Origin of the sequence: Neisseria chenwenguii (assembly GCF_002216145.1) — a bacterium.
Classification (GTDB): Bacteria; Pseudomonadota; Gammaproteobacteria; order Burkholderiales; family Neisseriaceae; genus Neisseria; species Neisseria chenwenguii.
This window is the reverse complement of sequence record NZ_CP022278.1, coordinates 394113-448631: the sequence shown is the minus strand read 5'-3', so window position 1 is coordinate 448631 and position 54519 is coordinate 394113. Positions and strand designations below refer to the sequence as shown.

The window sequence follows — 54519 nt, the reverse complement described above, 5'->3', positions numbered from 1 at the left end:
TGAAGTAGGGCGGAACTTTTGCGTCGGGTGGTTTTCGATTACAATCGGCTACAAAAGCTGTAGGTCAGATTCGAGAATCCGGCCTACAGCCTGCACTGTAAACCTTCCCAACTGTTCTATATAAGACTGCCCCGTTTTCAGACGGCCTTAATCTGGAAATTTATGAAAACATACACCCATCTCGCCTTATTCGCCGCGCTGCCGTTTTTACTCGCGGCCTGCGGCGAAAAAAACGACCAAAACGATGCGACACAAGTGTTCAAAAACGAATTCCGCTTGGGCTTTATCGAAGCCGCCAGCGAACAATGCGTAAAAAATGTGCCGCAAAACAACGTATTGCCGTCTGAAACCGTGAAGCAGATTTGCGACTGCACTGCCGAGCAGATTGTCGATAAAGTTTCCGCGGAGGACGTTCCCGATGTATTGGCGGGCAAAGTCAGCCCCGAATTGCGGCAGAAAATCGCCGAAGCGACCAAAAGCTGTGCGCAGAAAGTGTTGGCCAAACCCGCTGCTGCTTCGGGCGAAAAAGCCGCATCGTCCGTCAAGCAGAAATAGCCGGAGGCCGTCTGAAAATTATATTGCTTGCTGAGCGAAGCCGAAGGATTCAGACGGCCTTTTACCCATCATATCCCAATTTTTAAACAGAAAGTCAGGATGCCGAAATGAAGACATTCGCACAATTCCTTCCGCAACACCTTGCGCAACACGGTATTCCCGCCGAGCTGGGCAGCGTGTTGGAATCGGTTGTTTCCGCCTGCTGCGACATCAGCGGCAAAGTCCGCCTCGGCGCGCTCGCGGGCGTGCTCGGTGCGGCGGGTACGGGCAATATTCAGGGCGAAGATCAGAAAAAGCTTGATGTGATTGCCAACGATATTCTGATTAAGGTTTTGAAAAACAACCAAAATGTTGCAGGTTTGGCCAGCGAGGAAGAAGACACGTTTGTCGCCTGCAATGGAAACGGCCGTTATTTGGTGTTGTTCGATCCGCTCGACGGCTCGTCGAATATTGATGTGAATATTTCTGTCGGCACGATTTTTTCCATTCTGGCCAAATCCGAAGGCGCGTTGGCGACCGAATCGTTTTTGCAGTCCGGCCGCGCGCAGGCGGGCAGCGGCTATGTTTTGTACGGCCCGCAGACGCAGCTTGTGTTTACGCTGAAACACGGCGTGTTTGTGTTTACGCTGGATGAAAACGGCGTCTTTGTGCTGACGCAGGAGCAGCCGCAAGTGCCCGTTGCCACAAAAGAATTTGCAATCAATATGTCCAACCAGCGCCATTGGCTGCCGCCCGTGCAGCAATACGTTGCCGAACTCTTGGCCGGCGAAACGGGCGTACGCGGTAAAAACTACAATATGCGTTGGGTGGCGAGCATGGTGGCGGAAATCCACCGCATTCTGATGCGCGGCGGCGTGTTTATGTATCCGCAAGATACGCGCGATTTGAGCAAACCGGGCAAGCTGCGGCTGATGTACGAAGCCAATCCGATGAGCCTGATTTTGGAGCAGGCCGGCGGCGCGGCGGGCGATGCGGCGCAGGCTATGCTGGATATTCAGCCGACCGGTCTGCATCAGCGCGTTGCCGTGTTTATGGGCAGCCGCGAAGAAGTGGAATATGTGGAACGCCTGCATCGGGTTTGATGGCTGGGGTTTGATTTAAAAAGAAATAGGCCGTCTGAAAAATTTCAGACGGCCCTTATTGTTTAAACGGTTTTAACGCCTTATTTCTTTTTGCTTTTTGCAGCCGGAGCAGCTTTCCCTTTGTTCAATTTGGCGGTTGCAGTTTTGTCCAACATGCAAGATTTGGCGGCGATTTGGTCAACGACCTGCTGTTTGCCGTTTACGGTAGTTGTGCCGCGGATGGTCAGCATATTGCCGTTGACTTTGTCTACGTTTGCACCGTTGGCTTGTTCGGCAATCCATGCGATACCTTCGCCCCAGAATGCATTTTGACCGTTGGTGTTGCTGGCAACGCGGAACAGGCCCGGAGACAGTTGGTTTCTGAATTTCACTTGGGCAGCCACAACTTCGCCGCCTTTGATACCGTACATCACGTTCAGCGGCTCGTTGCCGCATTTGTAGGCCACTTCTTTGGTAGAGTCGATGGAATCCACTTTAACGGTTTGCGGCGCAGAGGGGCCTTGTTGTTGTGCAGGCGCGGCTTGGGTTTGCGCGGCGGCAACGGGCTCGTCTTTTTTCTTTTTGAATTTGTCGATGGTACCGCAGGCAGACAGGGCAACGGCGGCCAAAACGGCAGGGACGATCAGTTTCAAATTTGCATTCATTCGGTTTACTCCAAATTGTTTGAAAGGTTGCGCCGCAGAAAACTGTTTTCCGTCGGCTGTACGGCTCAAACCTTAACAGAGATTGCCCTCTTTGTCTTGTTTTCAGACGGCCAAACTGCCGTTGTAGATTTGTTTTTAAAAATAACGGTTTAAAATCAGTAAGCTGGGGGACTGTTTACGCAGGAAAAATATATTGAACTTTAGTAAAGGTGCTGACGGCAGCGGTATTTGCGGGTTGAAACGGCTTTCAGACGGCCTTACACTATGCGCCTGTTTTTACGGAAAGGAACAACATGAATATCTATGATTTTACGGTGAAAGATGCGCAGGGCAGGGATGTGGCACTGGCGGACTACCGCGGTAAGGTGCTGCTGATTGTCAACACCGCCACCCGTTGCGGGCTGACGCCGCAATATGAGGAGCTGCAAAAACTCTACGCGCAATACGCCGAGCAGGGCTTGGAAATTCTGGATTTTCCCTGCAACCAGTTCCGCGAACAGGCGCCGGAGAGCAGCGGCGAAATCGAGCAGGTCTGCAAAACTAAATTCGGTACGGAATTTAAAATTTTCGACAAAATCGAGGTCAACGGCCCGAATGCCGCGCCGCTTTATATTTACCTGAAAACGCAAAAGCCGGAAGACAAAGGCAATCATGTGTTCAAGGATTTTCTGCTGAAACTCGCATCGCTGGGAGAAAAGCGCGAGGGCAGCGACATCAAGTGGAATTTCACTAAGTTTTTGGTCAGCCGTGATGGCGAAGTGGTTGAACGCTTCGCACCGAGCGTGCCGCCGTCTGAAATTACCGACGATATTCAGATTCTGCTGTGAAGATGAAAGTGTAAAAAGGCCGTCTGAAAAATTTCAGACGGCCTTTGTTTGATAGGCGGCAAAACAGCGCTTAAGCGGCGTTTACTTTATCCTTGCGCATCAGCAGCGTAAGCAAATTGCAGATACGCTGTTTCATTTCGCGGCGGTCAACGATTTGGTCGATGGCGCCTTTTTCCAGCAGAAACTCGGCGCGTTGGAAGCCTTCGGGTAAGGTTTCGCGAACGGTTTGTTCGATAACGCGCGGGCCGGCGAAACCGATAAGGGCATTGGGTTCGGCCAAAACGACGTCGCCCAAAAAGGCGAAACTGGCGGAAACGCCGCCCATAGTCGGATCGGTCAAAACGGAAACAAACGGCAGGTGTTTCTCGGTCAGAAGATGTAGCGAAGCGCTGGTTTTGGTCATCTGCATCAAGGAGTTAAGCCCCTCCTGCATACGCGCGCCGCCGGATGCGGCCACGCAGACAAACGCGCAGTTGTCGGCAACGGCGCGGCGCACGCCCTGTACGAAGCGTTCGCCGACAACCGAACCCATCGAGCCGCCGATGAAGCGGAATTCAAATGCGGCAACGACGACGGGCAGGCCGTTCATCGTGCCTTTCATCACGACCAGTGCGTCGTCTTCGCCGGTCTGTTTGCGCGCAGCGGTGAGGCGGTCGGGATATTTTTTGCTGTCTTTAAATTTCAGCGGGTCGGTCGGTTTGACGTTGGCGCCGATTTCTTCGCGGCGTTCTTCGTCAAGCAGCAGGTTGATGCGCTCGCGGGCGGAGAGCGGGTTGTGGTAGCTGCATTTGGGGCAGACGGAATGGTTCTGCTTCAGTTCGGAAGAATAAACGGTGGCGGAACACGACGGGCATTTGTGCCACAAGCCTTCGGGAACGCTGGATTCGCTGTCGCGGTTTTTGATTTTCGGGGGCAGGATTTTGTCGAGCCAGCTCATAAAATAAATACTCCTTTGATAGTTTTGAGGCCGTCTGAAAACTCAGCGGACGGCGTCTTTCAATTCTTTAACCAATGCGCCGGCGGCTTCTGCTTCGCGGCCGGGGTGGCTTTCGATTTCTTTGACGATGCGGCTGCCGACAATGACGGCATCGGCCACTTCGCCGATGGCGCGGGCGCTTTGGGCATCGTGGATGCCGAAGCCGACGCCGATGGGGATGTTGATATACCGGCGCAGGAGCGCGATTTTACGCGAAACTTCGGCGGTGTCCAAACTTGCTGCGCCGGTAACGCCTTTGAGGGAAACGTAGTAAACGAAGCCGCCCGCTTTTTCGGCGATGGCTTGGATGCGCGCTTCGGAAGTGGTGGGGGCGATCAGGAAAATGCAGTCGATGCCGCGTGCTTCCAGCTCGTTTTGCAGCGGCGTGATGGTTTCGACGGGGGAATCGACGGTCAGAACGCCGTCAACGCCTGCTTCGGCGGCGGCTTGGGCGAAGGCTTGGTAGCCCATTTTGTGAATCGGATTGAGATAGCCCATCAAAACGACGGGCGTGGTGTCGTCGCTTTGGCGGAACGCGCGGACAGTGTCTAAAACGTCGTTCAGCGTCACTTTGTTGGCCAAGGCGCGTTCGGCGGCGCGCTGGATAGTCGGACCGTCGGCCATCGGGTCGGAAAACGGAACGCCGAGTTCGAGAATGTCTGCGCCGTTGGACACCAGGCTTTTCATCAAAGCCAGCGTGGTCTGCGTATCGGGGTCGCCTACGGTGATGTAGGGAATCAGGGCTTTTGCGCCGTTTAGCGCGGCAAAGGTCTGCCGGATTCTGCTCATTTTGATACTCGTCGTCGGTGGTTCGCTAAGTTTTAGAGTATAGCATTTACCGATTTGAAAGAAACAGGCCGTCTGAAAAAAATCTTTCAGACGGCCTGATGAGACAAGGCGGCAACGCCGTTTAATCAACCTCAATCAGGTTTGTGTTCGATATAGTCTTGCTTTTTGATGTCCGCATCGGTACGGGTGACGGTGTATTCACCCTCGATGATGTCTTCGTTGTCTCGGCGCATGTTGCGGGCAAACGGATTTTGTGTGTGGGTGAAAATGTTTTCCGGATTCATCTGCGCCACGGGTTTGCCTTTAAACGGCAGCAGCAGAACTAGTGCCAGCGCGGTGGAAATAAAGCCCGGGCTCATCAGCATCAGCGCGGCAACGGCGTAACGGATCGGCCAGAGCATCTGATAAAGCGAAATTTCCCGACCGCTGCGCATGGCGGCGCCGGCCAGCAGAATGCCGGAAAGCCCTGTGTGGCGCAGCATGGCGAGGCCGCCGAAAAAGCTGAGTACCATCAGCACAAATGTCCAACCGCCCCCCAGCCAGTCGGCCACCCGGACGATAGACAGAATTTCAAAAAACAGCAGCACCAAAAAGCCGATACCGAAAAATTGCATGGGGGTTTCCTTAGTGTTTTAAAAGAAAAAGACGTTATGGTTGTTTGGGATACTAACATAAAGCCGGCAAAAGCAGTTTCAAGGCCGGTGAATGTCAAAAACGGTAATTTCAGACGGCCTTTCGGTATTTTTGTGCGGCCGGCGGTTTTGTAAAAACCGAAATGATTCAATAGATTGAAACGGTTTTCCCGCATCTTCCGCAGTTTTGTCCGCATTTGGCAGAACGCGGTAATATTTGCTATCCTTACGCGCTGTGAAAATGACCGCATTGATTAGTATGATAAAAACAAAGATTTCATCTCTTTGGAACGCCGCCTGTGCAGCGGGTATCACCGTCGCGCTGGCTGCTTGTGCGGGCGGTTCATCGTCCGGCCCCGTTCCCGAAGGACACTACCGCGTCAAACAGGGCGATACGCTCTACCGCATCGCCAAACGCTACGGCCAAAGCGTGCAGACGCTGGCAGCTTGGAACAATCTGCCCAATTCCGCCCAAATCGAAGTCGGCCAAGTTTTGCGCGTGCGCCGCGCCGGACAGCCGTCGGCCTCTAGCCGCGACGTCTCCGCCGCCCGACCCGTCGAACCAGTCAACCGCGTGAAACTGCAATGGCCGGTTGAAAACGGCAGTGCCAATGTCCTCCAGCCGTACAACGGTTCGACCAACAAAGGCATAGACATCGGCGGCATGCAAGGCCAGCCGGTGAAAGCCGCCGCCGCCGGCAAAGTGATTTACGTCGGCGAAGAAGTGCGTGGCTACGGCAAGCTGGTGCTCATCAGCCACAACGCCTCCACCATCACGGCCTATGCGCACAACGACAGCATTTTGGTGCAAAAAGACCAAAGCGTTCAGGCAGGGCAGGCGGTTGCGACGATGGGTAACAGCGATGCCGACGCGGTCAAACTGCATTTTGAGGTCAGGATAAACGGTAAGGCGGTTAATCCGATGCCGTATTTGCAGAATTGACCGTATTACAGAATATTAAAAAAGAATGCCGTCTGAAAAAGTTTTCAGACGGCATTACTGTTTGTCGGCGTGTCTAGGGGCAGAGTAATCGAAGTCGGGGGTAAAAACCTTTGCAAAAGCAATAAAAACCGGATGATGCCGTCTGAAACTTGTCCAACGGCTCATACGGTTTATATAGCAGGAATTATTCAAGAGGGAACGGATTCCGGTCTGCTCTCTATTTATATATAAAATATATGTGCTGTATCAATTGCAGTATTTATTGACATCCGCTTCATAACGTTGAATCAACGCCTCTCGGTTGTTGGTGCGGGCGCTGTCGGCGAATTGTCGGTTGAGGCGGGCGGCTTTGCAGTTGTCTTCTTTCTGCAGGCGGTTTTGCTCTTCGATTTTTTTGTTTTGTTCTTCAATCTGCTTATTGGCCTGAACGATTTTATCGTTCAATTTTCCTTGCTCTTCCGCCAGTGAACCTGCGGTTTCGGGTGCGGCAGGGGCTTGGGGTTGGGAAACAGAATGGGTGCGGATATTCATCACGCCGCTTTTGTCGGCACGCAGGCGGTTGGGGGTATCGGAGTAGATTGTGCCGCCTTTGCTGTTTTTCCAAGTATAGACTTCCGCTGCGGGCAGGGTGACGGCGGAAAATGCGACGGTGGCGAGAATCAAGCGGGTAAGTTTGGTTTTCATGTTTGGTTTTCCGTTTTTTTATAGAACTATGCGCTTATTGTACTGGTTTTTTAAGATTTATGTCATAAAAACGGGGAAATTTCCGATAGGGTGTGACTATTTTGTGATTTTCAAAAATACGGGTAAAACGTGGGGAATCTGCCTGTTTTATCGGGGCGCGCCGTGCTATAATGCCGTGCATCTTGCACCAACCGGAAAGCCCGAGCATCATGCGTATCGTAGAAAAAGCCTATACTTTTGACGACGTTTTATTGGTTCCTGCACATTCAACCGTGCTGCCGAGAGACGTTTCCCTCAAAACCAAACTCACCCGCGAAATCACCCTCAACGCCCCCTTACTTTCCGCCGCGATGGATACGGTTACCGAAGCGCGTCTGGCTATTTCGATGGCGCAGGAGGGCGGCATCGGCATTATCCATAAAAACATGACGCCCGAGCTTCAGGCGCGGGCAGTTTCTAAAGTGAAGCGCCATGAGAGCGGTGTCGTGAAAGATCCCGTTACCGTGGCGCCTAATGTTTTGTTGAAAGACTTGTTGGAACAGCGCGCGCAGCGCAAACGCAAAATGTCGGGTCTGCCCGTTGTCGAAAACGGCAAAGTGGTCGGTATCGTGACCAACCGCGACCTGCGTTTTGAAAGCCGTTTGGATCTGCCGGTTTCCGCCATCATGACGCCGCGCGAGCGTTTGGTGACTGTGCCCGAGGGGACGAGCATCGACGAAGCCCGCGATTTGATGCACCACCACAAAGTCGAGCGCGTTTTGGTGTTGAACGATAAAGACGAGCTAAAAGGGCTGATTACGGTTAAAGACATCCTGAAAACCACCGAGTTTCCGAACGCCAATAAAGATTCCGAAGGCCGTCTGCGCGTGGGCGCGGCGGTCGGTACCGGCGGCGATACCGAAGAGCGCGTGCGCGCGCTGGTGGCTGCGGGTGTGGACGTGATTGTGGTCGATACGGCGCACGGCCACAGCCAGGGCGTGATTGACCGCGTAAAATGGGTGAAAACCACGTTCCCTCAGGTTCAGGTTGTCGGCGGCAATATTGCAACAGCCAACGCCGCGCTGGACTTGGTTGCAGCGGGCGCGGATGCGGTGAAAGTCGGCATCGGCCCGGGTTCGATCTGCACCACCCGCATCGTAGCGGGCGTAGGCGTGCCGCAACTGACGGCGGTTCACAATGTGGCCGAAGCGCTGAAAGATACCGACGTTCCGCTGATTGCCGACGGCGGTATCCGTTTCTCGGGCGATATTGCCAAAGCCTTGGCTGCCGGTGCATACAGCGTGATGTTAGGCGGTATGTTTGCAGGTACGGAAGAAGCGCCGGGCGAAATCGAGCTTTATCAGGGCCGTTCGTACAAATCCTACCGCGGCATGGGTTCGCTGGGCGCGATGAGCCAGGGTTCGGCCGACCGCTATTTCCAAGACAAAACCGACAGTACGGATAAATACGTTCCCGAAGGCATCGAAGGCCGCGTTCCTTACAAAGGCCCGATTGTGAACATCATCCACCAGCTGATGGGCGGCTTGCGCTCGAGCATGGGTTATCTGGGTTGCGCCAGCATCGCCGAGATGCACGAAAAAGCGGAATTTGTGGAAATCACTTCCGCCGGTATGAACGAATCGCACGTTCACGACGTTCAAATTACCAAAGAAGCGCCGAACTACCACCGTTAAGCGCAAAGGCCGTCTGAAAACGACACGGTATTTTTCAGACGGGCCTGATTTGATATGGGGCAAATTTTGCCGAATCAGCGTGAAAAACGGTCGTTTTCAAGCGGATTTAAACAGTATAATCCGCTTTGTAATATAATTTCACGCCCAAGCGCGGCGTAAAGCCGTCTGAAAAACAGAGGTTGTCTGAAAACATGATTCGGGCGGCTTTTCATGCGGTTTCCTTTCTTTTTACTGTTTTAACACTTGGAGAATTTTCATGAGCACGATTGTTGATATTTTTGCCCGCGAAATTTTGGATTCACGCGGCAATCCGACTGTTGAATGCGACGTATTGCTGGAATCCGGCGTGATGGGTCGTGCTGCCGTGCCGAGCGGCGCTTCTACCGGCCAGAAAGAGGCTTTGGAACTGCGCGACGGCGACAAAAGCCGTTATTTGGGCAAAGGCGTGCTGAAAGCCGTCGAGCACGTCAACAACGAAATCGCCCAGGCTCTGATCGGCATCGACGCCAACGAGCAGTCTTACATCGACCAAATCATGATCGAATTGGACGGTACCGACAATAAAGGCAATTTGGGTGCGAACGCCACTTTGGCCGTTTCAATGGCCGTTGCCCGCGCCGCCGCCGAAGATTCCGGCCTGCCGCTTTACCGCTACTTGGGCGGTGCCGGCCCGATGGCGATGCCCGTGCCGATGATGAATGTTATAAATGGCGGTGAACATGCTAATAATACCCTGAATATTCAAGAGTTTATGATTATGCCCGTAGGCGCGAAATCGTTCCGCGAAGCGCTGCGCTGCGGTGCGGAAGTGTTCCATGCGCTGAAAAAACTGTGCGACAGCAAAGGCTTCCCGACTACCGTGGGTGACGAAGGCGGTTTTGCACCCAACCTGAATACCCATAAAGAAGCGCTGCAACTGATGGTCGAAGCCGTTGAAGCCGCAGGCTACAAAGCAGGCGAAGACGTACTGTTTGCAATGGACTGCGCTTCCAGCGAGTTTTACAAAGACGGCAAATACCACCTCGAAGCCGAAGGTCTGGCGCTGACCAGCGCCGAATTTGCCGATTATCTGGCCGGTTTGGTTGCCGAATTCCCGATTATCTCCATCGAAGACGGTATGGACGAAAACGATTGGGACGGCTGGAAACTGCTGACCGAAAAACTCGGTGGTAAAGTGCAGCTTGTCGGTGACGACCTGTTTGTTACCAACCCGAAAATCTTGGCCGAAGGCATCGAGAAAGGCGTGGCCAACGCGCTGCTGGTGAAAGTCAACCAAATCGGTACCCTGAGCGAAACCCTCAAAGCCGTCGATCTGGCCAAACGCAACCGCTACGCCAGCGTGATGAGCCACCGTTCGGGCGAAACCGAAGATTCGACCATCGCCGACTTGGCCGTTGCCACCAACTGTATGCAGATTAAAACTGGCTCATTGAGCCGTTCTGACCGCATGGCGAAATACAACCAGCTTTTGCGCATCGAAGAAGAATTGGCCGAAGCCGCATACTATCCGGGCAAAGCTGCATTTTACCAATTGGGCAAATAAAGCAAGGAAAACAGACGCATGAAGTGGGTTACTGTCGTTTTAACTGTCGCACTGCTGAGCTTCCAGTACAGTCTGTGGTTTGGAAAAGGCAGCGTCGGATATTCCGGCGAATTGCAGGAACAGTTCGGTATGCAGCAGGAAAAAAATCAGACGCTCGCTTTGCGCAATAATTTCCTGGCGGCGGAGGTGTCGGATTTGGCCAAAGGCCAAGAAGCCATCTCCGAGATTGCGCGGGTGGAATTGGGTTACGTCCAAGAGGGTGAAACCTACTACCGCTTTATCGACCGCCGTTGATTTTTTGTTTGCCAAAGGCCGTCTGAAAAACTTCGGTATGAAGGTTTTCAGACGGCCTTTCATTTGGAAAACGTCCAAACATTTAAGCCGCCCGAAAAACCCGCCAGCCGCGTTTCCCTATATAATAGGCCGTCTGAAAACTCCGTCCCGATAAGGAAAACCCATGAGCGCCGCGCCTGAAGCCAAGTTTACCGAAGAAAAAGTTTTGTGGGTCAAACACTATACGCCCAAGCTGATGACGTTTGCCATTACCCGTCCCGAGGCTTACCGTTTTTCGGCGGGACAGTTTTCGCGGCTGGGTTTTCGCGACGGCGAAGGCTTTATCTGGCGCGCGTATTCGGTGGTTTCGGCAGAATATGCCGACACTTTGGAATATTTTACCGTTTTAATCGAGAGCGGGCCGATGTCGGCGAAATTGGCTGCGATGCAGGCGGGCGACACGATTTTGCTGGACAAAACGGCAACCGGTTTCCTTCTGCCCGAGCGCTTCCCCGACGGCAGGGATTTGGTCATGCTCTGTACGGGTTCGGGTATTGCGCCGTTTTTGTCGATTTTGGAACAGCCCGAAATCTGGCAGCGTTTCGAGCATTTGGTTTTGGTGCATTCCGTTTCCTACGCCGGCGAACTGATTTTCAACGAACGCTTGGCCGCCTTGCAGTCGCACCCGCTGATTGGAGAATTTTTCTCAAAATTCCGCTTCATCCCCGTGACCACGCGCGAAGAAACTGCGGGTGCGTTGGGCTTGAAACGGATTCCCGCGCTGCTTTCAGACGGCACGCTCGAAGCCGCATCGGGCTTGGAGTTCGACCAAGAAAACACGCGCTTTATGGTTTGCGGCAATCCCGAAATGGTCAAAGACACCTTCCAGGCGCTGCTGGATTTGGGTTTCGCTATGCACCGCAACCGTATTCCCGGCCAGATTATGATGGAGAACGGATTTTCCTGAGCCCTCGGAGCAGACGATGAGCCAATGGTTTGAACAGACGGTACTCGGCGGCTATGTCGCGGAAAAAGAGCGGCGTTTTTTTGCCGCCCACGCCCCGGGCCGCGTTCAGACGGCCGTTCAAATCGGTGCGCCGTGGCTTATGCCGTCTGAAAACCTGATCCGCGTGCCCGAAAACGTGCGGATGAACGCCGATGCAATGGCGTGGGAAAGCCGGTCGCTCGACGTTCTGCTGATGCCGCACAGCCACGAATACTGTGCCAATCCGCTGATTGCGCTCGCCGAAGCCACGCGGGTATTGAAGCCTGAGGGGCGCTTGGTGGTCAGCGGGTTCAACCCGAATTCGCTTTGGGGCGGCAGCCGCCTGTTTGACGGAAAATGCCTGCCGGAAAAGCAAAACCGCCTGTCGTTGCCCGAATTCAAACGGCAGACCGCTGCGCTGGGTTTTGAGGTCGAATACGGGAAGTTTATGGTTTATGTGCCGCCTGTCGAATCGCTTAATTCGCTGAAATTCTGGCAGTTTTTGGAAAAAGCCGGTGACCGCTGGTGGCCGCAATGCGCCGCTGTGTACGGCTTGGTTTTAATCAAACGCGTCGCCGGTGTGCGCCCGCTGCCCGAAGTGGAAGCGGCTTTGAAAGAAAGCGGCAATCCGGTGGTGCTCGGCGCGGCGAGAATGGGAAAACGCGCGGATTGAGTTTTTCAGACAGCCTTGTTTTTTGGAAGTGTGAAAGGCCGTCTGAAAAGCGGGTATTTATAGCTTACATAAGAATCCGCAACTTTGCCGGGCTGATGGTTTGACAGGTTCACCGACCGAGCTTGGCTTACAATACGATTGTGAAACCACACCGGTAAAATTTTCAGGCTGTAGGCTGGGCTTCAGCCCAGCAAGGTTGCTCCCCAGAAAACGCTTCCATCATTATTAATTTTTCAGACGGCCTCAACCCCCGCCTACCCCTTTCCCGAGAAAAAACATGCCCGAACTACCCGAAGTCGAAACCACGCTGCGCGGTGTTGCGCCGCATATTACGGGTAAAACCGTGAAACAGGCCGTGTTGCGCCAAACCAAGCTGCGCTGGCCGTTGCGCGCGGATTTGCCTGAAATTCTGGCTGGGCAGACGGTGGAAAACTGCGCGCGGCGGGCGAAGTATCTGATTGTGCAGTTCCAAACGGGCATCTTGTTGATTCATTTGGGTATGTCGGGCAGCCTGCGGATTTTTACCGCGGGCGATGCGCGGATTGGTGCGCCCGACAAACACGACCATATCGACATCGTTTTTTCAGACGGCACGATATTGCGTTACCACGACCCGCGCAAATTCGGCGCGATGTTGTGGTATGAAGGAATTGCTGAAACTCATCCGCTGCTGGAAAAACTGGGCGTCGAGCCTTTGTCGGCGGAATTTGACGCGGCCTATCTTTACGGTCGTCTGAAAACGCAGAAACGCGCAGTCAAAACGGCGTTGATGGACAACGCGGTCGTGGTCGGCGTGGGTAATATTTACGCCAACGAAAGCCTGTTTAAAGCAGGCATTCTGCCGCAGCGGCCTGCCGACAAAGTGAGCCGCAAAGAATGCGCGCTGTTGGTCGAAACCATTAAAACCGTGCTCGCGCGCGCCATCGAAACGGGCGGCAGCACGCTGCGCGATTTTGTCAACAGCGACGGCAAAAGCGGTTATTTCCAGCAGGAATATACGGTTTACGGCCGCCACAACGAGCCGTGCGTCAAATGCGGCAGCCTGATTCAGAAAGCAGTCATCGGCCAACGCGGTACGTTTTATTGCGCACATTGCCAGAAATGAGGCCGTCTGAAAAAGCATGGAAACGGTCGGCAGCAGTTCGGTTGCCGAGCGTGGTCGAAGCATCAGACGGCATGAGAATTTGTGCAAAAACGGAAAGGCCGTCTGAAACTTCGGCTTCGCTCGGTAACCGAACTTTCGCCGATGCCGTGCCCATTTATGCAGTAATGTACGTTTACTTTTCCGAAAAATTTTTCATCCATAAAATAACTTGAAAAGCAAACAGTGTAGGCCGGGCTCGGTTGATGAGCCTGTCGAACCATCAGCCCAGCATTTTATCGGATTCAGCTGGGCTGAAGCCCAGCCTGCACAATTCAGTTTACTGAGCGTAGCTGAAGTCTCAGACAGCCTTTTGTAATTTTTGCAAAAGCCACGGCCTTTTTGAAATTCCCGTCCCCCGCCCCCATTTCAGCATTTCGCAAACAAAAAGAAACAGAATATGTCTTCCAAAAAAGCAGCTTTTTCCGTCCGCATCCGCCGCCTGTTCCGACTGGCGGTTTGGCTGTTCCAAACCGGCCGCAACCTGCGCCGCATCGACGGCAGCGACCCGCAGCGGCGCAATCTGGCGGTGGAAACGCTGGGAACGGGCGCGTTGCAGGCGCTGGATGTGGTTTTGGAAACGGGTACGCCGCCCGAAGCGGCGGACGGCGGCGTTTTGGTGGTGGCAAACCATGTTTCGTGGCTGGATATTTTTGCCATGAGCGCACTGATTCCCGCCAGTTTTATCGCTAAACAGGAAGTTGCCGAATGGCCGGTTTTGGGTAAAATGGGTGCAAACGCGGGCACTGTGTTTATCAACCGCAATTCCCGCCGCGACATTGAGCCGACCAACCAAGCCATCGCCGCCGCTTTGCGCGCAGGGCGGAACGTCAGCTTTTTCCCCGAAGCGCGCACGTCGTCGGGGCGGGATATTCTGCCGTTTAAAGCCGCGCTGTTTCAGTCGGCCATTGATGCCGATGCGCCAATTCAGGCCGTGACCCTGCGCTATTACGATGAGGCGGGGCGCCGCAGCGATATTCCGTCTTACGCCGATGTGAATCTGTTCACATCGCTCCGGCGCATTCTTGCCATGCCGCAAATCCGTATCCGTCTGGACTTCGCGCCGCTGTACAGGCCGTCTGAAGCCGCAGACCGCTACGGTTTGAAAGACATTGCGGAAAACTATATCCGCGAAAAAGTGGCCGAAGATGCGGGCAGTTTCAACTAGGGCTTCCTGACATTTCATCCGCGAACGGATTTTCTGCCGAAATCCGCCGCGTGATGAATTTTCAGGAAGTCCCAAACTCTTGTTTATTTTCAGACGGCCTATATCTTTTTCCATGCCGTTTGAAGAATAAATTTATAGTTTTAAATAATCAAGAATATTTTAACTATAAATTATACAAATCATGATGACTGCGCTAGAATGCCTTTCATCGTTCACACAATCTTCCAACCTGTTATGAAAAGGAGCTGAAAATGGCTTTGCAAGACCGTACCGGCCAACAAGTGCCTAATGTTGTATTCCACACCCGCGTCGGCGACGCATGGAAAGATGTTTCCACCGATGATTTGTTTAAAGGTAAAAAAGTCGTTGTCTTCTCTCTGCCGGGCGCGTTTACCCCGACTTGTTCTTCTACCCACCTGCCGCGTTACAACGAGCTGTTTGGCGCGTTTAAAGAAAACGGTATCGACGCCATTTACTGCGTTTCCGTTAACGACACCTTCGTGATGAACGCTTGGGCGGCCGAAGAAGAATCCGACAACATCGTGATGATTCCCGACGGCAATGGCGAATTTACCGAAGGTATGGGCATGCTGGTCGACAAAAACGACTTGGGCTTCGGCAAACGCTCTTGGCGCTACTCTATGCTGGTTAACGACGGCAAAATCGAAAAAATGTTCATCGAGCCGCAAGAGCCGGGCGATCCTTTCAAAGTGTCCGACGCCGACACCATGTTGAAATTCATCGCGCCCGACTGGAAAGTGCAAGAATCCATTGCCATCTTCACCAAACCGGGCTGCCAATTCTGCGCGAAAGCTAAAAAAGCGCTGCAAGACAAAGGCTTGGCTTACGAAGAAATCGTATTGGGCAAAGATGCCACCGTTACTTCTGTCCGCGCCATCACCGGCAAACTGACTGCGCCGCAGGTATTCATCGGCGGCCAATACATCGGCGGCAGCGAAGAATTGGAAGCCTACCTGTCCAAAAAATAATTGCTGCAACTGCTGAAAAGCCAAGCGCGGCTTGAGCGTTCAAACCGCGCTTCCCGAACCGCCCGAGGGCTGTTCGGGTAATACAGAACCCGCGGCTGTATTACCCGAACGGCTCTCGATTACCGTCGGCCGCCGTGATTGATTGTTTCAAACGGCGTTTTTCAAACAGGCCGATACTGTTGCAAAAATCTCCCAAGGCCGTCTGAAAATTCATTTTCCAACTTTTCAGACAGCCGCCAAACGAAAGGAAACCATCATGAAACAGATTCAGGCAGACGTTGTCGTCATTGGCGGCGGCACCGCAGGCATGGGCGCATTTCGCAACGCGCGCCTGCATACCGACAATGTTTATCTGGTTGAAAGCCACGTTTTCGGCACCACCTGCGCGCGCGTTGGCTGTATGCCTTCCAAACTGCTGATTGCCGCCGCCGAAGCGCGCCACCATGCGCTGCATACTTCGCCGTTCGGCATCCATCTCAACAAAGACAGCGTCAAAGTCAACGGTGAAGAAGTGATGGACCGTGTCAAATCCGAACGCGACCGCTTTGTCGGCTTCGTCGTCAGCGACGTGGAAGAATGGCCGGCCGACAAGCGCATCATGGGCAAAGCCCGCTTTCTTGACGCGCATACCGTGCAAATCGACGACCACACGCAAATTACCGCCAAAAGTTTCGTCATCGCCACCGGTTCGCACCCCGTGATTACGCCCGAATGGCAGGCATTGGGCGACCATGTCATCATCAATGACGACGTCTTCTCATGGGACACCCTGCCCGAAAGCGTAGCCGTGTTCGGCCCGGGCGTGATTGGTTTGGAACTCGGCCAGGCGCTGCACCGCTTGGGTGTTAAAGTGAAAATTTTCGGACAAAACGGCAGTTTGGGCGGCATTTCCGATCCCGTCGTGTTGGCCGAAGCCAAAGCCGTGTTCGGCGAAGAATTGGAACTGCACCTCAATACCACCGCGCGCGCCGAATTGGATTCAGACGGCAACGTCAAAATTTATTGGGAAGACAACGACGGCACAAGCGGTGTCTATACCGCCCAATACCTGCTTGCCGCCGCCGGCCGCCGCGCCAACGTGGACAACATCGGCTTGGAAAACCTCGATATCAAACTTGACAGCCGCGGCGTGCCCGTTGCCGACGAACTGACCATGCAGACCAGCATTCCGCACATCTTCATTGCGGGCGACGCCTCCAACCAGCTTCCGCTGCTGCACGAAGCCGCCGACCAGGGCAAAATCGCGGGCGACAACGCCGGCCGCTACCCCGACATCACCAACGGCCTGCGCCGCAGCAGCATCGGTGTGGTGTTCAGCAACCCGCAAATCGCTTTCATCGGCCTGCGTTTCACTTCCGTCGAAGCACAATACAAACCCGAAGAATACGTTATCGGCGAAGTATCGTTTAAAAACCAGGGCCGCAGCCGCGTGATGCTGGTCAACAAAGGCCATATGCGCCTTTACGCCGAACAAGGCAGCGGCCGCTTCCTCGGCGCCGAAATCTTAGGTCCCGCCGCCGAACATCTCGCGCACCTGCTCGCTTGGGCGCACCAGATGAAGATGACCGTGCCGCAGATGCTGGATATGCCGTTTTACCATCCCGTTATCGAAGAAGGCCTGCGCACCGCCCTGCGCGATGCCAACGCCAAATTGAAAACGGCGTAATCGGCAGCTTGAAAAAAGGCCGTCTGAAAACAGGCTTGTTTTTCAGACGGCCTTTACTTTGCCTGCGGAAAGGTTGTATCTCTGCGAAATAAATTGAAAAGGAGGCGGACTTTCTGCCCAACCGCTTTTCCTTGGATAAAGCAATGCCTGTCCGAACATCTCAGACAGGCATTTTTCAGACGGCCTTACTCCGGTAACGCTCCATATACCTCATCCCCCACCGCTTCCGGCCATTCCACGCCCGCGCCTTCGCGCGGCACGATGACGGAAATGTGGGAGAACCACGAATCCGCCGTCGCGCCGTGCCAGTGTTTTGCTTCGGCGGGGATGTCCACCACGTCGCCCGCTTTCAGGTGCTGCGCGGGTTGGCCTTCGGCCTGATACCAGCCCTCGCCCGCGCAGACGAGCAGGAGCCGGCGCTGTTTGTGATGGATGTGCCAATGCGTGCGGGTGGCGGGTTCGAAAGTCACATTGGCGGACGGCGGCGGCGGTTTCCGCCTCGATCAGGCCGTTGTGCGTACCGATGGCTTTATGCGCGGCAAGCTGGCTTTCGGTACCGCTCATGGCGGCGAGCGCGGCGATGGTGGACACTTCGCGTTCCTGCCAATTCAGCGTGCTGTGCGCGAAAATGTCGCCGAACAGGTGAGCTTTGAGATAGCGGTCGATGTCGGGCGCGAAGTCGAACAGCGCGCCTTTCACTTCTCGGCCGACGAGTTCGGTCTGCGTCTGCGTGCCGTTTTTCAGGCTGCCAAAATCTTCGGGAACAGGTGCAGGCGCGTCAAACCGCAATAGGCATAAAGCTGCACCAGCGCATCTTTCGCTTGGTTGACGGTCAGGCTCTGCGCCTCAAAGGCTTGGTGCAACGCTTCTTTCAGACGGTCTGTGTCGCCGATGGCGGCAGGCGCGGCAATGGCGGCAAGACTGTGCCGGCGCGGGGTAGGCGGGGTGTTCATAGCGGCTCCTTTGCGGTTGTTTTGGAATCGAGGGTTTTATTATCCGCCTGCGGCGGGTGCGGGGCAGTTTTTACGTTTTTTATAGGTAGGCTAAAGGCCGTCTGAAAACCTCCGTTGCGTTTCGCAGGCAGAATTTTCAGACGGCCTCTGTTTTTTCAAAACTTATTTCGCCAAATGTTTTAGATGTCCGTAACCCTCGTCATCCATCTGTTCCAGCGGGATAAATTTCAGGCTGGCACCGTTGATGCAGTAGCGCAGGCCGCCTTTGTCGCGCGGGCCGTCGGGGAAGACGTGGCCTAAATGGGAATCGGCGGCGCGGCTGCGCACTTCGATGCGTTCCATGTTGTAGCTGAAATCTTTATGATTGGTAACGGCGGCGGCTTCGATGGGTTTGGTGAAGCTCGGCCAGCCGCAATGGGAGTTGTATTTGTCGGCCGAGGCAAACAGGGGCTCGCCGCTGACGATGTCGACGTAGATGCCCGGTTGGAACAAATGGTCGTATTCGTGGCTGAAGGCGTATTCGGTGCCCGCTTTTTGGGTGACGTTGTATTGCTCGGGCGTGAGGATTTTCCTCAGCTCTGCATCGCTCGGTTTTTTATAGGTGGCGGGGTCGAATCTTTTTTTCACGGGGGCGGCTTTGCCTTCCAGCGGCTCGTCGGCTTTGGAAACGTCGATGTGGCAGTAGCCGTTGGGGTTTTTAATCAGGTAGTCCTGATGGTATTCCTCGGCTTCGGCAAACTGCTTGAGCGGCAGGTTTTCAACCACAAGCGGTGCGCTGAATTTTTTTTGCTCTTTTTGCAGCGCGGCGGCAATGACGGCTTTTTCGGCCGGATCGGTGTAGTAGATGCCGGTACGGTATTGTGTGCCGCGGTCGTTGCCCTGCTTGTTGAGGCTGGTTGGGTCGATGACGCGGAAGTAGTATTGGAGGATGTCGGAGAGGCTCAGCTTGTCGGCGTCGTAGGTCACGCGCACGGTCTCGGCGTGGCCGGTGTTGCGGTACACCACGTCTTCATAACTCGGTTTGTCGGTTTTGCCGTTGGCGTAGCCCGATACCGCATCGGCCACGCCGTCGATACGCTGAAAGTAGGCTTCCAAGCCCCAGAAACAGCCGCCGGCCAAATAGATGGTTTTCAGATTCATTTTTGCAGATGCCTTTTGTTTGTCGGGTTTGTGGAACACCGTTTTCAGACGGCCTATGTCGGCAGACGGGTTGTCGATCAGCGCCAGAGCCTGCGCTTCGTTGATGCTGCCTTTGACAATCCGCGCCACTTCGCCTTTGGGGTTCAATACCGCCCAAGAAGGGTAAACGCTGATGTTCAGGCTTTTGGCAATCGCGCCGCCGTTATCCACGACGACGGGCAGCTTGGGATAACTCAGCCCCGCGTACCATTTGCGGAAATCGGCGTCTTTTTTCTCGCCCAGAAAACCGGGCGAAGCGACGGTGAGCAGATTGGCCTTTTGGAAACGCACATCCTGCGCCCATTTTTCCGTGTGCCCGAGTTCGGACAGACAAAGCGGACACCAGCTCGCCCAAAATTTCACCAAAGTCGGCTTGTTTTTCAGCAGATATTTCGACGCCGGCTTGCCCTGCACGTCTTTCAACGCGCTCAAAGCCTGCGGAACGGGCGCGGCGGCGGTGGAATTTTGCGGCAGCAGAAACGCAGCGGCAGCCGCCAAAACGGCAACGGGCAGCCCCACAAACAGGTACGGTTTTTTCACGGTAGTTTCCTTGTTTTGTTAGGTTTTGGATACCGTTTAGACGGGTAGGGCGGGAATTTCTGACATGGGGTTTGCGGGGGCAGGGAGGTCGTCTGAAAATCGGTTGCCGTATTGCCGGATTTTCAGACGGCCTTTGTGTTTTTAGGGCGCAGGCAGGACTTTAGCAGTCGTAGGCTGGGCTTCAGCCCGGCGATTTTAGGTAAATGTTTCAGAAACTTCGCCGGGCTGAAGCCCAGCCTACGGGCAAGCTTACCGTTCTTCCCAACTTCAGACGGCCTCAGCCGCCAGCGCTTGGGTGAACGCGACAAATTCTGCCATTTTCGCCTTCGCCTTGCCTGAATCAATCATTTCCGCCGCCAATTCCACGCCGTCGTCCAGCGAATCGGCGACGTTACCCGCATACAGCGCGGCGGCGGCGTTGAGGAGGACGATGTCGCGTGCGGCGCCGCGTTCGCCGTCGAACACGCGGCGGATGGTTTCCAGCGATTCCTGGCTGTTTTCCACACGGATTTCGTCGAGGTTGGCGCGGCTTTCGATGCCGAAATCTTCGGGGCGGATGTCGTATTCGAGGATTTTGCCGTTTTTCAGTTCGGCGACGTGGGTTGCGCCCGTGAGCGTGATTTCATCGAGGCCGTCTGAACCGTTGACGACCAAAACGTGTTCCGCATCGAGCTGCTGCAACACGCGCGAGAGGATGCCGCAGAGGTCTTTGTGGAACACGCCCAAAAGCTGGTTGGGCGCACCGGCAGGGTTGGTCAGCGGACCTAAAATGTTGAAAATGCTTCTAAAGCCGAGTGCACGGCGCACGGGCGCGACGTGGCGCATGGCGCTGTGGTGGTTTGGGGCAAACATAAAACCGATGCCGATTTCGTCGATGCTGCGGCCGACCTGTTCGGGCGTGAGCGTCAGCGGTGCGCCCGCCTGCTCGATGACATCGGCCGCGCCGCTGGAAGAGGAAACCGAGCGCCCGCCGTGTTTCGCCACTTTCGCGCCGGCGGCGGCGGCGACAAACATGGAGGCGGTGGAAATGTTGAACGTCTTCGCACCGTCGCCGCCTGTGCCGACAATATCGACCAGCGCGGCTTTGCCGCGGACGGGAACGAGTGCAGCAAATTCGCGCATGACGGCGGCGGCGGCGCTGATTTCGGAAACGGTTTCGACTTTGATGCGCAGGCCGGTGATAATCGCGGCGATTTGTTCGGGCAGCACTTGTCCGCTCATAATTTGGCGCATCAGGTCGGTCATTTCGTCGTAAAACAATTCGTTGTTGCTGATCAGGCGTTCGATGGCTTGTTGGGGGGTAATCATGGTTTTTCTCGCTTAGGGTTGGGGTTTTCAGACGGCCTGTCCAACTCCCTCATGCCGTCTGAAAAACATTTACGCCGCGGCTTTAAAATCCGCAAACTCGTTCAAAAAATTCGCCAGCATTTCATGCCCGTATTCGGTCAGCAGCGCTTCGGGGTGGAACTGCACGCCCTCTATGGCAAATTCTTTGTGGCGCACGCCCATGATTTCGCCGTCTTCCGTCCAGGCCGTGATTTCGAGGCAGTCGGGCAGGGTGGCGCGGTCGATGACGAGGCTGTGGTAACGGGTGCAGGTTACGGGGTTGGGCAGGTTTTTAAACATACCCGTGCCGTGGTGGAACACGGGCGAGACTTTGCCGTGCATCAGCGTTTGTGCGCGCATGATGTCGCCGCCGAAGGCTTCGCCTATGGTCTGGTGGCCGAGGCAGACGCCCATAATCGGCAGTTTGCCCGCAAAATGCTGCATGGCGGCGACGGAGATGCCGGCTTCTTTGGGCGAACAGGGGCCGGGGCCGATGACGAGGTATTGCGGTTGCAGCACGGCGATTTCGTTTAAGGTGATGTCGTCGTTGCGGCGCACGAGGATTTCTTGGCCGAGTTCGGCGAAATATTGGACGATGTTGTAGGTAAAACTGTCGTAGTTGTCGATAAACAAAAGCATTTCAGACGGCCTGTAGGGTTATTGGTTTTTGACGAGGGCGAGGTTGTCGGGGTCGTTGATAAACGCCCACATTTTTTCGTCGCTGGTAAACACGCCTTTGCGCACGACATAATGCAACTCGCGTTTGACCGCCGCATCGGCCTTGCGCACGACCACGCGCATATTGGCGGAATGGGCGGCCATTTCCAGCATTTTGGCGGCAAACTGCGGCTGGTGCAGGCGCGGGCGGGCGAGGGGGTGGCGGGCGAGATAGGCGTTGAGTTTTGCGGCGCTGCCTTTGAAATCGGTGTGCAGCGGGTCGATAAAGATGATGGTAAACGGCATCATGCCGAGGTAGTCGTCTTCGGTTTTCATGTTAAAACGCACTTGCGGCAAAGATTTGGTACGCGTTCAATATAGCAGCAAATCAGGCCGTCTGAAAGGCTGTTTTCAGACGGCTTTTATATTCCGTTTGGAGCATTTGATAAAACCAAGCGTTCTTTTGAGTTTCAGGCGGTTATCACTTAGAATACGCGCTTTATTCCATCTTGAGGAACTTCATCATGTTGAAAAAATTCGTTTTGGGTGGCCTGACTGCCGTGGTTTTGGCGGCTTGCGGCGGCAGCGGCAGCAGCGGTTCGGCCGCATCTGCGCCGCAGCAGGGGCAGAATACGCCGCTGATCGAGCGCATCAATAATAAAGGCACGATTACCGTGGGTACGGAAGGCACTTACGCGCCGTTTACCTATCACGACAATACGGGCAAGCTCACCGGTTACGATGTGGAAGTTACCCGCGCGGTGGCTGATAAACTGGGTGTCAAAGTCGAATTTAAGGAAACCAACTGGGATTCGATGATGGCGGGTTTGAAAGCAGGGCGTTTCGATGTGGTCGCCAACCAAGTCGGCCTGACCAGCCCGGAGCGTCAGGCGACGTTTGACAAATCCGAGCCTTACAGCTGGAGCGGTGCGGTTTTGGTGGCGCGTAAAGACAGCAAAATCAAAGATGTCAAAGAAATCGCCGGCGTAAAAGCGGCGCAGTCGCTGGCCAGCAACTACGGCGAAAAAGCCAAAGAAATGAAGGCGGATATTGTGCCGGTTGACGGTTTGGCGCAGTCGTTGATGCTGATTGAGCAAAAACGCGCGGAAGTGACGCTCAACGACGAATTGGCGGTATTGGATTATCTGAAGAAAAATCCGAAAGCCGACGTGAAAATCGTTTGGAGCGCGCCTGCGGCGGAAAAAGTCGGCTCGGGTCTGATTGTCAACAAAGGCAACGACGAAGCCGTAGCGAAGTTCAGCGCGGCGATGAAAGAGCTTCAGGCCGACGGTACGCTGAAAAAACTGGGCGAACAATTCTTCGGAAAAGACATCAGTGTTAAATAATTTTCTGGCTTCACTGCCGTTTATGAGCGAAACACGTGCTGATTTGGTGATCAGTGCGTTTTGGCCGATGGTCAAAGCAGGCTTTCTGATTTCCGTGCCGCTGGCGGTGTGTTCGTTTCTCATCGGTATGGTGGTGGCGGTCGGTGTTGCGCTTTTGCGGGTGATGCCCGTTGAAGGCTGGCTGCACCGCGTTGCGCTGGCGTTGGCCAAAATCTATATTTCCGCCATCAGGGGCACGCCGATTCTGGTGCAGATTTCCATCGTGTTTTACGGCCTGCCCGCCATCGGCGTGTTTATCGATCCCGTCCCCGCCGCGATTATCGGCTTTTCCATCAACGTCGGCGCGTATGCGTCGGAAACCATACGCGCAGCGATTTTGTCCGTGCCCAAAGGGCAGTGGGAAGCAGGTTTTTCAGTCGGCATGACCTATATCCAGACCTTCCGCCGCATCATTACGCCGCAGGCGTTCCGCGTTTCCGTGCCGCCTTTGAGCAACGAATTTATCGGGCTGTTTAAAAACACCTCGCTGGCGGCGGTCGTTACCGTGACCGAGCTTTTCCGCGTGGCGATGGAAGCGGCCAACCGCTCTTATGATTTCCTGCCCGTCTATATCGAAGCGGCGCTGGTGTATTGGTGCTTCTGCTGGGTTTTGTTTTTCATTCAGGCGAAGCTGGAAAAACGCCTCGACCGCTATGTGGCGAAATAAGGAGCAGGCATGGTTAAAATCCGCAATATCCGCAAAACATTCGGCGACAACACTATTCTGCGCGGCATCGATTTAGACATCGAAAAAGGGCAGGTCGTGGTCATCCTCGGGCCGTCGGGTTCGGGCAAAACCACGTTTTTGCGCTGTCTGAACGCACTGGAAACGCCCGAAGCCGGTCAGATTGAGTTTGACAACGCCGCGCCCTTAAAGATTGATTTTGCAAACAATCCGAGCAAAGCCGACATCCTCGCGCTGCGGCGCAAATCCGGCATGGTGTTCCAGCAATACAATCTTTTTCCGCACAAAACCGCGCTGGAAAACGTGATGGAAGGGCCGGTCGCCGTGCAGAAAAAAGCCAAAGAAACCGCGCGCAGCGAGGCGCTGAGGCTGCTGGAAAAAGTCGGTTTGGGCGACAAGGCCGGCCTTTACCCCTACCAGCTTTCCGGCGGACAGCAGCAGCGCGTCGGCATCGCCCGCGCGCTGGCCATCCAGCCCGAGCTGATGCTGTTTGACGAACCGACTTCCGCGCTCGACCCCGAATTGGTGCAAGACGTTTTGAATACCATGAAAGAGCTGGCGCAGGAAGGCTGGACGATGGCGGTCGTCACCCACGAAATCAAATTCGCGATGGAAGTCGCCGACGTCGTGGTCGTGATGGACGGCGGCGTGATTGTCGAACAGGGCGCGCCCGAAACGCTGTTTGCCAACCCGCAGCACGAGCGCACCAAACGCTTCCTGAAACAGATACGCGCAAAATAGCCCGCGCAGCAAAGGCCGTCTGAAAATTCAGACGGCCTTTCCCGTAACCGTCCCCTGTGTTTTAATAAGCCTTCCCAAACAACGAACAAGAGAAACGCGATGCAGACGCCGATTATCCAATCATTGCTCGATACCGATTTATACAAATTCACCATGCTGCAAGTGATTCTGCACCAGTTTCCGCAGACCCACAGCGTGTACGAATTCCGCTGCCGAAACAAAGAGACGGTCTATCCGCTGGCCGAAATCCAAGCCGATTTCGAGCGCGAGCTGGATGCCTTGTGCAGCCTCAGGTTTACCGAAGACGAGCTTGCCTATCTGCGCCGGCTGCGTTTTCTCAAAAGCGATTTTGTCGATTACCTCGAGCTTTTCCAGCTCAAACGCCGTTTCGTCAAAGTTTATTCCGACGAACAAGGCCGTCTGAATATCCGCATCGAAGGGCCGATGATACAGGCGATGTTTTTTGAAATCTTCATCCTCGCCATCGTCAACGAACTCTATTTCCGCCGCCTCGAAACGCCCGAAGTTTTGGCCGAAGGCGAGCGCCGCCTGCAAGCCAAAGCAGGCCGTCTGAAAGAAATCGCCGCGCTGCAAAACCCCGAAGACCCGCCGTTTCTCATTTCCGATTTCGGCACCCGCCGCCGCTACAAGCTCCAATGGCAGGAACACGTCCTCCGCACTCTGAACGAAGCCGCGCCCGATATTGTGCGCGGCACCAGCAACGTCTATCTCGCCCAAAAACTCGGCATCACCCCCATCGGCACCATGGCGCACGAATTTCTGCAAGCCTTCCAAGCACTCGACGTGCGCCTGCGCAATTTCCAAAAAGCCGCGCTCGAAAGCTGGGTACACGAATACCGCGGCGACCTCGGCATCGCGCTGACCGACGTCGTCGGCATGGACGCCTTCCTCGTCGATTTCGACCTCTATTTCGCCAAACTCTTCGACGGCCTGCGCCACGACAGCGGCGATCCTTATGTCTGGGGCGACAAAGCCCATGCCCACTACAAAAAACTCAAAATCGACAGCCGTACCAAAATGCTCACCTTTTCAGACGGCCTCGACATCGAAAAATCATGGGCGCTGCACCAATATTTCAAAAACCGCTTCAAAACCAGTTTCGGCATCGGCACCAACCTGACCAACGACTTAGGCCACACGCCGCTCAATATCGTTTTGAAACTGGTCGAGTGCAACCGCCAGTCGGTTGCCAAACTCTCCGACAGTCCGGGCAAAACCATGACCACCAACGACACCTTCCTCGCCTATCTGCGCCAAGTGTTCAATGTACCCGAGCCGGAAAAAAACGCGGAATAATGAAAAGGCCGTCTGATATTTCGACTACGCTCAGTAACCGATTTTCAGACGGCCTCGCTTTATCAAACGCCCGGACGCAACGCTTACGGATAGGCGATATACGCATACGCGGAATGGTTGTGGATAGACTCGAAATTCTCGCTTTCGACTACGAAACTTTCCACGCGCGCGTCGGCAATCAGGACGGTGGCGACGTCGCGAACCATGTCTTCGACGAATTTCGGGTTTTCATACGCTTTTTCGGTAACGTATTTTTCGTCGGGGCGCTTGAGCAGTCCGTAAAGCTGGCAGGAGGACTGCGCTTCGACGCAGTCGATGACTTCTTCGATGCCGACTTCGGCGTTGGCGGTCAGGCTGACGGTAACGTGCGAACGCTGGTTGTGCGCGCCGTATTGCGAGATTTCTTTGGAACACGGGCAGAGGCTGGTAACGGGTACGGTGATTTTCAGCGTGTGGCTGTATGCGCCGTTTTTCACTTCGCCGGTAAGCGTGACGTCGTAATCGAGCAGCGATTGGATGCCGGAAACGGGCGCGGTTTTTTTGCGGAAAAACGGAAAACTCACGCTGATTCTGCCCGAGTGCGAATCCAAAAGGGCGACCATTTCTTCGGTCAGATTTTTCAGACTGCCGAAGCTCAGGGCTTCGGTTTGGCGTTCCATCAGCGCGACGAAACGCGACATATGCGTGCCTTTTTGGTCGGCGGGCAGATAGACGGTCATGGTCAGGCGGGCGACGCTGGATTGTTCGCCCTCTGCGCTTTGGATGCGCACGGGAAAACGCAGGTCTTTGATGCCGACCTGGTTGATCGGAAGATTGCGTAAATCGCGGGAAGATTGCACGTCTGCAATGGCGTTCATGCGTGGGGTTTCCTTAAATAAGACGGAAAGGGAAATGCGGGGCGGGGCGCAGGTTTTCAAGTTTCAGACGGCATCAGGCCGTCTGAAAACGGCTGCGCTCAGAAATGCGAGATTATATCACTTACCGCGCGGCTGCGCGGCGGATGGTGCGGCGATTGATTGTTTCAATTTTTCGGATAGTGCTAGAATGGACGCGTTTACCATTTAACGGAGCCGCGCCATGAAATTCGCCACTAAAGCCATCCATTCCAGCTACGACTGCGACGGACACAACCGCGCATTGATGCCGCCGATTTATCAAAACAGTATGTTTGCCCTGCACGAAATCGGCGAGCAGATTCCCTACCGCTACTCGCGCCTGAGCAACCCGACCCGCCGAATTTTGGAAGACACGGTTGCCGATTTGGAAGGCGGCGCGGCGGCTTATGCGTTTGCCAGCGGCATGGCGGGGATAGACGCGGTTTGGCGCACGTTTTTACAGCCGGGCGATACCATCGTGGCGGTGGCCGATATTTACGGCGGCGCGTATGATTTGTTGATCGATGTGTACGCCAAATGGGGCGTGAACGTGGTGTTCGCCGATTTGACCCGCCCTGAAAACTTCGACGAAATTTTAGCGGCGCAAAAAGTGAAAATGGTTTGGCTGGAAACGCCGTCCAACCCGCTTTTGCGTCTGGTTGATATTCAGGCGCTGGCCGCGAAAGCCAAAGCCGCCGGCACGCTGGTCGGCATCGATAACACTTTCGCCACGCCGTATCTGCAACGCCCGCTGGATTTGGGCTGCGACATCGTGTTCCATTCCGCCACCAAATACCTCTGCGGCCACTCCGACGTTTTGATGGGCGTCGTCGTCGTCAAAACCAAAGAATTGGCCAAACCGCTGCACACCATGATGGTCAACAGCGGCGCGATTGCCGGACCGATGGACTGCTGGCTGGTGTTGCGCGGCATCAAAACGCTGGCGCTGCGCATGGAAGCCCATTGCAAAAACGCCCTCGAAATCGCCCGCCGTTTGGAAAACCATCCCGCCGTTGAAAAAGCCTTCTATCCAGGCCTGCCGTCGCACGAACACCACGCGCTCACGCAAACGCAGATGCCCAAAGGTGCCGGCGGCGTTGTGACCGTCTATCTGAAAAACGACAGCAAAGAAGCCGCCAATAATGTGATTAAAAACATGACTATGGTCAAAATGGCCTCCAGCCTCGGCGGCGTCGAAAGCCTGGTCAACCATTGCTATTCCCAATCACACAGCGGCGTGCCCCACGATGTAAAAATGCAGATGGGTATTAAAGTCGGCCTCCTGCGCTTTTCCATCGGGATTGAGGACGCGGACGATATTTGGAACGATATTTGCGCAGGGCTGGATACGGCGCTGTAAAGGCGTTTGCAGAAAAGGGAAAGGCCGTCTGAAAATTCAGACGGCCTTTGTTTGCTTTTTACTTCCCGAAAGGTAGGTGCGGTTAGCCGCCCAAAGGCGGCGTAACCGCACGTTATACACCATTTGAAAATACCCACCGATACCGTCTGAAAAGAATAGGGGTAAAGGGGTGTATGGCAGGGTTTGCGCGGGTTTGTACGGTTACGCCGCTTTGGGCGGCTAACCGTACCTACGGCGGCTTTTTATTTTTCGTGCAGCAGCCGAGCGGCTTCTAGCGCGTAGTAGGTCAGGATGCCGTCGGCGCCGGCGCGTTTGAACGCGAGCAGGCTTTCGAGGATGACTTTTCCGCCGTCGAGCCAGCCGTTTCGGATGGCGGCCCGGAGCATGGCGTATTCGCCGGAAACCTGATAGGCGTAGGTGGGGACGCCGAATTCGTCTTTGACACGGCGCACGACGTCCAGATACGGCAGGCCGGGTTTGACCATGACCATGTCCGCGCCTTCTTGGAGGTCGAGCGCGACTTCCTGCAAGGCTTCGTCGGTGTTGGCGGGATCCATTTGGTAGGTTTTTTTGTCGGCCTTGCCCAGGTTGCCGGAACTGCCGATGGCGTCGCGGAACGGGCCGTAGAAGGCGGAGGCGTATTTGGCGGAATAGGCCATGATGCGGGTGTGGATGTGGCCGGCGTCTTCCAGCGCTTCACGGATGGCGAGGATGCGGCCGTCCATCATGTCGGAGGGGGCGACGACCTGCGCGCCCGCTTCGGCGTGGCAAAGGGCTTGTTTGACGAGTACGTCGATGGTTTCGTCGTTCATTACATAGCCGTCTGAATCGGTCAGGCCGTCCTGCCCGTGGCTGGTGTAGGGGTCGAGGGCGACGTCGGTCATGATGCCGAGTTCGGGGAATTTTTCGCGCAGGGCGCGGACGACGGTGGGCACCAAGCCTTCGGGATTGTAGGCTTCTTCCGCGCCTTCGGTTTTGTTGCGGGTAACGACGGGAAACAGTGCGAGCATGGGAATGCCGAGGTTCAGCGCGTCTTCGGCGGTGTAGAGCAGTTTGTCCAAACTCTGCCGTTTGACGCCGGGCATGGAGGCGACGGCTTCTTCCTGATTCTGCCCTTCCAAAACGAAAACGGGGTAAATCAGATCGTCGGCGGTAAGGGTATGCTCGCGCATCAGACGGCGGGAAAAATCGTCTTTGCGCATGCGGCGCATACGGGTGGCGGGAATGTAGCGGTTGGCGAAATTCATGATGTTCCTTTCGTGAAAAAAGGCCGCTGCGGCAAAACGGTCTTTTCAGATGGCCTTTGCGGCGGGGCCTCAGGTTTGACGGAAGTTTACGCCGTTTTGGGGCGTTGTACCAAGTCAAAAAGCGGGAAACGGCGGCGTTTTTTCAGACGGCCTTTTGCGTTTCGCGGAGGATTCGTTTTTGTCGGATTCAAGAATCCGGCCTACGGCGTCTGCCAAGCTCCGGGCCGTCTGAAAAAAATAAAGGGCAGGTTAAAAGAACCTGCCCTGTGCCGTTCGGCTTAATCGTCGCGTTAATCCTGCAACTGCTTAATCGCCTTGATGGACTGTTTCAGATTGTAAAAACGGTCGGGGCGGTTGCGGCGGCATTCTTCTTTTACCGTCATGCCGTCGGCGCTGAGCGGTTCGATGTTTTTCACGGCTTGGCGGTAAACGGGCGCGCTCAGTTTGCTTTGGCGGATGCGCCAAACCTTGCGTCCGCCGCTCTGAACGGATGAGGCTGTCCACAGGCCGATTTTGTGGTAGTAGAACAAAACGGCGTTGGTCAGAGTTTTCATATCCGCGTTGGGCTTGCCGCTGCCGATGCTGCGGCCGATACGGTTGTTGCGGATATCGACGGCTTGGTCGGCGGCGTAGCGGCTGTAATAGTCGGTTTTGCCTTCGCGAACTTCCATATCGCTCAGGTAGGCGTTGCCTGCGCGTTCAGCGACGATGCTGTCGAAACGCGAGGAAATCGCGGCCTGCCACAGGGTGTGGCGCACGGCGTTGACTTGTGTGCCGCGGCCGTCGCCGTTGGCTTTGTCGTCCAGACCCGTGCGTTCGGCAAGGCGGGCGGCATTGCTGGAAATATTGACACCGCGCTTGGTTTCCACGCCGATGGCCTTCGCGGCAACGGGATGGTTGACGACAAACTGCGCAATTTTGCTGCGGCGGCTTTGGTGCTCCTGATAGGTTTGGCAGCCGGTCAGCAGGGCGGCGGATAGAATGAGTAATTTCAGATGTGTCATGGCAGTATTATTGTAGTGGAGTAATTTTCAATTTTTAACACAAAAACACGTTAACAGGGAAAATATTTTTCAGACGGCCTGATTTGGCGAACAGCGGTGGTATCGGGCGGATAAGTCAATACGGGCTGATATTTGAGTTTCAGACGGCCTTTGGCGGTGGGCGTTATATACTCGAATAGTCCTGTGTCTCAACTAAAAGGACGGAGCGCCATACTCGTCTTTATTTTATTTCACGGCAGAGCGGCGGCGATTTCTTTGCGCAGTTTGTCTAAAAAGCGCCCCTGACGCACCAGCTGCGCGGCTTGCTCGAATTCGGTGGCGGCGAATGCTTGGCGCAGGGATTGGAACAAATCGGTTTGTGCGGCGCGGATTTCGGTGTCCAGCGCCTCGAGGGCAGGGTGGTTTTGTTCGGACTGGGCGTCGGCGAGCGCTTCGCGCCATTCCATCTGCTGCATGAGGAATTCGGGGTCAAACGCGGTGTGTTCGGGCGCATCGGCATCGATGTTTTGTGCTTTCAGCAGCGTGGCGGCGCGGTCGATGGGATTTTTCAAGGCGCGGTAGGCTTCGTTGACGGCTGAGGCCATCATCACGGCCTGTTTTTGTTCAAACGAGGAGGCGGCGGCGAATTTGTCGGGATGGAAGCGGGCGGCAAGGGCGCGGTAGTTGCGTTCGAGCGTTTCGGCGTCGAGGTCGAAGGATTCGGGGAGTTGGAGCAGGGCAAAAGGAGAGGTCATGGTGGAGGCCGTCTGAAAAAATGTTGGCAGATTCTGCAAACGCGGGATTTAAAAGCCTCTGCATTCTTTTCCTCACGAGGGCAGATTGCAGCGGGTCGGGCGTTCCGGGGTAAAAGGCCGTCTGAAAAATTCGGCAGATGTGTGCACGGGGTTTCAGACGGCCTTTGGTAGTTGCAAAAATTTCAGCCTGATTGGCGGAATCGTTCGTTTAAACGTGGAAACTTTCGCCGCAGCCGCAGGAATCTTTGACATTCGGGTTTTCAAATTTGAAACCTTCCTGCAGGCCTTCTTTGGTGTAGTCGATTTGGGTGCCGTCGAGATAGACGAGGCTTTTCGGATCGACGAACACTTTGGCGCCGTGTTCTTCAAATACTTGGTCTTCGGGGGCGGCTTCATCGACAAATTCCAAGTTGTAGGCCATGCCCGAGCAGCCGCTGGTTTTGACGCCGAGGCGTACGCCTAAACCCTTGCCGCGTTTGCCGAGAAAACTTCGGATGTGGTTGGCGGCGTTTTCTGTGATGGTAATCATGCTGTTTTTCCTTGTGTGATGTTTTCAGGCTGCCTGCCGTTTTGCCCACGCCACGGCTGCGGCAATGGCGGCTTTGGCCTGCGGGCTGTTTTTCCAGCAGGTGCTGCCCGTGATGGCGGCGCCCTGTTCGAGAATGCCGGCAGGGTCGGCAGCGGCGAGTGCGGCAACGTCGTCCAAGCCCATTTCGCCCAAGCGTTGGAGCACGGTTTTACCAATGCCTTTTTCGGCCAGCAGGGATTGTTTCTGTTCGGAAGTAAAGGGCAATAGCGGTTTCCTTGTTTTCAGGCTGCTTGGAGTCAATGGTGGCAAAACAGGTACATCCTGATGCCTCAAAATCAAGGCAGCCGAAGATGACGGATAACGGGACAACACAGTTGCACCGTGCATTGCGGCTGTGTTATTGGGAAACGGTGGCCCGGATCAGTCGTTCGGCGTTCGCCAGCGTGTTTTCTACTTCGGCGTATTCGATTTTGCTGCCCGAAATCAGGCGGCGGGTGTCGTTGAACACCACTTGGACTTTTCCACCGTTTTCGGTTACCAGCACGCGCAGGGGCAGTTGCAGCGCGAATGCGGGGTCTTTCACCATCAGCAGCGTACCGACTTTGGGTGTGCCGAAGACGATGACTTTGGCCGGCTGCATGGACAGGCCGTGTTTACGGGCGGCGGCTTGGTGGTCGATGACGGTGAACACGGTCATGCCTTTGCTTTGCATGGCGTTTTGCAGGCGGGATACCGTGTCGTTGAAGCTGTATTTGCTGTCTACGGTGTGGGTAGTCATGGCGGCTTGGCTCTGCGTTTGGGCGGGTCTGCTGCCCGCGGCCTGCATTTGCGAACAGGCAGTGGCGGATACGATTAACAATACGGCAAGTGTTTGTTTCAACATGGTTTCATTCTTTCAAAAAGGTTGTACAAAAAGGTTGTATATTTTTCCTCTGTATTGCAGAAAAACGGTTTCAATCCGGCCTGAACGAGTGTACAGGCCGTCTGAAAAATTACTACGCTTCTTTTTTCTTGCGGTAGTCGGCGACGGCGGCTTTTACGGCATCCTCGGCCAGAATCGAGCAGTGGATTTTCACGGGAGGCAGCTCGAGCTCTTCGGCGATTTCGCTGTTTTTAATGGCCAGCGCGTCGTCGAGGCTTTTGCCTTTGACCCATTCGGTAATCAGGCTGGAGGAGGCAATGGCGGAGCCGCAGCCGTAGGTTTTGAATTTGGCGTCTTCGATGATGCCTTCGTCGTTGACTTTGATTTGCAGGCGCATCACGTCGCCGCAGGCGGGGGCGCCGACCATGCCGGTGCCGACGCTGTCGTCGCCTTTGTCGAAGGTGCCGACGTTGCGGGGGTTTTCGTAGTGGTCGATGACTTTGTTGCTGTATGCCATGATGTGGGTTCCTTGTTTTGGTTTTGATGGGGTGCCGTCTGAAAATTCAGACGGCCTTTGTTCGGCCTATTGGCAATCGACGCTGCCTTTGGTGTTCAGGCTGCCGTCGGGGCGGAAGGTTTTGTATTTGACCGCGCGGCCTTTTTTGTAGAGAAACTCGGTGCGTTTCGCACCGTCAGGGGCGTAGCCCTGCGACCAGCCGTTGGCGAGGCTGTTGCGGAATTTCATGTGGGTTTCGAGGTTGCCGTTGGGGTAGTAGATGTCGATGGTGTTGGCGGGCTTGCCGTTTTTCACTTTGTATTGCAGCACCAAACCGTTGGGCAGGCGCTCGTTGACGATGCCGTTTTGGATGGGGGTGGCGGGCTGCTGCAAAACGGGTGCGGCGCACAGGCGGGCGACCATTTCGGCATCGGCTTGGGTTTTCCAGCCGCATTTTTTTATCAGGCGCTGCTGCTCGCCGGCGGGCAGGTTGTTGATGTTGGCTGCGTTGGCGGTGCACTCTGCTTTGTTTTTTTCGCGTACTTGGTTGGCGAGGAAACAGCCGCTGAGGGAAACGGCGGTCAGGGTGGCAAGGGCAAGGTGGTGGAATTTCATGCGGGTTCCTTTTTTGTTTTTGGGCCGGGGTTTTCAGACGGCCTTTGGGGGTGGGTAGGCCGTCTGAAAAAATCATCGTTGCTTTACCATTTCAATGCGGGCTTTTTATGCTGAACGGCACATTCGTGTAGAAACGAGTTAATCAGGGTTTGGTAGGAAATGCCCATTTCTTCGGCCAACGCCTGAAAATGCACAATGTTGTTGTCATTAATGCTGGCGGGGGACGGTTTTTTTAGGTGTTTGGCGTAGAGATTTCTGACGGCATTGCTGAAGTCGTGTTCGTCTTTCACGGTTTATCTCCTGTATTGTCTGCTTTCGTTGGCAGTGGCGCGGCGGGCGGAAATGATACGGATATTATCGCCCCGCTCGCAGTGTACAACAACCGGTATCCGCAGGCGTTCGTTCAGTCCCATCAATACAAAGCGCTGTTCGTTTTCGGAATGGTCGGTATCGGCAATCAATAGGGCGTTTTCATCCTAAAATACGGTAACGGCTTCTTCATAAGGCGATGCCGTGTTTCTTTATATTGGATATTGGTTGCCGCTTTGTCGGTGTGCCATTCAAAACCTTGCGGTATCAATGTGCCGCCCATTCAATCGAATCCAAATCCACACCGTCTTTAAACATTTCCCACAGCGGCGATAATTCGCGCAGTTTGCCGATTTTGGATTTGATCAGTTCGGCGGCGTAGGCGGCTTCTTCTTCGGTGGTCATGCGGCCGAAGGTAATGCGCAGGGAAGAGTGGGCGAGTTCGTCGTTGCGGCCGAGTGCGCGCAAAACGTAGCTGGGTTCGAGGCTGGCTGAAGTGCAGGCGGAACCGCTGGAGACGGCCAGCTCTTTGACGGCCATAATCAGGCTTTCGCCTTCGACGTAGTTGAAGCTGATGTTCAGATTGTTGGGAACGCGGTGTTCGAGGTCGCCGTTGATATAGACTTCTTCGATGCCTTCGATGCCTTTGAGAAAGATATCGCGCAGTTTAAGGTAGTGGGCGGTGTCTTTTTCGAGGTCTTCTTTGGCGATGCGGAAGGCTTCTCCCATGCCGACGATTTGGTGGGTGGGCAGTGTACCGGAACGGAAGCCGCGCTCGTGGCCGCCGCCGTGCATTTGCGCTTCGAGACGAACGCGCGGTTTGCGGCGGACGTATAGTGCGCCGATGCCTTTGGGGCCGTACACTTTGTGGCCGGACATGGATAAAAGATCGGCTTTGGCGGCCTCGACGTCAACAGGTACTTTTCCGCAGGCTTGGGCGGCATCGACGTGGAAGATGATTTTGCGTTCGCGGCAGATTTCGCCGATGGCGGGGATGTTTTGAACCACGCCGATTTCGTTGTTCACCCACATGACGGAAATGAGGATGGTGTCGTCGCGGATGGCGGCTTTGAGTTCGTCGAGATCGATCAGGCCGTTTTCCTGTACGCCCAAATAGGTTACTTCAAAACCTTGGCGCTCTAATTCGCGCATGGTGTCGAGCACGGCTTTGTGTTCGGTTTTGACGGTAATCAGGTGTTTGCCTTTGGATTGGTAGAAATACGCCGCACCTTTGATGGCGAGGTTGTCGGACTCGGTGGCGCCGCTGGTAAAGACGATTTCTTTGGGATCGGCGTTGATCAGGGCGGCGATGTCGGCGCGGGCTTTTTCGACGGCTTCTTCGGCCGTCCAGCCGAAGCTGTGGCTGTTTGACGCGGGGTTGCCGAACAGCTCGGTCAGGTAGGGAATCATTTTTTCGGCAACGCGCGGGTCAACGGGGGTGGTGGCGGCGTAGTCGAGGTAAACGGGGGTTTTGACGGTCATGGTTTGCTTCTTTCTTTTTCTAGTTAGTGGATATGTGTAAAGTGGACGACTTGGTCTTTGGCGGCGGTTTTCTGCTCAATGATGCTTTGCAGGGTAACGCTGCTTAAATAGTCGTTGATGGTTTTATTGAGATTTTCCCATAAATCATGGGTCAGGCACGGCGCGCCGTGGTGGCAGTCGGCTTTGCTGCTGCATTGGGTGGCGTCGAGCCGGTCTTCGGCGGCGGCGATGATTTGGGCAATGTTGATTTGCGAGGCGGGGGCGGCAAGGATGTAGCCGCCGCCGGGGCCGCGCAGGCTTTCAACCAATTCAGCACGGCGCAGTTTGCTGAACAGTTGTTCGAGATAAGAGAGGGAAATGCTTTGGCGCTCGCTGATGGCGCTGAGTTTGACCGCGCCGGTTTGGGCGTTCATGGCCAAATCAATCATGGCGGTAACGGCAAAGCGGCCTTTGGTGGTGAGTCGCATGGGTGGTGTCTGTGTTGTGGCTTTATTTTGTCTTGAACGGATTATCGTATTTCTGAGTAATTTAGTCAAGTATCCGGAGGATGTAGCGGCAAAGGGTTTTTCAGACGGCCTGATTGTTTGAAAACCGCCTGCACGCTTGAAAATTTTATGTTAAAGTCTGATTTTAACAACTCGGCGGTTTGAGCCGCTGCAAGGGGCTGTTTAAATTTGAAATCGGGATGCGTCAGGCCGTCTGAAAGGGGCGGGGCTCATTGGTCGGGCGGAGAGGCCGTCTGAGGTTTTAAATTTAAGCAGCTTTTGTTGTGTTTGCCGTTTTAACTTTCATTTCAAAAGGTTATCTATGCAGTCTTGGCAATTGCCCGAACACGTTGCCGACGTTTTGCCGACCACGGCGCGCCAGCTTGAGAGCGCACGCGAACGGCTGTTGGCGCTTTTCCGCGTGCACGGCTACGAATTGGTGCAGCCTCCTCTGATGGAATACAGCAATTCGCTGCTGACCCACATCGACGCGGGGCTTTCGCTGAAAACCATCCGCGTGGTCGATCAGCTCAGCGGGCAGCAGCTCGGCATCCGCGCCGACATTACGCCGCAGGTGGCGCGCATCGACGCGCATCTTCTGTCGGCCAACAACGGCATCAACCGCCTGTGTTACGCGGGTTCGGTGCTGCATGCGCGGCCTGAAGGTTTTCTGAATACGCGCGAGCCCTTGCAGGCCGGGGCGGAACTTTACGGTTTTGCCGATATTGCCGCCGACATCGAACTGATTGATTTGATGTTGAAAAGCGTGAACATCGCCGATTTCGGCGAAGTGTTGCTGTCGCTGGGACACATCGGCGTCTTCCGCGCTTTGGCTGATGCGGCCGGATTATCGGCAGAGCAGTCGGCACAACTTTTGGCGCTGATGCAGGACAAAGACGCGGAAGCGGTGAAAAACTGCGTGGAATCATGGTGTTTGGACGGAATGTGGGTCAAGGCGTTTGCGCTGCTGCCCGCACTTTACGGCGGTCGCGAAGTCTTGCAGGAAGCGCGTGCCAAGCTGCCGGATCTGTCGGCGGTAGGCAGGGCTTTGGACGAATTGGAAGCGGTATGTGCGGCGTTCCCCGCGCAAAACGTCCACATTGATTTGTCGGAACTGCGGGTGGACAACTACCACACCGGCCTGCTTTACGCGGCCTACGGTTCAGACAGCCACGATGCAGTGGCGCGCGGCGGGCGTTACGACGGCTTGGGCGCGTATTTCGGCCGCAGCCGTCCGGCGACGGGTTTCAGCTTCGATTTGCGCAGTTTTATCGGCCGCCTGCCGGAAATCGGCCGCCAGTCTGTGGTGATGGTGGCGCGTGAAGATGCGGAAGCGGCCAAAGACGCTGTGGCGGTTTTGCGCGAACAAGGGCAGTGTGTGGTAGTGGATTACGGCATCGGGCATAACGGCTCTGACAATATTTCAGGCCATCTGAAAAAAATCGACGGCGTTTGGCAGGTTGCCGAAGTTTAATTTTCTTGGATTTGATTTTAGGATTTGAGTAATGGCTAAAAACGTGGTGGTCATCGGCGCACAATGGGGCGACGAAGGCAAAGGTAAGATTGTGGATTGGCTGGCGGAAGAAACCGCCGGCGTAGTGCGTTTTCAGGGCGGACACAACGCGGGGCATACGCTGGTGGTCGGCGGTAAGAAAACCGTTCTGCGCCTGATTCCGAGCGGCATTCTGCATGAACAACTGGATTGTTTTATCGGCTCGGGCGTGGTGGTTTCGCCTGAAGCGTTGTTGGGTGAAATCGACGAATTGAACGCCGCCGGTGTGAAAAATGTCGAAGGCCGTCTGAAAATTGCGCCGACCTGCCCGCTGATTCTGCCTTACCATATCGCTTTAGATCAGGCGCGCGAGGCTTCGCGCGGCAAGGGTAAAATCGGTACGACAGGCCGCGGCATCGGCCCGGCTTATGAAGACAAAGTTGCCCGCCGCGCCATCCGTGCCGTCGATTTGCTGAATTTGGACAAACTGTCTGAAAAGCTGGAAAGCATTTTGGCTTACTATAACGTCCAGCTTCAGCATCTGCACGGCGCCGAGCCGGTGAAAGTAGAAGACGTGATGGCAGTCATCAATAAAGTTGCGCCACACATCACGCCGATGATTGCCGATGTTTCCCGAATTTTGAACGAAAAAAGCGGAAACGGCGAACGCCTGCTGTTTGAAGGCGCGCAGGGAACGCTGCTGGATATCGACTATGGCACTTATCCGTTTGTGACGTCGTCCAACTGTTTGGCAGGTGCTGCATCGGCGGGTGCCGGCGTAGGGCCGCAGATGTTGGATTATGTGTTGGGAATTGTTAAGGCTTATACCACGCGCGTGGGCTCGGGGCCGTTTCCGACCGAGCTGTTTGACGAAGTCGGCGCCGGTTTGGCCGAGCGCGGTCACGAGTTCGGCTCGGTAACAGGCCGTGCGCGCCGCTGCGGCTGGTTTGATGCGGCTGCGCTGAAACGCTCGATTCAGGTCAACGGCATTTCGGGAATGTGTATCACCAAATTAGATGTGATGGACGGTATGGAAACCGTCAATATCTGCGTTGGCTACGAGTTGCCCGACGGCAGCAAAACCGACATTCTGCCTTGCGGCTCGGATGCAGTTAAAACCTGCAAGCCTGTTTACGAAACCATGCCGGGCTGGAAGGAATCCACTGTCGGCGTGAAAGAATACGACAAACTGCCGGAAGCCGCCAAAGCCTATCTGAAACGGATCGAAGAATTTTGCGGCGCGCCTGTGGCCATGGTTTCTACGGGACCGGATCGCGAAGAAACGATTGTTTTGCAGCATCCGTTTGCTTGATATTTCGGGAATTTAAAAAAATCAGGCCGTCTGAAAAAAACGATTTTCAGACGGCCTAAGTTTTCTATTTTACTCTTCGTATAAGTTTTTTAAAGTATAGAAGTTGTGTAATTTTGGGTAGTTTACAATGGGGTTGATTTATATCAAAATGTGTGCGCGAAGGTAGTTTTATTTCATGATTTTGACTGTATATATGAAAGCGGAAGTGCTATTCTTAACACATTAAAAATTTGGTCTGTTTATTATTTTATTTAACAAAATTAGGAGTTTGAAATGTCTGCAGATGTTCAAGAACGTCCTTCTGCCTGGGAAGGCTTTGTCGGCGGTAATTGGGAAACCAACGTTGACGTCCGTGATTTTATCCAGAAAAACTACACACCATATGAGGGCGATGCCAGTTTCTTGGCGCCGGCTACCGAGGCAACTACTAAATTGTGGGCAGAAGTGATGGAAGGCATTAAAGTGGAAAACCGTACCCACGAGCCTTACAAAATTGATGCGCAAACTGTTTCCGGTATTACCAGCCACGCGCCGGGCTATATCGACAAAAATTTGGAAAAAATCGTCGGTCTGCAAACCGACGAGCCCCTGAAGCGTGCCATTATGCCGTTCGGCGGGTTGAAAATGGTTCAGGATTCCTGCCGCATTTACAATGTGGAATTAAACCCCGAAGTTTCCGAAATCTTTACCAAATACCGTAAAACCCACAACCAGGGCGTGTTTGACGTTTATACGCCTGATATCCGCCGCTGCCGTAAATCAGGCGTGATTACCGGTTTGCCGGATGCTTACGGTCGTGGCCGTATCATTGGCGACTACCGTCGTGTTGCGCTTTACGGTATCGACTTTTTGATGAAAGACAAGTTTGCCCAATTCAATTCGCTGCAAGCCGATTTGGAAAACGGCGTGAACTTGGAAGACGTCATCCGCCGCCGCGAAGAAATCAACGACCAATACAAAGCCTTGGGTCAAATGAAAGAAATGGCTGCCTCTTACGGCTTTGATATTTCCGGCCCGGCGAAAAACGCCCAAGAAGCGATTCAATGGACTTATTTCGCGTATCTGGCTGCAGTGAAATCGCAAAACGGCGCCGCAATGTCGTTTGGCCGCGTATCGTCGTTCTTGGATATTTATATCGAGCGCGACCTGAAAAACGGTGTGATTACCGAAATACAAGCGCAGGAATTTATCGACCACTTGGTCATGAAACTGCGTATGGTCCGTTTCCTGCGTACCCCCGAATACGATCAGCTCTTCTCCGGCGACCCGATTTGGGCGACCGAATCCATCGGCGGTATGGGCTTGGACGGTCGCACGCTCGTGACCAAATCCAACTTCCGCGTGCTGCATACGCTTTACAATATGGGTCCGTCTCCCGAGCCGAACATCACCATTTTGTGGTCTGAACAACTGCCGCAGGGCTTTAAAGAATTCTGTGCCAAAGTTTCGATTGACACCTCTTCCGTCCAATACGAAAACGACGACTTGATGCGCCCTGATTTCGAGAGCGACGACTACGCCATCGCCTGCTGCGTCAGCCCGATGGTTGTCGGCAAACAAATGCAGTTCTTTGGTGCGCGCGCCAACTTGGCCAAAACCCTGCTGTACGCAATCAACGGCGGTGTGGACGAAAAATCCAAAGATCAGGTCGGTCCGAAACATGAACCGATCATGGATGAAGTGCTGGATTACGACAAAGTATTCGAGCGTATGGATAAATTTATGGATTGGTTGGCAACACAATATGTTACCGCGCTGAACATTATCCACTACATGCACGACAAATACTCTTACGAAGCCGCATTGATGGCGCTGCACGACCGTGATGTCAAACGCACAATGGCCTGCGGTATTGCCGGTTTGTCGGTAGCAGCCGACTCGCTGTCTGCCATCAAATACGCCAAAGTCAAACCGGTTCGTGACGAAAACGGTATTGCTGTTGACTTTGAAATCGAAGGCGAATATCCGCAATTCGGTAACAACGACGACCGTGTGGATGACATTGCCTGCGACTTGGTAGAACGCTTCATGCGCAAAGTAGCCACCCACAAAACCTACCGCAACGCAATTCCGACCCAATCCGTGCTGACTATTACTTCCAACGTGGTCTACGGTAAGAAAACCGGTAATACCCCTGATGGCCGCCGTGCCGGGGCGCCTTTCGGACCGGGCGCCAACCCGATGCACGGTCGCGATGTTAACGGTGCGGTTGCCTCGTTGACTTCGGTTGCCAAACTGCCGTTTGAGTTTGCCAAAGACGGTATTTCCTACACCTTCTCCATCGTGCCGGGCGCATTGGGCAAAGACGAAAATTCTCGCGAACGCAACCTTGCCGGTTTGATGGACGGTTACTTCCACCACGAAGCAGGAGAAATCGAAGGCGGCCAACACCTCAACGTCAACGTGTTAAACCGCGAAACCCTGCAAGATGCGATGGAGCATCCTGAGAAATATCCGCAGTTGACCATCCGCGTATCAGGTTACGCTGTTCGCTTCAACTCGTTGACCCGTGAGCAACAGCAAGACGTGATTACCCGTACCTTTACCGAAACCATGTAATTCAGGTTTGATAAAAACAATGCCGGTTGATTCCGGCATTGTTTTTATCTGTTTCAGCCTCATTTTAAAATTGAAAGCAGCATTTCAAACGGTTTCGAGAATGCCGTCTGAAAAACTGTCGAACTATATAACTATATAAAAATACAACTGCCGTTTTCAGACGGCCTGATTTCCCGAAAATACCATGCAGACTTATACCATTACACCTGATGCCAAGCCTGGTCAGGCTCAGGCTGTCGGACACCGTCATTACCAAGGTAAAGGCATCGTTCATTCCATCGAATCCTGCGGTACCGTTGACGGCCCCGGCCTGCGTTACGTTTTGTTTTTGCAAGGCTGTTTGATGCGCTGCCTATACTGCCACAACCGCGACACATGGGATTTGCACACCGATGTCGCCAAAGAAATGACCGTACCCGAAGTCATGAAGCAGGTCATGGCTTACCGCCACTATCTTCGTGCCACAGGCGGCGGCGTAACCGTAACCGGCGGCGAGCCGCTGTTGCAGTATGAATTTGTGCGCGATTGGTTTACCGCCTGCCGCGAACACGACATCCATACCTGCCTCGATACCAACGGCTACGCTCTCCATTACGATGAAATTCTCGACGATATGCTCGACCACACCAGTTTGGTGATGCTCGATTTAAAGCAAATCGATCCGGAAATACATAAAGTTTTGGTCGGCATTCCCAATACCAAAACGCTTAAATTCGCCAAACATCTGGCTGAACGCAAACAGCCCACCCGCGTACGTTATGTGATTGTGCCCGGCTATACCGATGACGAGCGTTCTGCCAACCTTTTGGGCGAGTTTATCGGCGACATGGAAAACGTCGAAACCGTCGAACTTTTGCCGTATCACGAATTGGGTGCGCACAAATGGGAACTCTGCGGCGACGAATACAAACTCAAAGGCGTGCACCCGCCGCCCAAAGAAACCGTTTTGAAAATTAAAGAAATTTTGGAAGGGTATGGCAAAAACATCATCTACTAAGATTGGATTTGCCCCTGCTTGCAACAAGAGGCCGTCTGAAAACCCGAAACCTAGTTTTCATACGGCCTTTTCCCGTATTCCAATCAGGCAAAATGCTTGTATCCAAAACCGAAAACGGTTACAATCACACGCTTTCCAACCTTGCCTTCCTGCTTTTCGCATGGCGGAAGGCTGTTTTTCAATCCATAAGGAGATAACATGCGTCATTACGAGATCGTGTTTATCGTTCACCCTGATCAAAGCGAGCAAGTGCCCGCAATGGTTGAGCGTTACAAAGCCATGATTACCGAAGCAAACGGTACCATCCACCGTTTGGAAGACTGGGGTCGCCGCCAACTGGCTTACCCGATTAACAAAATCCACAAAGCGCACTACGTTTTGATGAACATCGAAACCACCCCCGAGGTGGTTGAAGAGCTGGAAACCGCATTCCGCTTCAACGATGCCGTTCTGCGTCATCTGACCATCAAAACCAAACACGCCGTTACCGAAGCATCCCCGATGCTGGGCGGCGAAAAAACCAAAAACCTGCTCAACGGTGCGGCTGAAGAAACCGCAGCAGCCGAGTAAGGTTGAATAATCTCCTGCGCCTTACCGCAAAAATCGCCGAAACCAAGCCATTGAGATACACACCTGCCGGCGTACCCGTGTTGGATTTACTGCTGCAACACGAATCATGGCAGGAAGAAAACGGGCAGAAATGCCTCGTCAAATTCGAAATGAACGCGCGGCTTTTGGGGAGGCAGGCTGAAGAATGGCAGTATCGGCAAAACATCATGGTCGAAGCAGAAGGATTTTTGGCACAACGCAGCCAACGCTTCAACCGCCCGATACTCCGCATCCGGAACATTCAAGAATATAAAGGTTAAACGACATGGCTCGTCAATCATTCAAACGTAGAAAATTCTGCCGTTTCACGGCTGAAAAAATCCAAGAAGTCGATTACAAACAAGTTGATCTGCTGAAAGACTTCATTTCTGAAAACGGCAAAATTATCCCCGCCCGCATTACCGGTACCAAAGCGCATTACCAACGCCAACTGGCTGTTGCCGTAAAACGTGCCCGTTTCCTGGCTCTGCTGCCGTACACCGACCAACATAAATAATCGGAGCTTGAAATTATGCAAATTATCCTGTTAGAAAAAATCGGCGGTTTGGGTAATCTGGGCGACGTTGTCACCGTGAAAAACGGCTACGCCCGCAACTTCCTGATTCCTTCAGGCAAAGCCAAATGCGCTACCGAAGCCAACATGAAAGAATTCGAAGCGCGCCGTGCCGAATTGGAAGCCAAACAAGCCGAAATCTTGGCTGATGCGCAAGCACGCCAAGCCAAATTGGACGGTCAAACCATTACCGTTGCCCAAAAAGCCGGTGTTGACGGCCGTTTGTTCGGTTCTGTTACCAATGCCGACATCGCCGCAGTTATCGTGGCTTCCGGTATCGAAGCAGCCAAAGCCAATGTCCGCCTGCCGAACGGTCCACTGAAAGCAGTTGGCGAATACGAAGTGGAAGTGGCTCTGCACACTGACGCTGTTGCCAAAATTACCGTTGCTGTTGTTGCAGCCGCTGAGTAATTTCTTTTCAAGAAAAGGCCGTCTGAATTTTCAGACGGCCTTTTTTATTGACACTTTCCAACCTAGCAACATTTGGAATCGGCTGAAGAGATAACGCAAAATAGCCGGCAGTATTGTTGCCAATCTCTTTATTGATCCATTCCGGCGTTTTTTCGGTTGATTTTTACTAATCTTATAATATACTCAACCTAACTTTCCATTATTAAACCAAACGGACACATCATGAAAAAGTCACTCCTCCTCGCGCTGACCACCGCCGCTTTGACGCTCGCGGCTTGTAACAGTACCAAATCACCTGCGCCGAAATCAGGCGGCGAGCCTGTCAAACCCGTTAACCAAAGCAAGCGTCCGGCGTTTGATGCGGCGGCGGAATCTGTGGCCAGCAGCGGTTTTTCGGGCAACAGCAATGTTCAGTCGTTTATCCGTTACGAGGTAGAGCAGGGGCGTTTCAGCGAGGCGCAATGGCAGGATTTTTTCAATAACGCGGTTTATAAACCCAACATCATCACAATTATCTACCGCCCGGGCACGTCGCGCCCGTGGTACGAATTCCGCACCGGCAATTCCGGCGCGGCGAAAACGGCGGGCGGACGGCAGTTTTACGCCGCCAACCGTGCGGTGATTGATGACGTGGCCGCCAAATACGGCGTTCCGGCTGAGCTGATTGTGGCGATTGTCGGCATCGAAACGAATTACGGTAAAAATACCGGCAGCTTCCGCGTTGGCGATGCGCTGGCGACACTGGGCTTTGATTTCCCGCGCCGTGCCGATTATTTCCAAAGCGAATTGAGCGAGCTGATGCTGATGGCGAAAGAAGAAAAAACCGACGTGTTCAGCTTCAAAGGCAGCTACGCAGGCGCGATGGGGATGCCGCAGTTTATGCCGTCGAGCTTCCGCAAATGGGCGGTGGATTACGACCGCGACGGCCGACGCGATATTTGGGACAACGTCGGCGATATTGCCGCATCTGTGGCAAATTATATGAAAGTACACGGCTGGAAAACGGGCGGAAAAATGATTGTGCCCGTGAGCCTGACCATCAATCCGCAGCTTCAGGCCATTATCGACGAAAAAACGGCGCTGACCCGCACGGTTGCCGATTTCAAAGCAATGGGCGTCGTGCCGAAAACGGCGGTGGCCGACAACGAAAAAGCCGTGCTTTACCGCTTGGAAACTTCGCCCGGCGTGTTTGAATATTATTTGGGGCTGAACAATTTTTACAGCGTCTGGAAATACAACAACAGCCGTATGTATGCAACCGCCGTGCGCGATATTGCCAATTCGGTGGGCGCAGCAGGGTTGTAATTGTTTTGCACACAAAGGCCGTCTGAAATACGTTGTTGTGTTTTCAGACGGCCTTTTGCTGTTTGATACGAAAACGCCAAACACGCCTAATGCTGCGCCGCGAGCGATAAAAATGTTAGAATGCCGCATCGCGGAGCAGGCCGTCTGAAACTCCGCTTGCCGAGCATGGTGGTTCGACTTTGCTCATCGACCACCAAAGTTTTCAGACGGCCTGCCGATTTTCCAGTTATCCAGAGAAAACCCATGGCCTATCAAGTTCTCGCCAGAAAATGGCGGCCGAAAACCTTTGCCGATTTAGTCGGTCAGGAACACGTTGTCAAAGCCCTGCGCAACGCGCTCGACGAAGGCCGTCTGCACCACGCCTACCTGCTGACCGGCACGCGCGGTGTGGGCAAAACCACGATTGCGCGGATTCTGGCCAAAAGCCTCAACTGCGAAAATGCCGATCACGGCGAGCCCTGTGGCGTCTGCCCGAGCTGTACGCAGATTGATGCGGGGCGTTATGTCGATCTGCTGGAAATCGACGCTGCGTCCAACACGGGCATCGACAACATCCGCGAGGTGTTGGAAAACGCCCAATACGCGCCGACGGCAGGCAAATACAAAGTCTATATCATCGACGAAGTGCATATGCTGTCCAAAAGCGCGTTCAACGCGATGCTCAAAACGCTGGAAGAACCGCCCGAACACGTCAAATTCATCCTCGCCACTACCGACCCGCATAAAGTTCCCGTAACCGTATTGAGCCGCTGTTTGCAGTTTGTTTTGCGCAATATGACCGCGCAGCAGGTTGCCGACCATTTGGCGCATGTTTTAAACAGTGAAAACATCCCCTACGAAGCGCCCGCGCTTCAGCTCTTAGGCCGCGCCGCCGCAGGTTCGATGCGTGACGCGCTGAGTTTGCTCGACCAGGCGATTGCAATGGGTTCGGGCAATGTCGCCGAGGCTGATGTGCGCCAGATGATCGGCGCGGTCGATAAAAGTTATCTCTACCAACTGCTGCAAGGCGTTGCCGCACAAGACGGCGCCGCGCTGCTGGCCAAAGCGCAGGAAATGGCCGCGCGTTCCATCGGTTTCGACAGTGCATTGGGAGAACTGGCCATGCTGCTGCAACAACTCGCGCTGATTCAGGCCGTGCCTTCCGCGCTGGCGGCGGACGACCCCGAGCGCGACACGCTGCTTGCCTTGAGCCAAATCTTGAGTGGCGAGCAAATCCAGCTCTACTACCAATGCGCCATCCACGGCAAGCAAGACCTCAGCCTCGCGCCCGACGAATACGCGGGTTTTGTAATGACGCTGCTGCGTATGCTGGCGTTTGCCCCGCTGGCGGCGGAAAACCATCCGTCAGACGGCCTGTTGGAACACACCCAACTTCACGATGCGGCTGGAGCGTCGATTCCGCCAAAAAAGCCGCAGGCTGAACCCGTGCCCGTAGCGGTTCAGGCAGCCATGCCGTCTGAAAACGCCGCAGCGGAAGAGAAAGAACTGCCGCCGTGGGAAGAAGCAGAAGCGGTTGAAAATCAGGCCGAACCGGCTGTTCAGACGGTCTCTGATATTGCCGAACCCATGCCGTCTGAAAATGACGCGGCAGACGGATTGGTGCAGGCTGATGTTCAAACGGCGGAAATGCTGTTTGAAAAAGTGCCGTCTGAAAAAACAGATAGGGCAGAAGAACAGCCGCAAGCCGCCGAACTGCCGTCTGAAACGCCCGATCCCGCCGCCGCAGCCGTGTTCACGGAACCCGAATATCAAGAATATCCTGCGCCCGAAGACATTTACCCGCAGGATTTTCAGACAGCCTATGCCGACGAGCCGGTTTACATGCCGTCTGAAAATAATGACGGCAACGCCTATCCGTCGCCCGATGACGAAGCCGACGAAGGCAGCGCACTGCCGGCTGCTGATCTCGATATTCCCGCTTTGGCAGACGACGCCGACGAGGCCGAAGAAGAGGGCGCGGGCGGGCCGCAGTTTGCCCCGCTGCCCGAGTTCAAGCCCGAAAACTGGGCGCTGATTGTGCAGCGTTTCGCGCAGAAATTCGGCGCCGCGCAAATGCCCGCCCAACACGCCGCGTGGACAAATTACGACGAAGGAAGCCACCTGATGCTGCTTTCGCTGACCGACGACGCGCGCAAAACCACCAACAAAGAGCGTTTGGACAAAATCCAAAACACCCTCGCGCAAGCCTACAATCTGCCGCTCAAGTTGCAAACCGAACCCTGGCGTGACGATGCAGGCTGGGAAACCCCCGAAATGCGCCGCCTGCGCCTGCAACGCGAAGGCCGCGACAAAGCGCAGCAGCTGCTCGAAGCCGACCCGACCGCGCGGCAGATTTTGGAAACCTTTGAAGCGCAATGGCAGCCCGAATCGCTGGAATTGTCTGACGCGCAGTAAGATTTTTTCAGACGGCATGATTCGGATTCAGAGGCCGTCTGAAACCCCGTTTTCAACACCCACTCAACAAACAGGAGTACAAAAATGTTCGGAAAAGCCGGATTGGGCGGCCTGATGAAACAGGCGCAGCAAATGCAGGAAAACATGAAAAAAGCGCAGGCCAAACTTGCCGAAACCGAGGTGGACGGCGAAGCAGGCAACGGCCTGGTCAAAGTCACCATGACCTGCGCCCACGTCGTGCGCAAGCTGGAAATCAGTCCGGATCTGATTGCCGAAGCTGCCGACGACAAAGAAATGCTGGAAGATTTGGTCATGGCCGCCGTTAATGCCGCCAGCGCCAAAGCCGAAGAAACCACCAACAAAACCATGGGCGCGTTCACGCAGGGTCTGCCTGCAGGCATGGGGGATTTTTTCCGTTAAAACGGAAGAGGCCGGTTAAGATAAAGCCGTCTGAAAAGTTTTCAGACGGCTTTTATTTTTGAACCGGAATATCTTGAGGATAATAAAAAAGCCTGAATTTAATCAGGCTTTTTTAAATTTGGCTCCCCGACCTGGGCTCGAACCAGGGACCTGCGGATTAACAGTCCGTCGCTCTACCGACTGAGCTATCGGGGAATAGAGTGCATTATAAAGGCTGGAAAAAATGTGTCAACGTTATTTTCTAAAAAAAACGTAGCAATATTACAAATGTTTGAATGTTAACGAAATTTAATGAGATGCGTAACTGTTATAGCAATGCAAAACAATCCTTACGGAGTAATATTGCGGTTTTTAAGGGCGGGCGCTGACGAGTTTGCCGCTTTGGAATACCTGTTGCTGCATGACGGTGCCGTTGTAGGCGTAAATGGTCAGCGAGCCGTTGTCCGGCATGGCTCGGAATTGGAGCAGCTTGTTGCGTGGCAGGGTGTAGGGGTCGGTACGCTTTTTGCCGTCGCTATAAAAGTCTTGTACAAGATAGCTGCTGCCTCGTTTGCTGATGAGCTGACGGTAGAATCCGCCTTTGACGGCGCTATCGGTTGCGTTGCCGTGGGTGTCGAAGTGGGTAACGATTTGTTCTTCGATAATTTTGAGGCCGTCTGAATTTTGTGCGCGGTTTTTGTTCAGTCCGATCGGGATATTCAATGATGTGCCTAAGCCAAGATGGCTGCCGATGCCTGTGCCCAGTCCAATACCGACAGACATGCCGGGCGTGCCGTTGGAGCAGGCGCATAAAGTGAGGGTGAGTAGGGTGGTTGCGAGGACGGTTTTCATGGTGAACATCCTTTATCTGTTTGCTATCAATTAATTATACGGCGTTTGAGCAGATAGGGCGGTTAGCTTGGGTAAAACATTTCGGAAATTTCAGATGGCCTGCCGTTGTTTTGTGAGGCCGTCTGAAAATGAAAAAAGCACTTTCTGTTTTGAAGAGAAAGTGCTTTTTTAACAATGCGATATTGAAATTATTTCAAGCTGGCTTGATGGATGGCGCCGGTTTCTGAGAATTTGATTTCTTTTATAACGCTCAGTTCGCGGGCTTCGCCGTTGATGGTGGCGGGTTTCATGGTTTGTGCTTCCAGCCATTCGACGGCGCTGTTGTCGATGCTGACTGAGCCGCTGCTGCGGACGATGCGGACGTTGCTGACATTGCCGTCGGCACCGATGGTCAGGCGCATAGCGACGTTGCCGGTAATCGGGGCGGTGGCTTCGGAGGCTTTTTGGTAGAACGATACGCTGCCGGCCACGACGGCTTGAGAGGCGGCCAATACGGCGAATGCGGTCAGAGCGGAGAGGGTGCGGCGGATAGTCATGATGAAAGTCCTTTATGAATAATACGTTTGTCGTAATTTTACTTGGGTGTCAGCCCGTTGTTTTAATGATGAATTCCGAAACTGTTTATGCGTTTGAGCTGTGTTTCGTTGAGGTGTATTGTGCCGTCTATACATTTGGGATGCAAGAGATAAATGCGCAAATTTTCGGATAAACGGTATGTTTTTTATAAGTAAATATTCTAATTTTGTATGTTTTCAGATTTTTAGTGGGTTGTAAAATTGGTTGTTACCTTATATAACTATTTAAAATCAATATGTAAGCAGTGGCTCCGGTGTGGCAGTGGAGGTGTTTTGGGAGACGTGGCGAATTTGGGTTTTGATGTGTGGTAAAAATACCGTTTGTCTCTTTTTTGCACCGATTATTTGATTTTTGAGCGGTTAAACAGTCGGAATCGGGATATGTTTTGCTGGAATAGGTTTGGTACTTTGAGGCCGTCTGAAAATACACCCGAAATTTTCAGACAGCCTCTCCGGTTGGTATGGGGCGGGTTTTTCCGATAAAATGCAAAACGGCTTTGATGGCCCAGCTTAATCTGCGCGGCCGAAATTTGGGAAACTGCAAACGGCAGCAAATAGAAGGAAGTAAAACATGAAAACTTTGAGATTTACGAAAATGCACGGCTTGGGCAATGATTTTATGGTCATTGACGCGGTCAATCAGGCGTTTGACCCGAAGGAGGCGCCGTTGGCTGCTTGGGCGGACCGTTACCGCGGTGTGGGTTTCGACCAGCTTTTGGTGGTGGAAAAACCGACTTCGGATTTGGTGGATTTCTGTTACCGTATTTTTAATGCCGACGGCGGCGAGGTGGAGCAGTGCGGCAACGGTGCGCGCTGTTTTGTCCGTTTTGTTTCGGATAAGGGCTTGACGGATAAGAAAGAAATTTTGGTGGAAACGGCGGGTGGCGTGATTGTGCCCAAGCTGTTGGAAAACGGTTTGGTAACGGTCAATATGGGTAAGCCGCGTTTCATGCCGTCTGAAATTCCGTTTGTGCCGTCAAGCGACGAGGCGGCGGATGCTTTGGTGCATATTGTTTTGGTCGGTTTGGAATCGGTACCGGTTTCTTGTGTCAACATCGGCAATCCGCACGCGGTGATTGCGGTGGAAGATGTGGATTCCGCGCCGGTCGGCCGTTGGGGCGAGGCGATCGAGTCGCATGAGCAGTTCCCCGAGCGGGTAAACGTGGGCTTTATGCAGGTCGTCGACAGCCGTAACATCCGTTTGCGCGTGTATGAGCGCGGTGCAGGGGAAACGCAAGCCTGCGGTACGGGCGCCTGCGCGGCGGTTGTGGCGGGCGTGCGGCTGAGTTTGCTGGACGCAGGCGAGCCGGTAAAAGTTTCGCTGCCGGGCGGAGATTTGTTTGTCAGCTGGCAGCCGGAGGGCGAAGTGATGATGACGGGCCCTGCGGAAACGGTGTTTGAAGGCGAGCTGCAATACTAAAATGGATATTTTTTTGCTTGCGGCAGCAGCTTATGCTTTGGTGTGGCTGCTGCTGATTTTTCGTGCGGGAATGTTCCAATGGTTTTGGGGCAGCATTTTGCTTTGGCTGGCGGCGGGCTTTTGGGGTGCGCAGCTTCTGCCGGGCATTTGGGGAATTACGGCGGCGGGGCCTTTGTATGTGCCGCATCTTTATCTGACGGTCGCCAGCCTGTTTTTCTTTGTGAACTGCTGGCAGAAAGCGCCGGAGGGGAGCTACTGGCTGGCAGATGAAAAACACGTTGCAGTCGGCTTGTTTGCCGTCAGCAATATGCTGATGACGTTGGCTTTTTTTGTTTTGTCGGCGATGGTGTGGTATCACTATCCGACCACGACGACGGCGTTTGCCCTGCCTGCAATGCTGGAGTTTTACGCGCTCAAGCCGGTTTATTGGTTTGCGTTGCAGTTTGTTTTGATGGCGGTTTTTTATCTGCACCGCACGGTGATCATGGAACAGCCGACGCATTGGTTCGGCCTGCGCCAGCTTAAGGCGGGCTTTCTGTTGGCTTTGTTGTGTGAGGCGGCAACGGTGTTGGCCATTATGTTGGAAGTAAACCGAACCTAAGGTTATAAGGAAAGAAACTTTGGCTATTGGTTTTTCAGACGGCCTGGGATTATAGTAAACGGAATTAAAACGCCTACTGCGTCGCCGCAGCCTTGTTGCCTTGTATCCGTCTTAATTGTATTCACATCAACCGCCAAACTGTATCAATTTATCAGTTATAGAGTTATAGGAGTAGGAAATGAATATTGCAAACAGCATTACCGACTTAATCGGCAACACGCCGCTGGTCAAATTAAACCGCCTGACCGAAGGCCTGCACGCAGAAGTCGCCCTGAAACTGGAATTTTTCAATCCGGGCAGCAGCGTAAAAGACCGTATTGCGATTGCGATGGTGGAAGCCGCCGAAAAAGCCGGAAAAATCAATAAAAACACCATCATCATTGAGCCGACCAGCGGCAACACCGGTATCGGTTTGGCGATGGTTTGCGCATCTAAAGGCTACAAACTGGCGATTACCATGCCCGAGAGCATGAGCAAAGAGCGCCGCATGCTGCTGCGCGCGTTTGGTGCCGAGCTGATTCTGACCCCCGCAGCCGAAGGCATGGGCGGCGCGATTTCCAAAGCGGCCGAACTGGTTCAGAGCAATCCCGATGTTTACTTTATGCCGCAACAGTTTGAAAACGCGGCCAACCCGCAAATCCACCGCGAAACCACCGCTGAAGAAATCTGGCGCGATACCGACGGCAAGGTCGATATTTTCGTGGCCGGCGTGGGCACGGGCGGTACCGTTACCGGCGTGGGCGAAGTGTTGAAAGAACGCAAACCCGAAGTGCAGGTTTATGCGGTTGAGCCGGCTGCGTCGCCCGTATTGAGCGGCGGCGAAAAAGGCCCGCATCCGATCCAGGGTTTGGCACCGGGCTTTATCCCGAAAAATCTCAATACCGAGATTTACGACGGCGTAATCAAAGTCGAAAACAACGACGCGTTTAACACCGCCCGCGAAGTGGCGAAAAAAGAGGGCGTATTGGTCGGTATTTCTTCAGGCGCAGCAGTTTGGGCCGCTCTGGAATTGGCGAAAAAACCGGAAAACGCCGGCAAGCTGATTGTGGCGGTGATTCCGTCTTACGGCGAACGCTACCTCTCAACCCCGCTGTTTGCCGATTTGGCATAAATGCATGAAAAGGCCGTTTTTCAGACGGCCTTTTCTTTTGCTTGCAGCCGATATGTGCCATAATACGGCCGTCTGAAAGCCGTTGTAATCAGACGAAGTTTTCAACTGTAATATTTTTGATGCAGTTGGTTTCTCCGACAAATCCGATTATAATCACGCGCATGAAAAAACAAATTATCCTCCTCTCTGCATTGGCGGCGCTTGCCGGTTGTGAAACGCTGCAATTTCCGATGATGGGCGAAGTTCCGCTCCGTCCGACAAACGTCAAACCGAAACCCGTGCCTTCCAAGGGCAAGTCTTCCGAAGCGCCGGCTTCTTTCCGCTTGGCTTCAAGCCATTGGTCGGACGTTTCCAAAATCCGCGACGAAGCGACCCGCCTGAGCTACCAGGTCAGTCAGGGTAAACTGACGAAAGTCCAGGCCGCGCAATATCTCAACCGCTTCCGCATCCAGCAGGTCGGCCGCAATTCGGTGGACGACAGCATGTATGAAGTTTACCTGCGCTCTGCGGTGGACAGCCAACGCGGCGAAATCACCACCGAGCAGTCCAAACTCTACATCCAAAACGCTTTGAAAGGCTGGCAGCAACGCTGGAAAAACATGAACGGCAAGCCGGATAATCCCGCGTTTACCAACTTCCTGATGGAAGTGATGCGGATGTCGCCGCTGCAATAAGTGCGCTTGTTTTGAATTTGAAAGGCCGTCTGAAAAGTTTGAATTTTGTTCAAACTTTTCAGACGGCCTTTGCTGTTTGCATTGCGCTTAACTTAGGAGTTTTTGCCCAACAGCTTATCCGCCGCTACTCGGGCTTGCTCGCGGATGGTGTCGGTCATGTAGGCTTTCATCTGCGCGTAAACTAGCGTGATGACGGCGATGTCGTCGCTGAAGCCCAGCGGGCCCAAAAGGTCGGGAATACTGTCGATGGGGCTGAAGAAATAAACCAGCGCACCCAAGATGATCATTTTCGCGCGTTTTGGGGTGTGCGGTGATTTCCAAAGGAAATAGAGTCCGTAAAGCTGGCGCACGACGGGTGCACCCAAGCGGCCGGCGAAGCGGGCGAGTTTGCGCAGGAAGCCGGGTTCGTCCAGCTTTTTGCGGCGGAATTTCGGGATGTAGTCTTCAGAGGATGGGTTGTTTGGGTTTTCCATAATCTGCCTTTTGGTGTGGTGTGAACGAAATATATATGCCTGCGCTTTGGTTTGAAATCAAGGCTTATTTGTTTAAGGTTTGGTAAGGCCGTCTGAAAAGAAATGTCGGCTTGGTTGCAGGCCGTCTGAAAATCTATTGTTTTCAGACGGCCTGAGCGGATGTTTCCAGTTGCGGCGGCGGGCGGGTAACTGCTGCGAAAGGATTAGGGCGGATGTGTCGGCGGTTTAAGACCATTGGCTTATCCGATGGACGGTGTGTAAAAAAAGATTAGATTGTTTACAAAACGGGCTGTTCAAACGGTGGTAAAACGGGTACATTACAATCCTGTGTAGTCTGATGTAATTTCCGACTGCGCGGTTTTGAGAAAACGATAACGACTGAGGAACAGAACTTATGGCTGCAAAACCCCGTCCTGTTTATTTAGACCTCCCCAATATCCGTCTGCCGATACCGGGGATTGTTTCCATCCTGCACCGCATCAGCGGCGTGATCTTATTCATTACCCTGCCTGTTTTGCTCGGGCTGCTCGCGGCTTCCCTTAACCGCGAATCGGTATTCGTCTCCTATCTGCATTTTGTTTCCCATCCGATTGTGAAGCTGGCTCTGATCGGCGTGTTGTGGGCGTTTCTGCACCACGCGCTGGCGGGTACGCGTTTTCTGTTTTTGGATGCGCATAAGGGTTTGGAACTGCAAACGGCGCGTTTGACTGCGAAAATTGTGTTTGTTTCCGCATTGGTGTTGACTGTCGTGATTGGAG

Annotated in this window: 63 protein-coding genes, 1 tRNA gene and 1 pseudogene (2 of these 65 running past the window's edge); 35 read left to right on the top strand and 30 right to left on the bottom strand. The window is 54.0% G+C overall.

What is annotated here, in order from left to right:
* The 3 genes from BG910_RS02290 to BG910_RS02280 form a co-directional block, all read left to right on the top strand.
* On the top strand, positions 1-8 hold the 3' end of the coding sequence (locus BG910_RS02290; RefSeq protein ID WP_089035450.1) for a 23S rRNA (adenine(2030)-N(6))-methyltransferase RlmJ. Its footprint begins 838 nt before the window's first position; 8 of the gene's 846 nt are visible here — the last part of the coding sequence; its start codon lies beyond the left edge, outside the window; the stop codon is at positions 6-8.
* A gap of 154 nt (positions 9-162) precedes the next feature.
* Positions 163-555 carry a hypothetical protein gene (locus BG910_RS02285; protein WP_089035449.1) on the top strand — a complete coding sequence of 131 codons (393 nt, stop codon included), beginning with the start codon at positions 163-165 and terminating at the stop codon, positions 553-555.
* Positions 556-662: 107 nt separating this feature from the next.
* Complete coding sequence (locus tag BG910_RS02280) at positions 663-1637, top strand: class 1 fructose-bisphosphatase (protein WP_089035448.1); 975 nt, start codon at positions 663-665, stop codon at positions 1635-1637.
* Positions 1638-1717: 80 nt separating this feature from the next.
* On the opposite strand, the gene BG910_RS02275 is transcribed toward BG910_RS02280, so the two are convergent.
* On the bottom strand, positions 1718-2281 hold the full coding sequence (locus BG910_RS02275) for a hypothetical protein (protein ID WP_089035447.1): 564 nt from the start codon (positions 2279-2281) through the stop codon (positions 1718-1720).
* A 293-nt stretch (positions 2282-2574) separates the two neighbouring features.
* On the opposite strand from BG910_RS02275, the gene BG910_RS02270 reads away from it, so the two are divergent.
* On the top strand, positions 2575-3108 hold the full coding sequence (locus BG910_RS02270; RefSeq protein ID WP_089035446.1) for a glutathione peroxidase: 534 nt from the start codon (positions 2575-2577) through the stop codon (positions 3106-3108).
* Between the two features lie 70 nt (positions 3109-3178).
* On the opposite strand, the gene accD is transcribed toward BG910_RS02270, so the two are convergent.
* The 3 genes from accD to BG910_RS02255 all read right to left on the bottom strand — a co-directional run bounded on the left by accD (position 3179) and on the right by BG910_RS02255 (position 5487).
* Positions 3179-4045, bottom strand: coding sequence for an acetyl-CoA carboxylase, carboxyltransferase subunit beta (gene accD, locus BG910_RS02265; protein WP_089035445.1), 867 nt, complete (start codon positions 4043-4045; stop codon positions 3179-3181).
* 42 nt (positions 4046-4087) lie between these two features.
* Positions 4088-4873, bottom strand: coding sequence for a tryptophan synthase subunit alpha (gene trpA, locus BG910_RS02260; RefSeq protein WP_089035444.1), 786 nt, complete (start codon positions 4871-4873; stop codon positions 4088-4090).
* A 131-nt stretch (positions 4874-5004) separates the two neighbouring features.
* On the bottom strand, positions 5005-5487 hold the full coding sequence (locus BG910_RS02255; protein ID WP_089035443.1) for an FxsA family protein: 483 nt from the start codon (positions 5485-5487) through the stop codon (positions 5005-5007).
* A gap of 277 nt (positions 5488-5764) precedes the next feature.
* Here BG910_RS02255 and BG910_RS02250 point away from each other — a divergent pair, with 277 nt between their 5' ends.
* Positions 5765-6448: a murein hydrolase activator EnvC family protein gene (locus BG910_RS02250; protein WP_089037094.1), complete on the top strand. Its 684-nt coding sequence runs from the start codon at positions 5765-5767 to the stop codon at positions 6446-6448.
* A gap of 246 nt (positions 6449-6694) precedes the next feature.
* On the opposite strand, the gene BG910_RS02245 is transcribed toward BG910_RS02250, so the two are convergent.
* Complete coding sequence (locus tag BG910_RS02245; protein WP_089035442.1) at positions 6695-7132, bottom strand: DUF4124 domain-containing protein; 438 nt, start codon at positions 7130-7132, stop codon at positions 6695-6697.
* Positions 7133-7341: 209 nt separating this feature from the next.
* Between BG910_RS02245 and guaB the strand changes: the two genes are divergently transcribed.
* The 9 genes from guaB (at position 7342) to BG910_RS02195 (ending at position 17243) form a co-directional block, all read left to right on the top strand.
* A complete protein-coding gene (gene guaB, locus BG910_RS02240) occupies positions 7342-8805 on the top strand; it encodes an IMP dehydrogenase (protein WP_089037093.1) in 1464 nt (487 codons plus the stop codon).
* 256 nt (positions 8806-9061) lie between these two features.
* Positions 9062-10348: a phosphopyruvate hydratase gene (eno, locus tag BG910_RS02235; protein ID WP_089035441.1), complete on the top strand. Its 1287-nt coding sequence runs from the start codon at positions 9062-9064 to the stop codon at positions 10346-10348.
* Between the two features lie 18 nt (positions 10349-10366).
* Positions 10367-10642, top strand: coding sequence for a cell division protein FtsB (ftsB, locus tag BG910_RS02230; RefSeq protein ID WP_089035440.1), 276 nt, complete (start codon positions 10367-10369; stop codon positions 10640-10642).
* Positions 10643-10805: 163 nt separating this feature from the next.
* Entirely contained in the window at positions 10806-11588 is a 783-nt protein-coding gene (locus tag BG910_RS02225; RefSeq protein ID WP_089035439.1) for a ferredoxin--NADP reductase, read from the top strand.
* A gap of 16 nt (positions 11589-11604) precedes the next feature.
* Positions 11605-12279: a class I SAM-dependent methyltransferase gene (locus BG910_RS02220; protein ID WP_089035438.1), complete on the top strand. Its 675-nt coding sequence runs from the start codon at positions 11605-11607 to the stop codon at positions 12277-12279.
* A gap of 277 nt (positions 12280-12556) precedes the next feature.
* The gene (gene mutM, locus BG910_RS02215) at positions 12557-13384 is read left to right on the top strand and encodes a bifunctional DNA-formamidopyrimidine glycosylase/DNA-(apurinic or apyrimidinic site) lyase (protein ID WP_089035437.1); all 828 of its coding nucleotides are present in this window, start codon (positions 12557-12559) and stop codon (positions 13382-13384) included.
* Between the two features lie 436 nt (positions 13385-13820).
* Complete coding sequence (locus BG910_RS02205) at positions 13821-14588, top strand: 1-acylglycerol-3-phosphate O-acyltransferase (RefSeq protein WP_089035435.1); 768 nt, start codon at positions 13821-13823, stop codon at positions 14586-14588.
* A gap of 251 nt (positions 14589-14839) precedes the next feature.
* Positions 14840-15577: a glutathione peroxidase gene (locus BG910_RS02200; protein ID WP_089035434.1), complete on the top strand. Its 738-nt coding sequence runs from the start codon at positions 14840-14842 to the stop codon at positions 15575-15577.
* Between the two features lie 256 nt (positions 15578-15833).
* Entirely contained in the window at positions 15834-17243 is a 1410-nt protein-coding gene (locus BG910_RS02195; protein ID WP_089037092.1) for a dihydrolipoyl dehydrogenase, read from the top strand.
* Between the two features lie 185 nt (positions 17244-17428).
* Here BG910_RS02195 and BG910_RS12700 read toward each other — a convergent pair whose 3' ends face one another.
* The 7 genes and pseudogenes from BG910_RS12700 to BG910_RS02170 all read right to left on the bottom strand — a co-directional run bounded on the left by BG910_RS12700 (position 17429) and on the right by BG910_RS02170 (position 22234).
* A complete protein-coding gene (locus BG910_RS12700; RefSeq protein WP_232462224.1) occupies positions 17429-17713 on the bottom strand; it encodes a cupin domain-containing protein in 285 nt (94 codons plus the stop codon).
* Positions 17714-17762: 49 nt separating this feature from the next.
* Positions 17763-17942: pseudogene (locus BG910_RS13125) on the bottom strand (carboxymuconolactone decarboxylase family protein); the annotation flags it as partial.
* A gap of 41 nt (positions 17943-17983) precedes the next feature.
* Complete coding sequence (locus BG910_RS12690) at positions 17984-18196, bottom strand: hypothetical protein (RefSeq protein WP_232462222.1); 213 nt, start codon at positions 18194-18196, stop codon at positions 17984-17986.
* A gap of 162 nt (positions 18197-18358) precedes the next feature.
* Positions 18359-19873, bottom strand: coding sequence for a bifunctional peptide-methionine (S)-S-oxide reductase MsrA/peptide-methionine (R)-S-oxide reductase MsrB (msrAB, locus tag BG910_RS02185; protein ID WP_408633791.1), 1515 nt, complete (start codon positions 19871-19873; stop codon positions 18359-18361).
* A gap of 309 nt (positions 19874-20182) precedes the next feature.
* The gene (gene trpD / locus BG910_RS02180) at positions 20183-21223 is read right to left on the bottom strand and encodes an anthranilate phosphoribosyltransferase (RefSeq protein ID WP_089035432.1); all 1041 of its coding nucleotides are present in this window, start codon (positions 21221-21223) and stop codon (positions 20183-20185) included.
* Positions 21224-21292: 69 nt separating this feature from the next.
* Entirely contained in the window at positions 21293-21880 is a 588-nt protein-coding gene (locus tag BG910_RS02175; RefSeq protein WP_089035431.1) for an aminodeoxychorismate/anthranilate synthase component II, read from the bottom strand.
* An 18-nt stretch (positions 21881-21898) separates the two neighbouring features.
* Positions 21899-22234: a hypothetical protein gene (locus BG910_RS02170; protein WP_089035430.1), complete on the bottom strand. Its 336-nt coding sequence runs from the start codon at positions 22232-22234 to the stop codon at positions 21899-21901.
* A 188-nt stretch (positions 22235-22422) separates the two neighbouring features.
* Between BG910_RS02170 and BG910_RS02165 the strand changes: the two genes are divergently transcribed.
* The 4 genes from BG910_RS02165 (at position 22423) to pncB (ending at position 26026) form a co-directional block, all read left to right on the top strand.
* Positions 22423-23244 (top strand): amino acid ABC transporter substrate-binding protein, encoded by an 822-nt coding sequence (locus tag BG910_RS02165; RefSeq protein ID WP_198344814.1) that lies wholly within the window; start codon positions 22423-22425, stop codon positions 23242-23244.
* Positions 23234-23950, top strand: a complete 717-nt coding sequence (locus BG910_RS02160; RefSeq protein WP_089035429.1) for an amino acid ABC transporter permease — start codon at positions 23234-23236, stop codon at positions 23948-23950. Before BG910_RS02165 ends, BG910_RS02160 begins: the two co-directional genes overlap by 11 nt.
* 9 nt (positions 23951-23959) lie before the next feature.
* Entirely contained in the window at positions 23960-24709 is a 750-nt protein-coding gene (locus tag BG910_RS02155; RefSeq protein WP_089035428.1) for an amino acid ABC transporter ATP-binding protein, read from the top strand.
* A gap of 99 nt (positions 24710-24808) precedes the next feature.
* Complete coding sequence (gene pncB, locus BG910_RS02150; RefSeq protein WP_089035427.1) at positions 24809-26026, top strand: nicotinate phosphoribosyltransferase; 1218 nt, start codon at positions 24809-24811, stop codon at positions 26024-26026.
* 83 nt (positions 26027-26109) lie between these two features.
* Here the strand turns inward: pncB and folE2 are convergent, their stop codons facing one another.
* Positions 26110-26883, bottom strand: a complete 774-nt coding sequence (folE2, locus tag BG910_RS02145; protein WP_089035426.1) for a GTP cyclohydrolase FolE2 — start codon at positions 26881-26883, stop codon at positions 26110-26112.
* A gap of 220 nt (positions 26884-27103) precedes the next feature.
* Here folE2 and BG910_RS02135 point away from each other — a divergent pair, with 220 nt between their 5' ends.
* Positions 27104-28261, top strand: a complete 1158-nt coding sequence (locus BG910_RS02135; RefSeq protein ID WP_089035424.1) for a trans-sulfuration enzyme family protein — start codon at positions 27104-27106, stop codon at positions 28259-28261.
* A 242-nt stretch (positions 28262-28503) separates the two neighbouring features.
* On the opposite strand, the gene hemB is transcribed toward BG910_RS02135, so the two are convergent.
* From hemB to iscR, 12 genes are all read right to left on the bottom strand, one after another.
* Positions 28504-29508, bottom strand: coding sequence for a porphobilinogen synthase (gene hemB, locus BG910_RS02130; RefSeq protein WP_089035423.1), 1005 nt, complete (start codon positions 29506-29508; stop codon positions 28504-28506).
* A gap of 290 nt (positions 29509-29798) precedes the next feature.
* Positions 29799-30512: a DUF6973 domain-containing protein gene (locus tag BG910_RS02125; protein ID WP_089035422.1), complete on the bottom strand. Its 714-nt coding sequence runs from the start codon at positions 30510-30512 to the stop codon at positions 29799-29801.
* Between the two features lie 230 nt (positions 30513-30742).
* A complete protein-coding gene (hscB, locus tag BG910_RS02120; RefSeq protein WP_089035421.1) occupies positions 30743-31246 on the bottom strand; it encodes a Fe-S protein assembly co-chaperone HscB in 504 nt (167 codons plus the stop codon).
* Between the two features lie 208 nt (positions 31247-31454).
* The gene (gene iscA / locus BG910_RS02115) at positions 31455-31775 is read right to left on the bottom strand and encodes an iron-sulfur cluster assembly protein IscA (RefSeq protein ID WP_089035420.1); all 321 of its coding nucleotides are present in this window, start codon (positions 31773-31775) and stop codon (positions 31455-31457) included.
* Between the two features lie 24 nt (positions 31776-31799).
* Positions 31800-32039 carry a recombinase RecA gene (locus tag BG910_RS02110; protein ID WP_089035419.1) on the bottom strand — a complete coding sequence of 80 codons (240 nt, stop codon included), beginning with the start codon at positions 32037-32039 and terminating at the stop codon, positions 31800-31802.
* Between the two features lie 133 nt (positions 32040-32172).
* On the bottom strand, positions 32173-32658 hold the full coding sequence (locus BG910_RS02105) for a DUF302 domain-containing protein (protein WP_089035418.1): 486 nt from the start codon (positions 32656-32658) through the stop codon (positions 32173-32175).
* Positions 32659-32770: 112 nt separating this feature from the next.
* Complete coding sequence (gene iscU, locus BG910_RS02100) at positions 32771-33154, bottom strand: Fe-S cluster assembly scaffold IscU (RefSeq protein ID WP_089035417.1); 384 nt, start codon at positions 33152-33154, stop codon at positions 32771-32773.
* Between the two features lie 66 nt (positions 33155-33220).
* Positions 33221-33748: a toxin-antitoxin system YwqK family antitoxin gene (locus BG910_RS02095; RefSeq protein WP_089035416.1), complete on the bottom strand. Its 528-nt coding sequence runs from the start codon at positions 33746-33748 to the stop codon at positions 33221-33223.
* An 83-nt stretch (positions 33749-33831) separates the two neighbouring features.
* Positions 33832-34038: an antitoxin gene (locus BG910_RS02090; RefSeq protein ID WP_089035415.1), complete on the bottom strand. Its 207-nt coding sequence runs from the start codon at positions 34036-34038 to the stop codon at positions 33832-33834.
* Between the two features lie 3 nt (positions 34039-34041).
* Positions 34042-34164 carry a BrnT family toxin gene (locus BG910_RS12685; protein WP_325048912.1) on the bottom strand — a complete coding sequence of 41 codons (123 nt, stop codon included), beginning with the start codon at positions 34162-34164 and terminating at the stop codon, positions 34042-34044.
* Between the two features lie 160 nt (positions 34165-34324).
* Entirely contained in the window at positions 34325-35539 is a 1215-nt protein-coding gene (locus BG910_RS02080) for an IscS subfamily cysteine desulfurase (RefSeq protein WP_089035414.1), read from the bottom strand.
* A 23-nt stretch (positions 35540-35562) separates the two neighbouring features.
* Entirely contained in the window at positions 35563-36006 is a 444-nt protein-coding gene (gene iscR / locus BG910_RS02075) for a Fe-S cluster assembly transcriptional regulator IscR (RefSeq protein ID WP_089035413.1), read from the bottom strand.
* 340 nt (positions 36007-36346) lie between these two features.
* Here iscR and BG910_RS02070 point away from each other — a divergent pair, with 340 nt between their 5' ends.
* The 9 genes from BG910_RS02070 to mltB all read left to right on the top strand — a co-directional run bounded on the left by BG910_RS02070 (position 36347) and on the right by mltB (position 45262).
* Complete coding sequence (locus BG910_RS02070) at positions 36347-37498, top strand: ATP phosphoribosyltransferase regulatory subunit (protein WP_089035412.1); 1152 nt, start codon at positions 36347-36349, stop codon at positions 37496-37498.
* 31 nt (positions 37499-37529) lie between these two features.
* Positions 37530-38828, top strand: coding sequence for an adenylosuccinate synthase (locus BG910_RS02065; RefSeq protein WP_089035411.1), 1299 nt, complete (start codon positions 37530-37532; stop codon positions 38826-38828).
* A gap of 273 nt (positions 38829-39101) precedes the next feature.
* Complete coding sequence (gene pflB, locus BG910_RS02060; RefSeq protein ID WP_089035410.1) at positions 39102-41387, top strand: formate C-acetyltransferase; 2286 nt, start codon at positions 39102-39104, stop codon at positions 41385-41387.
* A 184-nt stretch (positions 41388-41571) separates the two neighbouring features.
* A complete protein-coding gene (gene pflA, locus BG910_RS02055) occupies positions 41572-42384 on the top strand; it encodes a pyruvate formate lyase 1-activating protein (protein ID WP_089035409.1) in 813 nt (270 codons plus the stop codon).
* A 198-nt stretch (positions 42385-42582) separates the two neighbouring features.
* The gene (gene rpsF, locus BG910_RS02050; RefSeq protein ID WP_089035408.1) at positions 42583-42954 is read left to right on the top strand and encodes a 30S ribosomal protein S6; all 372 of its coding nucleotides are present in this window, start codon (positions 42583-42585) and stop codon (positions 42952-42954) included.
* A gap of 2 nt (positions 42955-42956) precedes the next feature.
* Positions 42957-43253, top strand: coding sequence for a primosomal replication protein N (gene priB, locus BG910_RS02045; RefSeq protein WP_089035407.1), 297 nt, complete (start codon positions 42957-42959; stop codon positions 43251-43253).
* Between the two features lie 5 nt (positions 43254-43258).
* Positions 43259-43489, top strand: a complete 231-nt coding sequence (gene rpsR, locus BG910_RS02040; RefSeq protein ID WP_054599043.1) for a 30S ribosomal protein S18 — start codon at positions 43259-43261, stop codon at positions 43487-43489.
* A 15-nt stretch (positions 43490-43504) separates the two neighbouring features.
* Entirely contained in the window at positions 43505-43957 is a 453-nt protein-coding gene (rplI, locus tag BG910_RS02035; RefSeq protein ID WP_089035406.1) for a 50S ribosomal protein L9, read from the top strand.
* A gap of 222 nt (positions 43958-44179) precedes the next feature.
* Positions 44180-45262, top strand: coding sequence for a lytic murein transglycosylase B (mltB, locus tag BG910_RS02030; RefSeq protein ID WP_089035405.1), 1083 nt, complete (start codon positions 44180-44182; stop codon positions 45260-45262).
* A gap of 86 nt (positions 45263-45348) precedes the next feature.
* On the opposite strand, the gene BG910_RS12090 is transcribed toward mltB, so the two are convergent.
* Positions 45349-45507: a hypothetical protein gene (locus tag BG910_RS12090; protein WP_157694011.1), complete on the bottom strand. Its 159-nt coding sequence runs from the start codon at positions 45505-45507 to the stop codon at positions 45349-45351.
* On the opposite strand from BG910_RS12090, the gene dnaX reads away from it, so the two are divergent.
* Both dnaX and BG910_RS02020 read left to right on the top strand, forming a co-directional pair.
* Complete coding sequence (dnaX, locus tag BG910_RS02025) at positions 45506-47656, top strand: DNA polymerase III subunit gamma/tau (RefSeq protein ID WP_089035404.1); 2151 nt, start codon at positions 45506-45508, stop codon at positions 47654-47656. The genes BG910_RS12090 and dnaX overlap by 2 nt on opposite strands.
* Positions 47657-47740: 84 nt before the next feature.
* A complete protein-coding gene (locus BG910_RS02020) occupies positions 47741-48076 on the top strand; it encodes a YbaB/EbfC family nucleoid-associated protein (protein ID WP_089035403.1) in 336 nt (111 codons plus the stop codon).
* 119 nt (positions 48077-48195) lie between these two features.
* Here BG910_RS02020 and BG910_RS02015 read toward each other — a convergent pair.
* From BG910_RS02015 to BG910_RS02005, 3 genes are all read right to left on the bottom strand, one after another.
* Positions 48196-48271: transfer RNA gene (locus tag BG910_RS02015), tRNA-Asn, on the bottom strand.
* Between the two features lie 156 nt (positions 48272-48427).
* Positions 48428-48907 (bottom strand): NemA protein, encoded by a 480-nt coding sequence (locus tag BG910_RS02010; protein WP_089037090.1) that lies wholly within the window; start codon positions 48905-48907, stop codon positions 48428-48430.
* 188 nt (positions 48908-49095) lie between these two features.
* Complete coding sequence (locus BG910_RS02005) at positions 49096-49443, bottom strand: TonB family protein (RefSeq protein WP_089035402.1); 348 nt, start codon at positions 49441-49443, stop codon at positions 49096-49098.
* Between the two features lie 610 nt (positions 49444-50053).
* On the opposite strand from BG910_RS02005, the gene dapF reads away from it, so the two are divergent.
* The 4 genes from dapF (at position 50054) to BG910_RS01980 (ending at position 53288) form a co-directional block, all read left to right on the top strand.
* Positions 50054-50902 carry a diaminopimelate epimerase gene (dapF, locus tag BG910_RS01995; RefSeq protein WP_089035400.1) on the top strand — a complete coding sequence of 283 codons (849 nt, stop codon included), beginning with the start codon at positions 50054-50056 and terminating at the stop codon, positions 50900-50902.
* 1 nt (position 50903) lies between these two features.
* Positions 50904-51503 carry a hypothetical protein gene (locus BG910_RS01990; protein WP_089035399.1) on the top strand — a complete coding sequence of 200 codons (600 nt, stop codon included), beginning with the start codon at positions 50904-50906 and terminating at the stop codon, positions 51501-51503.
* A gap of 178 nt (positions 51504-51681) precedes the next feature.
* Positions 51682-52614 carry a cysteine synthase A gene (gene cysK, locus BG910_RS01985; protein WP_089035398.1) on the top strand — a complete coding sequence of 311 codons (933 nt, stop codon included), beginning with the start codon at positions 51682-51684 and terminating at the stop codon, positions 52612-52614.
* 152 nt (positions 52615-52766) lie between these two features.
* Positions 52767-53288: a prokaryotic membrane lipolipid attachment site family protein gene (locus BG910_RS01980; RefSeq protein WP_408633790.1), complete on the top strand. Its 522-nt coding sequence runs from the start codon at positions 52767-52769 to the stop codon at positions 53286-53288.
* Between the two features lie 92 nt (positions 53289-53380).
* Here the strand turns inward: BG910_RS01980 and BG910_RS01975 are convergent, their stop codons facing one another.
* Entirely contained in the window at positions 53381-53761 is a 381-nt protein-coding gene (locus tag BG910_RS01975; RefSeq protein WP_089035397.1) for a YkvA family protein, read from the bottom strand.
* Between the two features lie 394 nt (positions 53762-54155).
* Between BG910_RS01975 and sdhC the strand changes: the two genes are divergently transcribed.
* On the top strand, positions 54156-54519 hold the 5' portion of the coding sequence (gene sdhC / locus BG910_RS01970; protein ID WP_089035396.1) for a succinate dehydrogenase, cytochrome b556 subunit. 14 nt of this gene lie beyond the right edge of the window; only the first 364 of its 378 coding nucleotides appear in the window; it begins with the start codon at positions 54156-54158; the stop codon falls past the right edge of the window.

Bases quoted from the DNA above. Each gene is read 5' to 3' on its own strand.
- BG910_RS02285 (WP_089035449.1), top strand. From the start codon at position 163: ATGAAAACATACACCCATCTCGCCTTATTCGCCGCGCTGCCGTTTTTA.
- BG910_RS02280 (WP_089035448.1), top strand. From the start codon at position 663: ATGAAGACATTCGCACAATTCCTTCCGCAACACCTTGCGCAACACGGT.
- BG910_RS02275 (WP_089035447.1), bottom strand. From the start codon at position 2,281: ATGAATGCAAATTTGAAACTGATCGTCCCTGCCGTTTTGGCCGCCGTT.
- BG910_RS02270 (WP_089035446.1), top strand. From the start codon at position 2,575: ATGAATATCTATGATTTTACGGTGAAAGATGCGCAGGGCAGGGATGTG.
- accD (WP_089035445.1), bottom strand. From the start codon at position 4,045: ATGAGCTGGCTCGACAAAATCCTGCCCCCGAAAATCAAAAACCGCGAC.
- trpA (WP_089035444.1), bottom strand. From the start codon at position 4,873: ATGAGCAGAATCCGGCAGACCTTTGCCGCGCTAAACGGCGCAAAAGCC.
- BG910_RS02255 (WP_089035443.1), bottom strand. From the start codon at position 5,487: ATGCAATTTTTCGGTATCGGCTTTTTGGTGCTGCTGTTTTTTGAAATT.
- BG910_RS02250 (WP_089037094.1), top strand. From the start codon at position 5,765: ATGATAAAAACAAAGATTTCATCTCTTTGGAACGCCGCCTGTGCAGCG.
- BG910_RS02245 (WP_089035442.1), bottom strand. From the start codon at position 7,132: ATGAAAACCAAACTTACCCGCTTGATTCTCGCCACCGTCGCATTTTCC.
- guaB (WP_089037093.1), top strand. From the start codon at position 7,342: ATGCGTATCGTAGAAAAAGCCTATACTTTTGACGACGTTTTATTGGTT.
- eno (WP_089035441.1), top strand. From the start codon at position 9,062: ATGAGCACGATTGTTGATATTTTTGCCCGCGAAATTTTGGATTCACGC.
- ftsB (WP_089035440.1), top strand. From the start codon at position 10,367: ATGAAGTGGGTTACTGTCGTTTTAACTGTCGCACTGCTGAGCTTCCAG.
- BG910_RS02225 (WP_089035439.1), top strand. From the start codon at position 10,806: ATGAGCGCCGCGCCTGAAGCCAAGTTTACCGAAGAAAAAGTTTTGTGG.
- BG910_RS02220 (WP_089035438.1), top strand. From the start codon at position 11,605: ATGAGCCAATGGTTTGAACAGACGGTACTCGGCGGCTATGTCGCGGAA.
- mutM (WP_089035437.1), top strand. From the start codon at position 12,557: ATGCCCGAACTACCCGAAGTCGAAACCACGCTGCGCGGTGTTGCGCCG.
- BG910_RS02205 (WP_089035435.1), top strand. From the start codon at position 13,821: ATGTCTTCCAAAAAAGCAGCTTTTTCCGTCCGCATCCGCCGCCTGTTC.
- BG910_RS02200 (WP_089035434.1), top strand. From the start codon at position 14,840: ATGGCTTTGCAAGACCGTACCGGCCAACAAGTGCCTAATGTTGTATTC.
- BG910_RS02195 (WP_089037092.1), top strand. From the start codon at position 15,834: ATGAAACAGATTCAGGCAGACGTTGTCGTCATTGGCGGCGGCACCGCA.
- BG910_RS12690 (WP_232462222.1), bottom strand. From the start codon at position 18,196: ATGAACACCCCGCCTACCCCGCGCCGGCACAGTCTTGCCGCCATTGCC.
- trpD (WP_089035432.1), bottom strand. From the start codon at position 21,223: ATGATTACCCCCCAACAAGCCATCGAACGCCTGATCAGCAACAACGAA.
- BG910_RS02175 (WP_089035431.1), bottom strand. From the start codon at position 21,880: ATGCTTTTGTTTATCGACAACTACGACAGTTTTACCTACAACATCGTC.
- BG910_RS02170 (WP_089035430.1), bottom strand. From the start codon at position 22,234: ATGAAAACCGAAGACGACTACCTCGGCATGATGCCGTTTACCATCATC.
- BG910_RS02165 (WP_198344814.1), top strand. From the start codon at position 22,423: ATGTTGAAAAAATTCGTTTTGGGTGGCCTGACTGCCGTGGTTTTGGCG.
- BG910_RS02155 (WP_089035428.1), top strand. From the start codon at position 23,960: ATGGTTAAAATCCGCAATATCCGCAAAACATTCGGCGACAACACTATT.
- pncB (WP_089035427.1), top strand. From the start codon at position 24,809: ATGCAGACGCCGATTATCCAATCATTGCTCGATACCGATTTATACAAA.
- folE2 (WP_089035426.1), bottom strand. From the start codon at position 26,883: ATGAACGCCATTGCAGACGTGCAATCTTCCCGCGATTTACGCAATCTT.
- BG910_RS02135 (WP_089035424.1), top strand. From the start codon at position 27,104: ATGAAATTCGCCACTAAAGCCATCCATTCCAGCTACGACTGCGACGGA.
- hemB (WP_089035423.1), bottom strand. From the start codon at position 29,508: ATGAATTTCGCCAACCGCTACATTCCCGCCACCCGTATGCGCCGCATG.
- BG910_RS02125 (WP_089035422.1), bottom strand. From the start codon at position 30,512: ATGACACATCTGAAATTACTCATTCTATCCGCCGCCCTGCTGACCGGC.
- hscB (WP_089035421.1), bottom strand. From the start codon at position 31,246: ATGACCTCTCCTTTTGCCCTGCTCCAACTCCCCGAATCCTTCGACCTC.
- iscA (WP_089035420.1), bottom strand. From the start codon at position 31,775: ATGATTACCATCACAGAAAACGCCGCCAACCACATCCGAAGTTTTCTC.
- BG910_RS02105 (WP_089035418.1), bottom strand. From the start codon at position 32,658: ATGTTGAAACAAACACTTGCCGTATTGTTAATCGTATCCGCCACTGCC.
- iscU (WP_089035417.1), bottom strand. From the start codon at position 33,154: ATGGCATACAGCAACAAAGTCATCGACCACTACGAAAACCCCCGCAAC.
- BG910_RS02095 (WP_089035416.1), bottom strand. From the start codon at position 33,748: ATGAAATTCCACCACCTTGCCCTTGCCACCCTGACCGCCGTTTCCCTC.
- BG910_RS02080 (WP_089035414.1), bottom strand. From the start codon at position 35,539: ATGACCGTCAAAACCCCCGTTTACCTCGACTACGCCGCCACCACCCCC.
- iscR (WP_089035413.1), bottom strand. From the start codon at position 36,006: ATGCGACTCACCACCAAAGGCCGCTTTGCCGTTACCGCCATGATTGAT.
- BG910_RS02070 (WP_089035412.1), top strand. From the start codon at position 36,347: ATGCAGTCTTGGCAATTGCCCGAACACGTTGCCGACGTTTTGCCGACC.
- BG910_RS02065 (WP_089035411.1), top strand. From the start codon at position 37,530: ATGGCTAAAAACGTGGTGGTCATCGGCGCACAATGGGGCGACGAAGGC.
- pflB (WP_089035410.1), top strand. From the start codon at position 39,102: ATGTCTGCAGATGTTCAAGAACGTCCTTCTGCCTGGGAAGGCTTTGTC.
- pflA (WP_089035409.1), top strand. From the start codon at position 41,572: ATGCAGACTTATACCATTACACCTGATGCCAAGCCTGGTCAGGCTCAG.
- rpsF (WP_089035408.1), top strand. From the start codon at position 42,583: ATGCGTCATTACGAGATCGTGTTTATCGTTCACCCTGATCAAAGCGAG.
- rpsR (WP_054599043.1), top strand. From the start codon at position 43,259: ATGGCTCGTCAATCATTCAAACGTAGAAAATTCTGCCGTTTCACGGCT.
- rplI (WP_089035406.1), top strand. From the start codon at position 43,505: ATGCAAATTATCCTGTTAGAAAAAATCGGCGGTTTGGGTAATCTGGGC.
- mltB (WP_089035405.1), top strand. From the start codon at position 44,180: ATGAAAAAGTCACTCCTCCTCGCGCTGACCACCGCCGCTTTGACGCTC.
- dnaX (WP_089035404.1), top strand. From the start codon at position 45,506: ATGGCCTATCAAGTTCTCGCCAGAAAATGGCGGCCGAAAACCTTTGCC.
- BG910_RS12090 (WP_157694011.1), bottom strand. From the start codon at position 45,507: ATGGGTTTTCTCTGGATAACTGGAAAATCGGCAGGCCGTCTGAAAACT.
- BG910_RS02020 (WP_089035403.1), top strand. From the start codon at position 47,741: ATGTTCGGAAAAGCCGGATTGGGCGGCCTGATGAAACAGGCGCAGCAA.
- BG910_RS02010 (WP_089037090.1), bottom strand. From the start codon at position 48,907: ATGAAAACCGTCCTCGCAACCACCCTACTCACCCTCACTTTATGCGCC.
- BG910_RS02005 (WP_089035402.1), bottom strand. From the start codon at position 49,443: ATGACTATCCGCCGCACCCTCTCCGCTCTGACCGCATTCGCCGTATTG.
- dapF (WP_089035400.1), top strand. From the start codon at position 50,054: ATGAAAACTTTGAGATTTACGAAAATGCACGGCTTGGGCAATGATTTT.
- BG910_RS01990 (WP_089035399.1), top strand. From the start codon at position 50,904: ATGGATATTTTTTTGCTTGCGGCAGCAGCTTATGCTTTGGTGTGGCTG.
- cysK (WP_089035398.1), top strand. From the start codon at position 51,682: ATGAATATTGCAAACAGCATTACCGACTTAATCGGCAACACGCCGCTG.
- BG910_RS01975 (WP_089035397.1), bottom strand. From the start codon at position 53,761: ATGGAAAACCCAAACAACCCATCCTCTGAAGACTACATCCCGAAATTC.